The following is a 43,399-nucleotide window of genomic DNA, read 5'->3' as shown; positions in this document are numbered from 1 at the left end:
TTAGAGGATTGGGGGGAGTCGTGTCTTTCCCAATAGTCTAGCTCAACCGGTGAGCCGGGGAGTCGCTATTTTTGCGAAAGCTTTTATGGGCCTCCCAGCCCAACAAGCGGCAAAAATTACGCGACCGCTAATGCCTGCGGCTGCCCCAGCCGTCCTGGTCACTCGATCGCTACCCAACAAGGGGTAGCTCACATGCTCTCCAATGACTCGACGCGATTTCGGAAAGCCTGCATTTTCACTTCGCAAGCTGCGTGAAAACACATGCACTATCGCTTCTGGGGACTACTCGACTCCTGTCTCGCAGCGCTGGCTTCTATTTAGCTCTTAATTCACATTTGACTTATCAATACGGCAGTAACGGTTCATTGGCAGGAATTTCCCTGGAGATAACGCAAGACCTGCTGGACAGTTCCTCTTTTGGTGTGAATCCGCAGGACTTGCATAAGCTGTCCTTGCTAAGTGAAGGATCGATGTGGTTGGGTTAAGGAAGTTTTTGACGACGCTATCGCATATAACATCAGTTCTGCAGCAGGTGGAACTGATTGCTCCCCGGAAAGTAGCGATGGCGATTTTTCTCATCATCTGTTGAGAAGCTCTATACTGGATTACAAGCTGACTTGTCGCAAATTTCGGTACGCGCCGTTGGCCTGGTGAAATCCTGACGATCAAATCTGAGTCAACTGTAGACACGAATTCATCTATATCTGCCGGCAGTATTCGACCCATGATAAGCTTGCTGAATTGAAGCTGTCGAATGACATGCTATGTACATTGCTATATCTTCAAAAAAGTGAAATTCATGATCGTATTAGTACATATTTGGAATAATCCATTTGTGACCGACAACAATTCCGGAGAATGCCTCAATGTCCAAAAAGCCGATAACCCCCCCAAAAGACATCGATCAACAGCAACATATTCGCGATTTACAACGTAGGGCCGAAGAATTCGTGGGCGGCGAACTGTCGTTCTTTGAGTCGGAAGAGATGGCGACGGAGTTGCAGGAACGGTTCTGGGAACGGGGGATAGCTCGGAATGGACCTGCTGGTCGTGTTCTGCGTCCGGCCAATACCGATCTGCCGCGAATAGCTACGATAGGTTATAATTCTCCGCCTTAACCGAAATACGTTGATACAGGCACTTGCAGCGTATTTCAATATCATCGAATAGTCCGGAGGCCGTTATGAGAAAAATATCCCTATTAAGCGCAATATTGTTGACTGCCTGCGTCACCATCAACATTTACTTCCCTGCTGCCGCCGCTGAAAAGGCCGCAGATGAGATCATTAAAGACATTCAAAAAAATACCCCGCAACAAACGGAACCCAAGCCTAAGGCCAGTTTGCCGGACTGGCAGGTCAGCGTTTATCAGCTGATTGATGCGGCGATTAATGTGGTGGTGCCGTCCGCGCAGGCCGATGAGGCGAATCTGGCAATCGACAGCGCTGAAATCAGGCAGGTGCGAAGCGCTATGGAAGCCCGTTTTGCCAGTCTGCAACCGTTGTATGCAGCCGGTTTTGTCGGCATACAGGCGGACGGTTTGCTGGCGGTCAGGGATGCCGGCAGCGTACCGCTTAAAGACAGGAATCAGGTCAATAAACTGGTCGCCGCGGAAAATGCCGATCGGCAAAGTCTTTATCAGGCGATTGCCAATGCCAACGGTCATCCGGAATGGGCGGCGCAAATCAAATCAACCTTTGCCGCTCGCTGGGTGAGTAATGCTCAACCGGGCTGGTGGTATCAATCCTCAGGAAGCTGGAAACAAAAGTAAACATGGCAAATAGAAGAAGAGTCAAAAAGCAGCTACCGGACACGCCGGTTAAAGTCACTATAGAATCTCTGGCCCATGACGGGCGCGGCGTGGCGCATGTCGACGGTAAAGTGATTTTTATCGATGAGGCGTTGCCGGGCGAAGAGGTGGAGTTTGTTTATACCGAAAGCCGCAAGGATTATGCGGAAGGTAAGGTCGTCAATCTGTTGAGCCGCGCTGCCGACCGGGTCGATGCATTGTGTGCGCACTACGGTGTCTGCGGCGGTTGCAGTTTTCAGCATGTCGAATCGGCGGCGCAAATTCGAATCAAGCAGGATTTGCTGGTCGATCAGTTTAAGCGCATCGGTAAGGTGGAAATACCTGAGCTTTGGCAGCCGCTTGAAGGCCCGCATTGGGGCTATCGCAGCAAAGCGCGGATGGGGGTTAAGTATGTCGAGAAAAAAAACCGGGTGCTGGTCGGTTTCAGGGAAAGACGGCATCCGTATTTGGCTGAAATTGAAAGTTGCGTGGTGATGAACCCTATCGTCGGCACCAAGCTGATGGCTTTGTCGGAAATGATCGGCGGTTTGACCATCAGGGACAAAATCCCGCAGATTGAAGTGGCTATCGGCGATAACCAATGCGTGTTGTCGATTCGGGTGCTGGAGCCGCCGACCGATGCCGATAAGGAACGGATGCGCGAGTTTGCCCATCAGAATGACATGTCGCTGTGTTTGCAATCGAAAGGTCCGGATACGATCGTGCCGTTGGATGGCGAACCGGAGGTGATTCCGACTTATGCGCTGCTGGATCAGGGCTTGGAGTTTAAATTTAAACCGGCGATGTTTACCCAGGTTAATTACGAAATTAACAAGAAAATGATAAACCGGGTGTTGGAGACTTTGGCATTGAATGAAAACGACTCGGTGCTGGATTTATTTTGCGGCTTGGGCAATTTTACCTTGCCGATGGCGAAATTTGCCGGGCGCGTGGTCGGCGTGGAAGGCGATCAGCCGCTGGTTAATCATGCCAAGGAAAATGCCCGTCATAACAATATAGAAAACGTTGAGTTTTATGCGGCCGATTTAAGCAAGGATATTAGCGATCAGCCTTGGGCCAACCGGAAATACAATAAAATCATGCTCGATCCGTCCAGGGCCGGTGCATCCGAGGTTTTGCATCATTTTAAAAAATGGCAGCCCGAGCAGATTGTTTATGTGTCTTGCAATCCTTCAACACTCGCTCGCGATGCGGGGATTTTGGTTAATGAGCTGGGCTATAAACTGGTTAAGGCAGGGGTGATGGATATGTTTCCGCAAACCGGGCATGTTGAGTCGATGGCTTTGTTTACAAAATAGAATACGAGTGTTCATTGTTAAATGAAAAATAATCATGCGGTGGATGCGGCGGATTATCTGGATATTTGTATCGCCAGCCAGCAATTGACTGTATATGCGGGTGGACATCCGGTGCAGTGTTATCCCGTTTCAACCGCCAAGAATGGATCGGGCGAACTGATGGGCAGCGAATGCACGCCGACCGGCTGGCATAAAATCAGGGCCAAGATTGGAGCCGGTCAGCCGTTAAACGCGGTGTTTGTCGGCAGACGCGCTACCGGAGAAATATACAGCGCTGAACTGGGCAGGCAAAATCCGCAACGCGACTGGATATTGACCCGTATCCTGTGGCTAGGCGGCCTGGAGCCGGGCAAGAATCGTTACGGCAAAGTCGATACGACCTGGCGGTATATTTATATCCACGGATGCCCCGATCAGTTAATGAATGGCAGACCTGAGTCGCATGGCTGTGTTCGGATGAAAAATGCCGATGTTTTGGATTTGTTTAACAGGATTGAGGCTGGGGGTAAAGTTTATATTCATGAGTAGTTGTTTTTTGGTGAGTGCGGGGTATTGCGGTATAGCTAAGTTTTATCTCGTAGAAGTAGGGCGTGCCGTGCGCTCCTCGATTTTTAAGGCGCGCACGGCGCGCCCTACCGGGCAGCAGTTTTATGTGAAGGGTCTGGCATGACGCGCATCGTTTTAGGCATAGAATACGATGGCAGCGGTTTTTCAGGCTGGCAATGGCAAACCGATCAGCGTAGTGTTCAGCAGGTGCTTGAGCAGGCCTTGTCGAAAGTCGCCAATCATCCCGTCACCGTACAATGTGCGGGAAGAACTGATACCGGTGTACATGCGCTTGAGCAGGTTGTACATTTTGACGCAAAGATAGAACGCGAACTTCATGCCTGGATGTTGGGTGGTAACAGTAATCTGCCGGATGATGTCAGAGTTACCTGGGTAAAACCGTCGGTGGATGATTTCCACGCCAGGTACAGTGCGATTGCCCGTTTTTACCGCTATGTGATTCTTAATCGGCCTATCAAATCGGCGTTATTGCGCAATCAGGCGACATGGCGTCCCAGCCCGCTGGATGCCGATAAAATGCATCAGGCTGCGCAACACCTGATCGGCAAGCATGATTTTTCCTCGTACAGGGCACAAGGCTGCCAGTCCAAAAGTCCTTGCCGGGAGATGTATTTTATTGATGTTTATCGGGACGACGATAAGGTCATTATTGATATTTCCGCCAATGCTTTTTTGCATCATATGGTCAGGAATATTGCCGGGGTGTTGATGGATATAGGTGCCGGAAAGCAGCCGGTAGAATGGACACAGGAATTGCTTGAGGTTAAAAGCCGCAAGTTGGGTGGCGTTACTGCGCCGCCTGATGGCCTATATTTGGGTGCAGTTTATTATCCTGAGCATTACGGTATTGCCAAACATCCGGTATTTGATAAATTGCCTGTTGATGCGAAGCGGCATGATTAATGTCTATAGAGGCGTTGTAATGCTTGTTTGCAATCGCCTGAATATCAAGTAGATTGTCTTTCTTATAAATATATAGCGATGGTTAATATGAATAACTTTATCTCTTTTCAAATTCATGGTGGAGCCGATCACGGTGGCGGTATTGCCGAGGGCGTTTCAGGTCTGCTGGCTTTTTTTGAAGAGCTCCCGAATCATGATCCTGAGGGCATTTTTTCGATATTACTGCCCGGCATTTCCAGCATGGACAATATTCATCCTTTGCTGGTGCATTTTCCGCTCGCATTTTTGTCGACTTTTTTTGTTTTGGATGTGGTCGGTACGCTGGCTAAAAAACAACACTGGCGCAATGTCGCAAGCTGGTTGTTGTATTTTGGCACTGTAGCCGCCGTATTTACGGTGATTGCCGGTTTTATTGCCGCAGGATCCGTAGCGCATGGGGAGGAGGTCCATGAAATTATGGAGCGACATGAGCACTTCGGCGTATCAGTGCTTTCTTTGGCGATTTTGTTGTCGGCTTGGCGCTTGAAAAGCGGTGGAGTTATTCAGGGCGGCGCTAACAGTTTTTTTCTGATATTAGCCGGTTTACTCTGTGGCTTGATGATGTTGGGTGCGGATTTAGGCGGCTTGATGGTTTATAAATACGGCGTGGCTGTTAAAGCCGCTCAAGTTTCAGATGCTGATGTTCATGAGCATCAGCATGACCATGACCATGACCATGACCATGACGAACATGAGCACGAACATGTTCATCAGCCTGAATAGATAGCATAAGGTAAGCGGTTCTTCTGCTTACCGATTTTAGCATTATTGAAAAAGGCCGGTTTTATATCGGCCTTTTTTGTTCTTTCATCAACTAAGATTAATAATGATTACAAACAAATCATAATGCTATTTTATGTTATTCTACGCGGCTAGCTTTTTTTGGAAATTTCTCATATCACTTTATGCGAACTCGCGTTAAAATTTGCGGTTTTACCCGTGCTGAAGATGCTGTTTGTGCAGCTAAATTGGGTGTGGACGCAATCGGTCTGGTGTTTTATCCGCCCAGTCCGAGGAATGTTGATATTGATCAGGCGGTTAAGATTGTTAATGCTTTGCCTGCATTTATCTCGGTCGTCGCTTTGTTTGTTGATGAGCGGGAGTCGCGGATACGCGATGTGCTGGAGCAGGTACCGATAGATTGCCTGCAATTTCATGGCGATGAATCTGCTGAAGCTTGCAGGATTTATGGTAAACGTTATATGAAAGCCGTCAGAATGGAGGATGGCATTGATATTCCAGACTTGGCTCTGCAATATCATGATGCGGCTGGGTTGCTGCTGGATGCCTATCATCCGGGAACGAAAGGCGGTACGGGCAGCCGTTTTGACTGGAACAGGATTCCTGAACATTGTGCCCTGCCAATCATATTGGCGGGTGGTTTGGATATAAATAATGCCAGACAGGCGGTACAGACGGTAAAACCTTACGCACTGGATGTCAGTAGCGGTGTGGAAGCGGAAAAAGGTGTTAAGGATGCGCTAAAAATGGCGGCATTTATACGAGAAGTTAATGAGGGTGACAGAATAATATGACAGAAAAATATAATATGCCCGATGAGCGGGGACACTTCGGTCCTTACGGCGGAATGTTCGTCGCAGAAACATTGATCCCACCGATTCAGGAATTGAATGCCGCTTATCAGCAGTATTTAAGCGATCCTGAATTTATAGCGGAGCTGGACGCGGACTTAAAGTATTACGTAGGTCGGCCTTCGCCTTTATATCATGCTGAACGCTGGAGTCGTGAGCTGGGCGGCGCACAGATTTACTTGAAACGCGAAGACCTGAATCATACCGGCGCACATAAAATAAACAATACGATCGGTCAGGCTTTATTGGCCAAGCGCATGGGCAAGACGCGCATTATTGCCGAAACCGGAGCCGGTCAGCATGGTGTCGCGACGGCGACGGTTGCAGCACGGCTGGGCCTGGAGTGCGTGGTTTATATGGGCGCCGTTGATGTGGCTCGGCAGTCTTTGAATGTATATCGGATGAAATTGTTGGGCGCGAAAGTTGTCGCGGTTGAATCCGGTTCCAAAACCTTAAAAGATGCGTTGAACGAAGCGCTCAGAGATTGGGTGACCAATGTCGATAATACCTTTTATATTATCGGTACGGTTGCAGGGCCGCATCCTTATCCAGCGATGGTCAGGGATTTTCAGGCGATCATCGGCCGCGAAGCAAAACAGCAATGCCTGGAGCAAGCCGGACGCTTGCCTGATGCTCTGGTTGCCTGTGTCGGCGGCGGATCGAATGCAATCGGTTTGTTTTATCCGTTTATTGATGACCGTTCGGTAAAAATGATCGGCGTTGAAGCGGCTGGCGACGGTATTGAAACCGGTCGTCATTCCGCCCCTTTATGTGCCGGACGTCCCGGCGTACTGCACGGTAACCGGACTTACCTGATGGAAGATGACGACGGTGAAATTATCGAGACCCACTCCATTTCAGCCGGTTTGGATTATCCGGGCGTCGGTCCTGAACATGCATGGCTGAAAGATACCGACAGGGCTCAGTATGTCAATATTACCGATAATGAAGCGCTGGAAGGTTTTCATGCATTGACCAGAATGGAGGGTATTATTCCGGCACTGGAATCGAGTCATGCGATGGCTTATACGATGAAGCTGGCGCCTACCATGAACAAAGATGAAATTATCATTGTCTGTCTGTCCGGCCGCGGCGATAAAGATATGCAAACGATGGCTCAACGCGAGGGGATAGAACTGTGAGTCGATTAGCCGCTACATTTGAACAGTTATCTAAAACAGGCCGCAAGGCGCTAATCCCGTTTGTTACCGCGGGCGATCCAAGACCTGATTTCACCTTGCCGTTGATGCATGCGATGGTTGAGGCCGGTGCGGATGTTATCGAGCTGGGTGTGCCGTTTTCCGATCCTATGGCGGACGGCCCGGTTATTCAGCGAGCCAGCGAGCGCGCTTTAGAACATAAAATGAGCTTAAGACGCACATTGACTATCGCGGCAGAATTTAGAAAAACCAATCAACATACGCCGGTGGTGTTGATGGGTTATGTGAATCCGATTGAAGCCATGGGTTATGAGAATTTTGCCAATGCCGCACAACGTGCCGAGATTGATGGCGTTTTAACCGTTGATTTGCCGCCTGAAGAGGCGGATGAATGCGTTGCCCTGTTAAAGGCGCGCGACATAGATCCGATTTTCCTGTTAGCGCCGAACAGCAGCGATGAACGCATTAAAAAAATGGATACAGCCGGTAGCGGTTATCTTTATTATGTTTCGTTGAAAGGTGTAACCGGAGCAGGGCATTTAAATACTGGGGATGTCGAGACCAAGCTCAATCAAATCCGGCTAAGCACCGGTTTGCCTGTAGCGATCGGTTTTGGCGTCAAGGACGCACAAACGGCAAAGACCGTTGCAAATCTGGGTGACGGTGTAGTTATCGGCAGTGCCCTGATCAGCAAAATTGAAGCAAACCTTGATGATCCGGAACGTGCCGGAAAAGAAATAGTCGAGTTACTGGTCGCTATGCGCCAAGCAATGGATAGCTGAAAGACAGGGTTTAAAACACGATGATGAAATACGATGGGGCATACGAATGAGTTGGTTTGAGAAGTTAATCCCTTCAACAATTAGAACCGAAGGGTCGAATAAAAAAGGCGCTGTGCCTGAAGGATTGTGGAATAAGTGCCCTAGCTGTAATGCAATTCTTTATAACACGGAGTTGGAAAGGAATTTCAGTGTTTGTCCAAAATGCGATCATCACATGCGCATTTCGGCCAGAACGCGGTTGAATATGTTTCTGGACGAAGGCGGTCATGAAGAGATAGGCAAAAATGTTAAGCCTGTCGATCCGTTACGATTCAAAGACAGTAAAAAATATAAAGACCGTATTACCCAGGCGCAAAAACAGAGTAAAGAAAATGATGCGTTGGTGGTAATGAAAGGTCAGTTAAAAGGCCGGGATATTGTTGCAGCCGCGTTTGATTTCGGTTTTATGGGCGGCTCGATGGGTTCGGTGGTTGGCGAAAAGTTTGTTCGCGGCGTCAACAAAAGCCTGGAATTGGGCGTGCCTTTTATTGTGTTTACGGCCAGTGGTGGGGCGCGTATGCAGGAGTCGTTGTTTTCGTTGTTTCAGATGGCAAAAACCAGTGCTGCACTAACGAAACTGTCCGATGCAGGCCTTCCGTATATTTCGTTTATGACCGATCCGACCATGGGCGGCGTTTCAGCCAGCTTGGCTATGTTGGGCGACATTAATGTTGCCGAACCCAATGCCTTAATCGGTTTTGCGGGTCCCCGTGTCATAGAGCAAACCGTCCGGGAAAAGTTGCCGGAAGGCTTTCAGCGAAGCGAGTTTTTACAGGAGCATGGCGCTATCGACATGATTATCGATAGACGTGAGATGCGCGATAAAATAGCCGGTATTTTAGCTTTGCTGATGGCAAGTAGAGATAAAACGCCTTTCAGTCTTGTTTTGCCCAAAGTGGATGCTGAAGGCGCAAGGGGATCTGAAGTCGAAGCGGATGATGTTGAACATCGCCCGGATCAGGAAGACTGATTTTAATACCGGTTAATGATACGTTTTGATTCGCTACAGGATTGGCTGAAGTGGCAGGAAAGCTTACATCCTTTAGTAATTGATTTGGGGTTGGAGCGGGCGGCACAGGTTTTTCGTGCGCTTAACCCTGATTATGTCAAACCTCCAACCATTACTGTTGCCGGAACCAATGGCAAAGGCTCGTCTGTTGCTTATCTTGAGTCAATTTATACGGCGCAAGGCTATCGGGTAGGCGCTTATACGTCGCCACATATTCTGAAATATAATGAAAGAATAAAAATCGACGGCAAACCGGTATCGGATGACGAAATCTGTGAGGCCTTTGCAAGAATAGAGTCGGTACGAGGCAATACCTCATTAAGCTATTTTGAATTTGGCACTCTGGCGGCATTGGATATTTTTCAGCGAGCCGGCGTCGATGTTCAATTGCTTGAAGTGGGATTGGGCGGACGATTGGATGCCGTCAATATTGTCGATCCCGATGTCGCATTGATCACCAGTATCAGTATTGATCATATTGAATGGCTGGGCGGTACACGAGAAGCTATTGGACGGGAAAAAGCGGGTATTTTTCGCACATCCATTCCCGCTATCACAGGCGATCCGGAACCCCCGGAATCATTAATGCAAAGCGCTATTGAACGGCATGCCTTACTGTATTGTATCGGTAAAGATTTTGGTTATAAAAAACGGGCAACCGGATGGGATTGGTTCTTTGCCGACCGGCAGATGCTACAATTACCTGAACCGGGTTTAAAAGGGGAACACCAGTTTCGCAATGCATCCTCTGTCATTCTAGCGGTGACAAAAATGGCGGAAGCCTTGCCGGTAACGGAAGCATCCATTAAACAGGGATTGGAAAATGCCCATTTAGCCGGGCGGTTTCAATTGATTGATGGCGACGTTCCCGTGCTGCTGGACGTGGGGCATAATCCCCAAGCAGTCAGGACACTGGCCGATTACGTGACGACTGTTTTCCCTGGCAGGCGTATTCATGCGGTTTTTTCAATGATGAAAGACAAGGATATCGCCGGTGTTCTTGAAATTATGAATTTTGCGGTTTACGACTGGTTTTTTGCACCGTTGGCAAATCCTAGAGCGGCTCCGGAGTCCGTTATGCGTGAGATTTTTTCGCAAAGTTCGGTGGCCAATGTATCTTTTGGTTTTGCCGACTTTACTGAAGCATTTTCTGCGGCAAAGAGTCAGTCGCAAAAAGGTGATCTGTTATTGGTTTTTGGATCTTTTTTTTTGGTATCTGAGTGCTTGATTGAATTTGAGAATAAGTGAGTAGACGAAATGGATCATGAATTAAAACAACGTTTAATTGGCGCCGTCGTTGTTACGGCGCTATGTGCTATTTTTATCCCGATGCTGTTCGATGATCCCGTCGATAATAGCGGTCAGTTAGTCAGTGAGTTGAATATTCCAGCTCCAGTTGAATCAGGCGCAAATACAGCCGACAAATTGCCGACCAGCGCCGAACAGGTTTCAAAGTTGCCGGATTCTGAGTCTTTATCAACCGAAGCCGCCGGCGATACGCTTGAAAGTACCGGGGCGGCAGAAGAAATCATCGATGAACCTGCGGCCGGTCAGTCGAAACAGGGACGTTCCGAAGAGTCGTTGTATGCCGAATCTGAAGGCTATACCCGCGAGAATGCTAATGCGGAAGAGGCCGTCGAACCTGACGATAACCAGCCAAAGCCGAAGCCGAAGCTAAAACAAGCTCCTGTAGATCAGTCTTTATCAGCCGATGCGGCGGCAGACGGCATCCGCAAAAGTATGGTTCCCAAAGCACCCGTCAGAGAGCCCCATGTGGAAACAATGGCTAAAGAACCTGTAAAGGTTAAGAAAGCCGTAGAGCCGGTACGGCCGGCGGTTAAAAAGCCCGAAATCGAATCACCGGCAAGTATTTTAGGACAACCGATCCTTAAACAGCCTAATAGCGCCAAGAGTCTGGCGGCGGCTGTTGCGGATGCAAAAAAACCGGCAGTTGCACCGAAAACGAATACTAAATTAGTGCGTTGGTATATTCAATTAGGTAGCTTTAGTAAAAAAGAAAATGCAATGTCTCTTTGGGAGAGTTTGCATGAACAAGGCTTGCCCGCCTCATTGGATACCGTTCAGACAGATAAAGGAATTTCATACCGGCTTCGTGTAGGACCAGAACTTGACGGAAAAAAGGCGGCCGCGATGAAAGCAAGACTGGATAAACAGAACATAAAGGCAATCCTGATTTCCGAGTAATGCGCTTGATAACAGTATGATCTGGATAGACTTCACCCTTGCCGGGCTTATTTTTATTTTCTTGGTAATCGGACTGCTGCGCGGATTTAATAAGGAAGTTTTTTCATTGGTATTCTGGGTGTTGGCAATCTGGGTGGGTCTAATGTTCAGTCGTGAATTTTCCTTTTTTCTGGAATCGACTATCCGCTATCCGGCAGTCAGAATAGCGGCATCTTTTATGGCTTTGTGTGCAATCACGCTGAGTCTTGGCGGTTTTATCGGTTTTCTATTGAATATACTGGCAAAGAAAACCGGCTTAACTTTTATGGAGCGTTTCGGCGGGATGATTTTTGGCGTTGTTCGCGGTCTGATTGTTGTTACTGTCGTTGTCATACTGGCGGGACTCACGCCATTACCTAAAGATTCCTGGTGGACAGAATCAACATTGATTCCACCTTTTCAGTTGCTCGCTACATGGTTGCGAGATCATTTTTCGCCAGGCATGGCGGAATACATCAGTTATCGTTAATTTTTTCGTTAATCGCTACAAAACAATTCAGGTTAAAAAATAATGTGTGGTATTGCTGCTATCGTTTCACATCAAACTGTCAATCAAGAGTTATATGATGCCCTGACAGTTTTGCAACATAGAGGTCAGGATGCCGCCGGCATTGTGACTTGTGAGGCCGGACGCTTACATTTACGCAAGGAAAACGGTTTAGCCCGTGATGTTTTTACCAATGCCCAGATGTTGAGATTGAAAGGCAATATGGGTATTGCTCACGTGCGTTATCCAACGGCGGGATGCACCAGTTCAGCAGAAGCGCAACCTTTCTATGTAAACTCTCCTTTTGGTTTGACGCTTGCGCATAACGGCAATTTGACCAATACCGAAGAGTTAAAAAAAGCACTGTTTGTAGAAGATCAGCGCCATATCAATACTGACTCCGACTCTGAAGTTTTGTTGAATGTTTTTGCCCACGAATTGCAGGCTTTGGGTAAATTGGATTTGAGCGTGGACGATGTTTTTCAGGCGGTATCCGGTGTGCATCGCCGTTGTCGCGGCGCTTATGCCGTTGTTATTATGATTGCAGGATTCGGGATTTTAGGTTTTAGGGATCCACATGGTATTCGGCCGATCGTGTTCGGCGAAAGAAAAACCGAGCAAGGTCCGGAATTCATGATTGCATCCGAAAGTGTTGCTCTGGATGTACTGGGCTTTGAGCTTATTCGAGATATTGAACCCGGCGAAGCGGTGTTTATAGAGGCATCAGGCGTATTGCACACCAAACAATGTGCTGAGAGAACGGACCATTGTCCGTGTATTTTCGAGTATGTTTACTTTGCCAGACCGGATTCAATTATTGATAATATTTCGGTTTATAAAGCGCGTTTGCGTATGGGCGAAAAATTAGCCAAAAAAGTGCAGAGAGACTGGCCCGATCATGATATTGATGTGGTTATTCCTATCCCCGATACCAGCAGGACGGCGGCTTTGCAAATGGCAAATCTTCTGGGCGTAAAGTACCGTGAAGGTTTTATAAAAAATCGTTATATCGGCCGGACGTTTATCATGCCGGGCCAAAAAATGAGGGAAAAATCGGTCAGGCAAAAGTTAAACGCGATCAGCCTTGAGTTTGAAGGCAAAAATGTCTTGCTGGTCGATGATTCGATTGTCAGGGGCACAACATCCGAGCAGATTATCCAGATGGCCAGGGATGCCGGGGCTAAAAAAGTGTATTTTGCCTCTGCTGCGCCCCCGGTTCGTTATCCCAATGTTTATGGCATTGATATGCCTGCCGCTAATGAATTGATTGCCCATGATCGTACTGAAGACGAGGTGTGCGTTGCAATCGGCGCAGACCGGGTGATTTACCAGGAGTTAAATGATCTGATCGATGCGGTTCGTAAAGGTAATCTGGATATCGGTCACTTCGACACCTCTTGCTTTAGTAAAGAATATATCACCGGTGATATTGACGATGAGTATCTGGAGCGAACTGAAGCGTTGCGCAATGACAGCGCACAAGCGTCAAGGAACTCGGAAAACTTCATGATCGGAATGCAAAACGGCGATTAAGATTCAAGCTGGAAGAAGAGAATTACAGACATTTTTTAGTAAATAAATACGTTTAATAAAGCGATGAAAGACATTAACTGGAACGACTACACTCTGGAAACCCAAGCAATAAGAGCGGGGCATCAACGTACTCATGAAGATGAGCACAGCATCCCGATTTTTGCCACATCGAGTTATGTGTTTAAGAGTGCGGAAGATGCCGCTTTGCGCTTTAGCGGGCAGAAACCCGGTAACATTTACTCCCGTTTTAATAACCCGACAGTTACCGCTTTTCAGGAGCGGCTGGCGTTAATGGAGAAAGGTGAGCGCTGTCTGGCATTTTCATCCGGTATGGCGGCCATTATGGCGGTCGGTATGGGCTTGCTTAAAGCCGGCGATCATGTGGTCTGTTCGCGCGGCGTATTCGGCAATACCGTGTTGATGTTCCAGAATTATTTCGGAAAATTCGGAGTCGAAACCGATTTTGTCGATTTGATCAATGCCGCGGCCTGGGAGTCGGCGATTAAACCGAACACCCGGTTTTTATTTCTGGAAACACCATCTAATCCATTGACTGAAATTGCCGATATTTCGGTGCTTGCAGACATAGCTCATAAGCACGGCTGTTTGCTGATTGTTGACAATTGCTTTTGTACGCCCGTGTTGCAAAAGCCTTTGGAATTAGGTGCGGATATTGTTGTTCATTCGGCAACCAAGTACATAGACGGGCAGGGCCGTTGTGTCGGCGGCGCTGTCGTTGCCAATGAAGAGATTATAGAAAAGCATATTTACCCTTATCTTCGCACCGGCGGCGCGACCATGAGCCCTTTTAACGCCTGGGTATTTTTGTCCGGTTTGGAAACGTTGGCGGTCAGGATGAAAGCACATTGTAACAATGCCTTCGAATTGGCCAAGTGGCTGGAGCAGCAGGCCGGTATAGCCAAAGTGCATTATCCCGGTTTGCCGTCCCATGCGCAGCATGAGTTGGCCAAGCGTCAGCAAAATTATTTCGGCGGTATAGTCAGTTTTGAATTGAGCGGCGGCAAAGAACACGCCTGGAAGTTGATCGACGCCACTGAAATGCTGTCAATTACCGCAAATCTGGGCGATGTCAAAACCACCATCACCCATCCGGCAACCACCACGCATGGTCGATTAACGCCGGAAGTCAGAGCGGCCGCCGGCATTAAGGATGGCTTGGTCAGGGTTTCAGTAGGATTGGAAAATGTTGAAGATATTAAAAAGGATATTTTAAGAGGTTTGTAATTCTACAAGTCCAAAAGCCTTTTTTATCCTCATATTATTTTAGATCTGTCATTGCGATTTCTGCCCGGATATCGCAATGACAAAGGATTGTGGTCTATGCAGCTGCCAGTAAATCATCCAGTTTTTTTTGTTGATCCAGCGCATATAGCTCGTCAAAACCGCCGACATGATAATCACCGATATATATCTGGGGAACTGTCCGGCGATTTGTTTTAAGCATCATTTCTTCTCTTAAGCCGGGTTCGGCGTCCACATTAATTTCTGTATAGGAAACTCCTTTTTTGTTTAGCAGGCGCTTAGCCATCATGCAATAAGGGCAAATATTGGTAGTGTAAATTTGTATTTCCGGCATATTTTATTTATTAAGGATTGCTAATGTAGAATTGGGCATTCTATCGGGTATCGCGTTGTTGTTCAATGGCGATAGCAAGCGATAAATATTTGATCAGTTCCCAAGCCGTATCCTGAATGTTTCTGCCGAAAGCCACCACTCCGTCTTCGTGTCCCAGCATGGTAAATAATGAGTTCTGCGACAGCTTGCCGGACTGAAACAATTGCTCAACAGCCGTTGCCATTTCAACGGTGCCGTAGGGGACATCGGCGCTAGTATGCGGAAGCCCAAGCGCTGCGGTATGCTTCCAAATTTCTGGGCTGTGGGCATGAATAACGGCCTGAATAGCATTGTCCTGGGCGTAAATGCTGGCGTGGGTCAGGGATTCGGAAGAAGGCTTGCATAGCCCGCAAGAATGAAGCCGGTTTTGGTGAGGTTCGGCGTTGACGATAAGACAATAATGTTCCGGACTGAGGTGTTCAATATGTCCGGTTTGAGTGCCGCTGATAATAAATCGAGCGCTGTGAGCATCGATTCTTTGGCTGATATTGCCGAATCCGATATTGTTGTAACGTTCAGGAGTTTGTCCGATAAGATCAAGCCGGACCGCAATAGTGCGCCAGGCATTGATTTCGGTTATTGATAACAGATGGTTAATAGACTGTTGCGTATGATTTAGCTGGTATTTGATGACACCTTCTTGTTCTTCCATTTGGCAGGATCGTAGGCAATGTGGTTGAGTGGATATGAATGTGGCTAGAGTATAGTTTACAAAAATAAAATACAGATAAAATGCAGAGTGTTATAAAATTAACGGTTTACAAATTTGAAGACCGATTTTGCCGTGACTGCACCCCGGCAGCCGTCGGTATTTCCTCCATCTATGGAGGTCATCGGTAACAAAAAAAACAGTGGCTTAACTATGCGATGTCCGTTTTGTGGGGCGCAAGATACGCGGGTTCTTGATTCCAGATTGGCAAATGAAGGTGATCAGGTTCGCCGTCGACGAGAATGTAATGTTTGTAAAGAACGATTTACGACGCACGAGGTGGCTGATACACATTGTCCCAGCATCATTAAACGCGACGGCGTACGCGAGCCTTTCGAGGAAAATAAGCTGCGTTCCGGTATGCTCAGGGCACTGGAAAAGCGGCCGGTAAGTAGTGATGATATTGAAGCCGCGATCAATCGAATAAAAAGCGAGTTGCGGGCGTCGGGCGAGCGGGAAATATCGGCGCAGGAGTTGGGCGAAAAGGTCATGAAAGAGTTAAGCCTATTGGATCATGTGGCTTTTGTGCGCTTTGCCTCGGTTTATCGAAGCTTTCAGGATGTCAGTGAGTTCACCGACATGATTGAAGATTTACGAACGACCGCCAAAAATGATGGAAGCGTCGCAACCACGGAACCGGGGCGACAAAAATAATGTCAGCGCAGCGCGATGCTTTTTATATGGCGCAAGCCATTTCCCTGGCGAAAAAAGGTCGCTATACGACTGATCCTAATCCCCGTGTAGGTTGTGTTTTAGTCAGGGATAATACAGTCATTGGCCAGGGCTGGCACGCTAAAGCCGGTCAAGGTCATGCGGAAGTTGAAGCGTTAAAAAATGTGCCTGATGCTAAAGGCGCAACCGCCTATGTAACGTTGGAGCCTTGCAGTCACCAGGGCAGAACACCACCTTGTTGCGATGCATTGATAAAGGCCGGAGTCAGCCGGGTTGTTGCTGCGATGCAAGACCCAAACCCTAAGGTGTCAGGCAGTGGGCTGGAAAAGCTCAATGCGGCAGGGATTGAAGTGAATTGCGGCGTATTACAGGAAGATGCACAGGCATTAAATCGGGGATTTATCAAAAGGATGATTGATAATCGTCCGTTTATACGCAGCAAGCTGGCGATGAGCCTGGATGGACGCACCGCGATGGCATCGGGTGAAAGCAAATGGATTACCTCAAATGAGGCCAGAGCCGATGTGCATAAGTTAAGAGCCGAGAGTTCGGCGATTTTAACAGGCATCAATACAGTACTGACTGATGATCCGGCGCTAAATGCCCGCATAGACGAGGATGTTTTGCAGCCGGTCAGGGTGGTGCTGGATACGCATCTGAACATGCCGGTTAACGCACAGATGGCTAAACTGCCGGGACGAAGCCTGATTTTAACCTGTGCGCAAGATCAGCAAAAGCAACAAAAGCTGGAACAGGTTGGATTCGAAGTTTATCAATTGTCCGGCAAAAACGGACGCCTTGATCTATATGCGGTGATGGCTTTTTTAGCGGAGCAGCAAATCAACGAATTGCTGGTTGAGGCGGGTTCCGTACTTAATGGCGCTTTATTGGCCGAAGGTTTGGTCGATGAGTATGTCATCTATATGGCACCCTGTATATTGGGCGATCAAGGACGCGGATTATTTAACCTGCCGGGCTTACAAAAGATGGCTGATAAAAGGCAGTTAAAACTGCGCGATATCAGACAGATCGGACAGGATTTAAGATTAACTTACACACCATTGTAGCGGCGATTTTAGTCGCCCCTACAACTAAATATAGGCCATCCATGTTTACAGGCATCATCTTGGCAGTGGGCAAAATATCAGCGATCGAACAGAAAGCCGGCGATTGCCGCTTAACCATAGCAACCGGAAAATTATCGTTACATGATGTCGTGCTTGGCGACAGCATTGCCGTCAACGGCGTGTGCCTGACTGCAGTGGAGCTGGGCAAAGATTATTTTTGCGCCGATGTTTCGAATGAAACCTTGTCCAGAACTATCTTAAATACTGCAACCGTGGGCACACCGGTCAATCTGGAGCTGGCGTTAACACCGACAACCCGGCTGGGCGGGCATATCGTCAGCGGTCATGTCGATGGTATCGGTGCGGTAACTGAAAAAAAAGCGGACGGCCGTTCGTTCCGGTTTAAATTTAAAGCCCCTGATAATCTGGCTAAATATATTGCAGAAAAAGGTTCCATTTGCATCAACGGCATCAGCTTGACCGTCAATGAAGTCGATGGCGCCGTGTTCAGCGTCAATATTGTGCCGCACACACTCAAAGAGACTACGTTGGGTGACGCGACGGTCGGAACTAAAGTCAATCTGGAAGTGGATTTGCTGGCCCGCTATCTGGAGCGTTTAATCAAGGGTGATGCGGCGGCTAAAAGTTGCGGCGGCGTCACAGAAGAACTATTGCAAAAAAGCGGTTTTTTCGGCTAACAGCCTAAAGGTAAAATGAATACAATCGAAGAAATTATAGAAGATTTACGCTTAGGCAAAATGGTCATCATTATGGATGATGAAGACCGTGAAAACGAAGGCGATCTGGTCATGGCGGCTTCATTCACTCGCCCCGAGGATGTTAATTTTATGGCGCGTTACGGTCGAGGCTTGATTTGTTTGACCTTGACCGGCGAGCGTTGCCAGCAATTACGTTTACCGTTGATGGTCAATGAGAACAAAACCGCCCATTCAACCAACTTTACCGTGTCTATCGAAGCGGCAACCGGCGTCACAACCGGCATTTCGGCAGCGGACCGGGCGCGGACCATTCAATGCGCGGTAGCAGCGGATGCCAGGGCCGATGACCTGGTGCAGCCGGGACATATCTTCCCGTTAATGGCGCAATCCGGCGGGGTATTAAATCGTGCCGGGCATACCGAAGCCGGTTGCGATTTAGCCAAGCTTGCAGGCGTCGAACCGGCGGCTGTTATCGTTGAGATACTCAATGAAGACGGTTCAATGGCAAGAAGGCCTGATCTGGAGATATTCGCCAAGCAGCATGACCTTAAAATCGGCACTATCGCCGATTTAATCCATTACCGTATTCAGCATGAAAATACTCTGGAACGCATCAGCGAGTGCGCTTATCCTACCGAATTCGGCGAGTTCAGGCTTTATGCTTATCAGGACAGGAATGACAATAACCTGCACTTGGCGCTGGTTATGGGCCATGTTTCCGGAGAAGAGCCTGTTTTAGTCAGGGTTCATGCGCGGAATTTGCTGGATGATCTGTTTTCATCCAAGCGTAGCGATTGCAGCGTTCCATTGCGTACGGCCATGCAAAAAATAGCTGAAGCAGGGCGCGGAGTATTGGTCGTTATCCGGCAAAGCGAGGACAATAAATCGCTGGCGGAACTGATACACCATTACCAATTGGAAGATCACGGCATTGTCAGTGCAGCACAGGCTATCGGCGCTGTAGATTGGCGCACCACCGGCACCGGCGCCAGAATACTGGCCGATTTGGGAGTACACAAACTAAAGGTTTTAGGTACCCAGAAAAAGTATGTCGCATTGTCCGGATTTGATTTGGAAGTCGCCGAGCATGTGGGCTGAATAAGTTAGCCCGACAACATAATAAGTTAATCACACAGTAGAGAAACATCATGTCCACATTAAAAACCTTTGAAGGGAATTTACTCGTTCAAGGCGGAAAATTCTGCATCGTAGCCTCCCGGTTTAACAGTTTCATTGTTGAGCAATTAGAAGCCGGTGCGATTGACGCGCTGGTGCGCCACGGGGCTAATAAAGCCGACATTCACCTGGTTAAGGCTCCCGGTGCTTTTGAGCTGCCGATGGTCGTGCAACGCGTGGCGGCGGCTAAAAAATACGACGCGATTATCGCATTAGGCGCAGTGATTCGCGGCGGTACGCCGCATTTTGAATATGTCGCCGGTGAGTGCGTTAAAGGCTTGGCGCAAGTTTCTTTGCAATATAATGTGCCGGTCAGTTTTGGCGTTTTAACCGTTGACAGTATTGAGCAGGCGATAGAACGTGCCGGTACCAAAGCCGGCAATAAGGGCGCGGAAGCGGCACTGTCCGCTATTGAAATGGTAAGTTTGTTTAATAACCTGGAAATCTGATGAGTCAAGCTAGAACCAATGCCCGAAAAGCGGCTGTACAGGCATTGTATCAATGGCAGATGGCCGGTCAGAACCTGAGTGAGATTGAACGGCAGTTTCTGGAAGAAGAGCGCTTGAAAGACGCTCAGAAAAGTTATTTTGTCGAGCTGTTTTACGGCGTGCCTAAAAATCTGGATGCGATCGATAAAGCGTTGTCGGAATTTGTAGATCGTCCTGTTGATACGATTGATCCGGTTGAAAGGGCGATTTTAAGAATCGGTGCGTACGAGTTGTTGCATCGATTGGATATGCCGTACCGGGTTGTTTTGAATGAAAGTATTAATCTCGCCAAGTATTTTGGCGCAGACGGTAGTCATAAGTATGTTAACGGCATACTGGATAAGGTCGCGCAGCAAAAAAGAACGATGGAAATTAAGACTAAGGCGCAAGGTAAATAGCTCGAAAGCTCTCAGCTCACTACGAAGACACGATGAACACGAAGTGATTCTGTTTCTGTAAGTGGTTGGCGAAGTTTGTTGATTATTTATAGTTCCCACGCTCCAGCGTTGCCGAGAACGTTACTAACTGCATTCCACGCTGGAGCGTGGGAATGATGTCTGCCACAACGATGCCACTCTCTGAATTTACCCTAATCCAGCGTTTTTTCACCCAGCAGCGGGTCACAAATCCATCAACGCGTTTGGGCATAGGCGATGATTGCGCGTTGCTATCTATTCCGGATGGTTATGAATTGGCCGTGACCACCGATACCATGGTGGAAAATGTGCATTTTTTTGCCGGAACCGACCCGGAACTGTTGGGACATAAATTGCTGGCTGTTAATTTGAGCGATCTTGCCGCGATGGGTGCAAAACCGGTTTCAGTGACACTGGCATTAACCCTGCCTAGCGTTGATGAAAACTGGCTGACTGCTTTTGCCAAAGGTTTTTTAAATTTGGCTGAACGGTATTCAGTGGATTTGATTGGCGGCGATACAACTTCCGGTCCTTTGACTTTGACCGTTCAGGCCTTGGGTTTAGTGCCGAAAGGTCGGGGGCTGAGGCGCTCAGCAGCTCGCCCCGGCGATCTTATTTATATGACCGGCTATTTGGGCGATGCGGGGCTGGGTTTAAAAATAAATCAAGGTTATGTTTGTACTGATCCCGAGGCGGCTTTGACTCGATTTAACCGTCCGGAGCCGCAAATAGAAGCAGGGCAGGGCTTACTCGGTATTGCCAATGCTTGTATCGACTTATCGGACGGTTTGGCCGGTGATCTGGGTCATATTCTTGAGCAAAGCCATGTAGGCGCTTGCCTTGATTGGGACGCGTTGCCATTGTCAAAAGCGGTGCAAGCTTACATAAACGATACCGGCGACTGGTCTATGCCGTTGACTGCAGGGGACGACTACGAGCTGTGTTTTACCGTAAGCCCAGAGCGAGCCGGGCAGTTGACCATAGCGGCTACCAAAATCGGCATCATTGAGTCCCAGCCTGGTTTGCGTTTGAATAAATCGGGCCACATCCAACCATTAGAGGTAAAAGGCTTTGAGCATTTTTCTTAATACCCAATTGGGTAAAAATAAGCTGACACCCAAGCAGATACTGTCCGACCCCATTCTGTTTCTGGCTTTCGGTTTCGGTTCCGGTCTGGCAAAAAAAGCTCCCGGCACCTTTGGTACATTGGCGGCTATCCCGGTTTATTGGCTATTTGCACAAGCCAATTTGTTCGTTTATAGCCTGTTGACGTTGATTGTAACGGTTGCCGGAATCTGGATTTGCGATATAGCCGCTAAAAAGCTGGATGAACATGATTTCGGCGGCATCGTTTGGGATGAGATTGCCGGTTACCTGATAACCCTATGGCTGGTTCCTTTCAGCTGGCAGGCTATAGCGTTGGGTTTTATCTTGTTCAGGTTCTTCGACATACTCAAACCGTGGCCGATTAAGTGGATTGACCGGCAAGTGCATGGCGGTCTGGGGATTATGCTGGATGATGTGTTGGCGGGGGTGTTTGCAGGTGGTTTATTGTTAGGTTTTTCAAGCTATTTCTAAACACTGTTAACAAAGACGGTCATTTCATAAACTACTAATGCCGCTTAAAGATCATTAAAGTAATATCATCGTTAAAAGACTCACTGCGGCAAAATTGTTTTAGCTGTTCCAGCAATATTTCAATAATGACCTGCGGGGGATATTGGGCGTGTTGAATAAGAAAGTCATTGACGCGCTTTAGTCCGAAGAACTCGCCATTGGCATTTTCCGCTTCGGTCAAGCCGTCGGTATACAGCAGGATTAGCTCGCCTTCAGATAGCGTGGTGGTTTTTTCTTCAAAAATCACATTTTTGTTTACACCCAGTATTAATCCGTCTGCGTCCAGTTGCCTGCATTCCGTGTGGGAAGAATTGAGTAACAACGGAGGGGGATGGCCCGCATTGGCAAAGCTCAGTTGGTGATTGGTAATGTTGTATTGCAAATAAAACAGGGTAATGAAATAGTCTGATTTATCCAGATCCTCAAAAAGAAAATTATTGAGTACTTTGAGCGTTTCTGCGGGCGTAGCCGAGATATTTGCCTGCGTTCGAATGGCGCTACGGGTCTCCACCATAAATAGGGCGGGGCCGATTGAATGACCGGAAACATCGGCAATAATCATGTCCAAATAGTCTTCATTGCGATAAAAATAATCAAAATAATCGCCGCCGACTTGGTCGGCCGGTAAGCAATAACCAGTGATTTCAAAATGATTGGACTTGATGGGGGCCGAAGGCGAGAGAGATGCCTGAATGCGTTGGGCAATCTTGATTTCACTTTGAGCAATGGCCAGATTGATCTGCGCTTGGCGAATTGCCGCTTCGGTAGCTTTTCGTGTGGTAATGTCTACGATGGTGCTCAGTATCAGCGTTTCTTCTTTGCTATCGATCAGGCTGAGGCCTATTTCAACCGGAAATTCAGTTCCGTCTTTGCGTAATCCGTAGAGGTCTTGACCCGCTCCCATAGGCCTGGATACAGGGGCGGCGAGATAGGCTTGGCGAAAACCGAAATGCGCGCGACGAAAGCGCTTGGGCACTAATATTTCTACCGGTTGCCCAATTAATTCAGAGCGTAGGTAACCAAAAAATGTCTCTGTTTGCGAATTGACCATCTCAATATTCCCCGACTTGTTTATCATAACAATCGCATTGGGCGCCGATTCCACAGCTTGCCGGAAGCGATGCTCCAAGCGCTTACGCTCGGTGATGTCGTGGATAAAGCCGCTGAATATATAAGCATCGCCCAGCTTTAATGGTGAGATGCTAAGTTCAACCGGGAATTCAGTGCCGTCGCGGCGAATAGCGGTTTGCTCAATCAACCGGTTCAATAACGGGCCGGAACCGGTGCGTAAAAAGCGTTTCAATCCTTGTCGATGCGCATCGCGTTGTGCAGGTGGAATAATCAACTCATTAAGATGCTGGCCGATGGCTTCATCCTTAGTCCAGCCGAACATTCTTTCTGCCGGGTGATTCCAATCGGTAACAATACCGTAAGAGTTCATAATCACGATAGCGCTCAAGGAGCTTTCAATAATAAGGCGGGTACGTTTTTCACTTTCGATGAGCGCATCCTGGAAATGTATTCTGGCGGTAATATCCCGATCGACCCCTCGCCATTTAAGTAATTTTCCAGCGGCGTTGATAATGGGTAATCCGGTCGATTCGGTCAATATCCGGCGGCCGTCTTTGTGCCGATAGTGAGACAATAATGCATAAAAAGGCTGATGACTGGTTGTGTATCGCTTCTGTCCTTCTTTATCCTGAGGTGTCAAGAATTCGGTATAGTGCTTGCCAAGTACTTCATCCGGTCTATAACCCAGTATTTGGCTAACAGCAGCACTGCTATAGCTATAGTATCCATTAGGATCCTGTTCCCATAACCATTCACCGGCCATTTCCGCCAGCTGTCGAAAACGTTCTTCGCTTTCGGTGAATGCCGATTCTATATTAAAGTCTTTGGCGGCCCTTTCGACTTCGCTCAGGATAGGCTTGTCCTGAATCAATAAAACGATATCGGTGCTATTGGGCGTTGTGCCGGATAAGATTGAAAGCGAGACTGATACCTGGATTTTGTTATTTGTCTTGGTAACTATCTCACCGGCAAAGCTTGGCGCTCCCAGTTCACTTTCTTTGCCTACATCCCTGTAGGTAGCGGTATTTTTGTCAACTATCCCGGCAAGGGCTGCCTGCCACAACGCCTTGTCGTTTCCGGCAGCGTAGATAAGGTCAACTGGCCGACCTATGAGTTCTTTCTCTGTGTAACCCAATAACGTAGCGGCGGAGAGAGTGAGCTGTTTAATGCGCAGTGCGGCATCATTTGGATGAACCTGCCCAATTACAATGATGTAAGGGGTGAGCTGATGCATGTTTTTTAGTCGAAGAAACCAAGAAAATTCCTACAGGGATATAGTAAAGGGCGTGAGTGCGACGATATGGCATCATCAAAAGTAGGTGCTGCAAAGGAGCGGCAGCCTTTAGGCTCGTATTTGACCGCGAGGGCTAAGTTGATCAATTTAAATGAGTTCATCGTCCGTTCACCTGAATAGCTGCTAAAAAATAGAAACAAGGTACTCACTCTGGGTAAGTCAACACTGTTTTGATGATAAAAAACCCAACATCATTTAGCAATCTATATTTAATGGCGTGTTATATGAAAGATGGCTGATTGGCTGGTTTAGACCTGTGTTTTAAAAGCCAAAGCCCAGTTAATTTTGATGCTGTCACGTTTGGGACATTATGCTATCGATCCACTCAGCCATTGTAAGTTGGGTGGGTAGTTTGGCGAGTGCCGCATTGCAAGCTTCTGGTGCGTTTGATCAGGAGGCTATCTTAACCGGCAGTGGTAGTGCGAGGTTCCATCATCAATACTTAAAGACAATATTGGCATGGATGCGATTGTTGCCGGCTTGAGTAGTTCCGTTTGCAACGGTGTCCAACGCGGTGGCGAAAGCAATATTGCCCATGAAGTAGTCACGCCATTGATAGCGCGCCCCGATTCCCGTACCGCTCAGATTCCAGTCCTTGGTTTGTCCCGGCGACGTGCTTTGCAGGCGGCCATGGCCATAATCATAAAAGGCAAACAGGTTGATTTTTTGCCAAGCAGGCGTGGTTAGTTCGAATTTTACTATTTCGCCACTATCCGCACCGGTTTCCCGTTGCTCATAACCTCTGACATCGAAGCTGCCGCCAAGGCCGAGTTGTTCTCCGGCGATCAGCGGATTATGACTCTGTTGTCCGGTCAGGCTGGTTTGTACCAGCCAGTCTTTAACATAGACCGAAAAATTACTGCCGTAGCGGATTAAATCCCAGTTTTGCTTGGCATTCAGGCGGGCCGTTTGATAATGCGCCTGGGTATTATGTCCGCCGAAGTCGGTATTGCCTACCCACTGTACGTAATAGCCGGTATGGGTGTTTTGCCACGGATATTCGCCTTTGTAAAGGATGCTGAACGGCGCACTGCGGACATTGGAGCCGACCTGCGTATTTTGAAATTGAATATCATTGATGAAGTAGCGATTATCGATGCCGACATCCAGGCTATGTTCGTATTTCCCGAGCTTGGGCAAAAACTGTTGATAATGGATGCCATACATTTCCCCCGACCCGGTCACCGTTAGATCAGTGGCCACAGTGCCGGTATTCACCGAGGAGTTGGCGTAATAGGCGCTCAGCCAGCCTTTAAGTTGGTAGATGGGCAGACTGTAACTGGCACCGTATTGTTGCACGCTATCGGCGTGATCAGGGGAGGTCGAGTAACTACCGTTTAGGATATGATCCAATCCCCACAGGTTGCTGTATTGCAGTGCGCCAGTCAAGCGGTAATCGCCTGAACTGGGTGTGCCGTAATTATTGGCAATTAAAGACGCTTGATAAGGGCGGCGTTCGGATACGGTAATATTGGCATCCAGTTTGTCGGGCGTTTGACTGGATTTAAAGGTGACTTGGACTTGTTTTGACGGATGTTTATTGGCCACTTTAATTGCTTCGGCCAAGTCCTGGGTATTAGGCGATTCAGGCTTAGTAAGGACGGGTAAACTGGCAATGATATTGTTCCGGGTAAAGTAATTATTACCGGTCACGTCGATCTCGCCCAAGGTAAAGGAGATAACTTGCAATTTTACATCGCCTGTACCTAGCGTTTGTGGCGGCACTATAACTCGATAAAACGGATAGCCCTGTTCACGAATAATCAGCTCAAGTGCCCTGCTGACTTCCTGCAGCTCTTTAAGCGTATATAACCGGTTTTGTAATGGTTTAAAGTAGTCGTCAATGAAGGTTTGAGAAAGTGGCGACAAACCCTCAACCGAAAAACGGTTAACATTAAACTTGAATTCCTGCGGCGCAGCGGCTAAACAAAGCGCCTGAGGGGTTAGGTACAAGCTGGCAGTGACTAAGGCCGACCTGATCAAGCAAGTAGTAAGGCAATGAATTCTTTTATTCATTTTTTGTTGTTTTTTCATGAATTTTTACGTTGTTTAGCCGAAATATTCCAGCATCAGCAGATGGAGACGTTGCAGGGTAACGCCTCCACATTAACAACCATCGAGTGAGTTATCAGCACCGCCGTCAAATGAACCTGTGTTGCCTGACGGATTATTGCCGGGAGTCGTGCCAGCACCTGATTGACTGCTTGATGTCGTTGTTTTTCCATCTGAGCCTGTAGATCCAGTTTCACCTTCATTTACGGTTGTGGTGCCTGTATTAGAGGTGGAATCAATGGTAGCTCCGCCTTTGGTCACATTAACCGATGTATCTCCTTTTGCAGGAGGCTTTTCCTCAAACACTTTCTTGGGGTCAGATTTATCACTATCCGGTCTGGGGGGATCATTGGGCTTAGTGACAGACGGTGGTGTGGTGTATATCTCCGGCGTTGCATCTGGATTGGGCATGGAGAGGGTTTGCCCCTCCGGCACATCATATTCTACATTATCCTTAGTTTTTACAAAGGTTGCATCTTTCCAAGTCGATTGGCTAAGATTCGATCCGTCTGTATCTGTGTCGGCGCCTGAGCCTCTTATACCGATAGTAGCGACTGGTGTGTCCAAGGAATAGGCACTATGATCATTTTTGCCGATACTGCCGGTTAGCGCTCGCAGTCCACCGGTTGCTAAGCGCAGTAAAACCTGGTCTTTTTTATCTTTAATCTGATAATTATATTGTTTAATCTCCATTTCGCTGTCGGCTTTCAGTGTAATTTTTTGACCGTCAGGAAATACAAGAAGCGCATAACTATCCTTTTCACTAGAAACGGAGTCTGAGTTATATAAGGATTTACCCAGCGACAAAGGGCGTTCTTTTGCATTTTTATCGGCGCGGTTTATGGCGCTTACCATACCTTTAATGTCAACTACGCGAGCGACTATGCTTTGCTCGGTTCTTACCGCATTGGCAGCAGCTTCTTTTTTTCCTCTTTCTTCGCAATCCTTGTCACAAATACCTACAGAAAACTCCGATTTTTCGGAGTTGGGTTTAATAGTGGCTGTAGGCGTTTTTATTTGAAAGTTTTCAGGATTACCTTTGGCGATATCACCGGTACTGGCATTAACTCCGCCCTCATATAATGTCAATTGTGCAGTTTTATTGGCAGATTGGCTGTCAAAATGATCAATACTAAAGTTACTGTTTGGGCGTACAGTAACTTTAGAGCCATCGGTAAATTCGACAATTACGAAGCTGCGCTCGGTAGTCTGTATGTTGTCGCCCTGAAAAATCTCGGTATCTTTACCCAGAATTCGAGGTGCCGCCCCTGGTTGTTGGGCGGCATTACTGCCTTTTACAAAACTGATATGTCCAACGACTTGGGGGGCCGCATAGACGGGCAACGCAACAATTAATAAACATACCCATAAGCCATAACTTTTAACGCGCTGAGCTAGTTGAAGAGGCAAGGTGGTTCTACAGGAAGAGAATGAATGGATTATCATTTAGTGCACTCTTTAGCGTTTTTGCCTTTTCCTGTTTTGGAGTCTGAAGATCCGTTAGTGCTTACAGTACTTCCAGAGTTTCCGGTACTTTCATTGCTATTATTGCTTTCCGACCCAAGGGATGATGGCTGCCCCTGCTGAGTCGTTGTACCCACTACCACAGCAGTAACTTTTTCTATGGATTCGGTTACGGTACCACTAACCTTCTCGGTTGGAGGAAGATTAATAGTAAAATCAGCATCAATATAGCTGATGCTGTAATTGCTGTTGGCCAAGCTACCTTGATGAATGTCATAAGGGCCACCAGCGACAGTTTCACCGGCGTCTCGTGTCAGTGCACCGGTCAATACCGAAGACGATTCCCCATTGACAAAACCCGTGGCAATGTAAGTAAACACTGGGTCAGAGTCACCATAGGTTTTGCTCAGGTTGTCAGCCGTGATGGTCAACAGAGCTGGATTGATGGTCAGTATACTGCCGCTGTAACTGATGCTGTAATTGCTATTGGCCGACAGGCTGCCTTGATTAATAGTATAGGGACCTTCAGCGACAGTTTCACCGGCTGTTCGTGCCAATATGCCTGTCAATACTGAAGCGGGCTCTCCGTTGACAAAACCTGTGGCGGTATAAGTAAACATTGGATCTGGTTCACCGTAGGTTTTGTTGGCGGCAATAGCTGTAACGTCTAAGGGGCGAGGAGTAACGGAAAGTTGGCCGTCTATACCGACAAAAGTGTAGTTACTGCTGGTAATTTTCGGTGTGATCGCGTAAATACCTACATTGGCGAAGGGATTTGCCAATGTAGAGTAGGTTAGCCCGATGGAGCTCAGTGTGTCACCCTTGACCAGCCCACCCGATATAAAGCTGCCGGTAAAAACAGGGTTGGCGTCGCCATAAACCCGTATGGCATTATCTGCCTTAACACTAAGGAGCTGTGCGGGAGTAATGGTAAACATCGCGCCGGTATAGTTGATGTTGTAATTGCTGCCGCTCAGGCTGCCTTGATGAATGGCATAGGGGCCGCCGGCAACGGTTTCACCGGCTGCCCGTGTCAGCGCGCCGGTCAACACCGAAGACGATTCTCCGTTGACAAAACCCGAGGCGTTGTAAGTCAGCACCGGGTCGATGTCACCGTAGGTTTTGCTGAGACTGTTCGCCGTGATACTTAATACGGCGGGATTAATGGTTAAGTTTCCGTTTGTCGCGCTAGTAATCGTGTAGTTAGTGCCCGCGCTGGCTGCCGATGCGTTAATCACGTAACTGCCTACTCCGGAGCTACGGTCGGCCGTGGTGCTGAGTCCGGTGATGATCAGGCTGGTATCGTCGTATTTTAATCCGGTCACGCTGGCTGTCAGTGTGGGATTCACATCGCCATAAGTTTTGCTGAGGTTGTTGGCGGTGATCGATAAAACGGCGGGGTTAATCGTAAAGGTGGCGCCGGTATAGTTGATGTTGTAATTGCTGCCGCTCAGGCTGCCTTGATGAATGGCATAGGGGCCGCCGGCAACGGTTTCACCGGCTGCCCGTGTCAGCGCGCCGGTCAACACCGAAGACGATTCTCCGTTGACAAAACCCGAGGCGTTGTAAGTCAGCACCGGGTCGATGTCACCGTAGGTTTTGCTGAGACTGTTCGCCGTGATACTTAATACGGCGGGATTAATGGTTAAGGAGCCACTGGTATAGCTAATGTCATAGCCTTGTTGGCTGGAATAGAGGCCGGAAGGCGTGATGGAATAGCTACCTGCGTTGATGGCACCTTGCGCAGAGCCACTATAGGAAAAAATACCGAGGAGAGTGGCTTCGGCAATTGAGTACGTTACTCCATTGCCGCCACTATAAGCCAAACCATCATAAGTTTTATTGGCGCTGCTGGCGGTAATGCTTATAGGCTTGAGGAGGCTCTTAAGTAACGGTGCTGTATAACCTTCGTACATGCGCCATATAGTACTGAAATTCCAATTGACGAAGTTCGACAGGGTTTCCATATTAGTTGTGGTCAGTCCGGTAGCGCCGCTAGTAGTGTCGCTGCCAATACCGATGGTTGGTTGCGATGAACTTTGAGTGTCCCAAAAGCTCTCAGTTACCGTTCCGTTATTAAGTCCTACCAAGCCGCCGACATACTGAGAATGAATGCCGGAGGTTACTGATCCGGTACTATAAGAATTTGTAATTGATGAGTAATTAGTTCCGACCAATCCACCTACGCCTTGGGAGTAATTTCCGGCTGAAACTGCCCCGGTGGCGTAGGAGTTGGTGATAGGCCCCGAGTTCCAACCAACGAGGCCGCCGGTTCCGTCGTTATATACACTGAAATCGCTGGTCACAGTCATAGTGCTATAGGACTGATCAAGAAGAGTGCCGCTATTATGTCCAACTAGTCCGCCGACATCACCAACGCCTATAACTGTTCCGGCACTGCTGGAGTAGATGATGGTACCGTTGTTAAGGCCTACCAAGCCGCCAATATCGTCGTCGTTGGAGGTTGAAGCGGTCTGGCCATAGACTGTCATAGCCGAAACATAGCTTGCGTCTATGCCTCCGTTGTTAAGTCCGACCAGTCCTCCGATTTCCAGGTTATTGCCTGTAACCACACCAGTCACATAGCTTTTTTTTATGTTGCCGTCATTCGAACCAACTAATCCGCCGACATCGGAATAGCCGGTGATGCTGGCGCCCGTGAGACCGACATTCTTAACTGTACTTCCCGAGCCGGTATTTCCAAAAAGACCAATATTGGAAGTTGAGGGCCGGTTGATATTAAGGCCGGAAATAGTATGCCCTTGGCCGTTAAAAGTGCCGGTAAAAACACTGATAGGCAAGAAACCTTCAGCACTGTTCCAGGCGCTGGTGCCGCCAGCAAGAATATTGTTGCTTAAGGTGTAATAGTTATTAAGCATTCCGGTACTACCGATCCCTTGCAAACCATAAACATCAGAGAGTTGGTAAGGGCTGTCGCTGCTGCCGTCTCCTCCGAGAGCGCGAATAAAGGTCCCACCGCTGATGCGGAAATCTGTAGCGGAAAAGGTGGGCAAGCTGGCATTAACTTGACTCCAGGTTCCTGAGCCAAGAGTGAAAATATTTGCATTCAATGATGTGCTTGGGGTAATTGTACCGGTGCTAGTAAGCGTAACATCACCACAGGTGCCTGATGTTGGGCATGTATTAATGCCGCTTATATTGTAATCGTGTGGTGCAATACCGCCGCTCAATTGTGCGATACTGAAATCCTGCCCATTATTAAAGGTAAAGTTTTGACCATTGGTTTTTGCGGCAAGATTGGTGACGGTATTGGCTAAAGGCAGATTCACTGTGCCGGCGGCCTTAATACCGAGATCCCGCACATTGATGGTGCCACCTTGTGTAATCCCTGCTCCGGATAACAAACCGATACGTGTGGAGCTAGCGTTGAAATCTGTGACCGAGCTGTTGCCGGAGGTGATGCCTGCTACATAGATAGCACCCGGCGCGCGGGCCGCATTGTCAGTGCCGATACCAATAGCCGAAGCCGATATTCTGTACAAGTCGGTTAGTGTTAAACAAGGGCTGGACTGGCATGTCGCTGACCCGAGCGTAATCGCCCTGCCTGAAGTATAGGGAGTCAAGCCGACATCCGAGGCGGTAACCGTACTGGTTAATGCCAATGTATCAGCGCGTAAGTCTACGTTTGCAGTACCGGCTGCAATCGGGTTACTGATTGTTAAGGTCGAGCCGGTACCGGTGTTTATTTCGATATCTTGATTATTGGTACGGATCCCGCTAATTCCAAAAAATGGACCGCCCACGTTCATATTCGATGCGCTATAAACAAAAAAGGAACCCGATCCGCTTGATCCTGGATTCAGGTCAGCAGCGAGTTGGCTTATGTTATTGCCTGAGTTGGGTAAATTAACCGGACCGATAGCTTTCAATGCCAGTGCGCCGGTAGTCGAAATCGGGCTCGATTGATTGATGCCGGAAGCATGGTCCGATTGAAGCAGGATGTTGCCATCGTTGACGCTGAGACCGTTTTGGCCGTCTACTGTAGAGACACTCACCAAGTTGGAGGAGCGATACTTGAAATTACCGCTTGTTGCAGAACCCGCTATAACACCGACCGGGTTGGCAGCCTGATCCAGTGTAACGATACCGCCCATTGCTTTTAATGCGGTCGCAGAAATAGTTTTGTTTTCATGCTGGCTGATCGTGCCTCCGTTCGTGGTGAGAGCCAGAGTAGCGGGCGCGCTGAGAGACTCGCTTATCGTAATATTGGCATTACCGGCATTCAACAATAATGTCCCAGTCAAGCCGGACCCGGATGTCAAATCGAGCTGCCCCATAACGCCCATATTTCCGGTCAATGAACTTCCACCGACAGTCAAAAGGTTGCTGGTAGTGATTGTCCTGAGTTCGGCTTCGGTCAAGCCGAGGATTCGCGCATTGATGACGCCCGAGGCATCTGTTGCACCTTGTCCTAATTCGATGATTGTTCCTATGTTGCCAGGAAGCAGTGTAACTGAGCCGCTACCTGCGTTGATGCTACTGCCGGTAAAAGACATGCCGTCAGCGGTCAATTGGATATTGCCGCCGGCGCTGCTGATCTGGGAACTGGCCGGCATATTGATTTGCGCGCTGGCACCCGTGGCGGAAATAGCAATATTGCCGCCATTGCTTGACACGGGTTCTGAAGCCACAAAGCTTACCCCGGCCGGGCCGGTGATTTCCACAGCGCCACCTGAACTGGTGATGCTTTTATTGACTCCGATAGTTCTGCTACTTACGTTCGTTAGATAGATTCCTTGACCTGTAGCCATATTTTTTACGCCGTAGCCGGTACTGCCAATATCGGAGATAGAGAAGTTAGTGCCGTCGTTGGTGATTTTGATGCTTCCCGATCCGGAATTGAGCGCATTCAGTGCATTAATATGTGTTCTGACGGGGCCTGGAGTACCCTGGCCATCAGTAATACCCCCCACAGCAATCATTTTGAGCTGATCGGCGTAGATGGTCTTGTTGGTTTGAATGTTGATTGCACCGCCAGAATTGAGGGTGACGTTACCAGCGGCGGCTGTATTTCCACGGGCATCGATATTTCCGCCTCCGAGCGACATGTAACCGCCTGAAGTTATATCGATATTCCCGCCATTACCGCTTCCGGGTGTTGTAGTAACCGCCCGAAGGACGACATTACCGCTGGCATTGACAGACACTTGACCTCCAGCCGTGGTCAGTTTCCCGACGTCTATAGTCGCAAATTGCGGACTAGTGCCTGTTCCTGTTTGCAGCGAGATTGAGCCTGTGCCTTGGGTCTTGAACTCCAGGTTTGACGAGTCGGTGCTTCCAACCAGATTTATACCTTTTAATTCGCTTCCATCGGTCGATGAATTCCGTGTTCTCATGGTGAGATTGACATTTGATGCCAAAGTCACCAAATTGGAGAATGAACCGGTTGCGTTAATATAATCAGCTGCTTCAAGAACAATATTAGTTCCAGATGCTAACCCTTCCAACTCAGATTGGTAGATATTGGATATACCAGTGTCGGAAAAAAGAACTGTTCCGTCGGTTGACGAGCCCTGGAACGTTGAGTAACCGTCGGTTGCCCCGTCTCCGCTGCCGCCGACCAAGGTAATTGTGGCCGGATCAAGAAGTAGGGTGCCGCCCTTGCCCTTATAGGCATTGACATTGACTTTGGCATGAAAATCAAGTGCCTGTCTACCGGAAGTTTCTACAAAACCGCCATTGCCTGATTGGGCGCCGCCTTTTGCTGAAATAGCGCCATACGCTTTAGTTTGCTCGTCAGCCCAAACAACGACTTTGCCGCCATCGCCATTTTTAACTGCGTCCGCCTTAATATCTGCTCCGTTAGAGAAGACAGTGCGCTTGGCGTTTTTAGTAGATGGATTGTCACCGTGATAATCGCCACCTACTAAAACTTGGCCGCCACCGTTTTGGCCGCTAGCGTCAATTTTTGCTTGATCGAGTACACCGACTCGCTCACCGAGCAATTCTATCTTACCGCCTTTGCCGGCTTGAGTTGCTTGGGCTTCTATTGCACCTTGCGCCAAGGTTGTCCCTGTTTTACTTTCTATATGTATCGTTCCCGCATCGACTTGGCTATTATTGGCCGATATTTTACTGCCCGATGCTAACGTTATATCCTGCTGTGCGACCAATCGAATATTACCCTGTGCGTCCACCTCTACACTGTCGGCATTGATTTCACCACTGTGTTTGATAGTTCCTGCAAATACATTAATTGCACCGCCTTCGGTTAATAGCTTACCCAGATTAAGTACACTGTCAGCAGGTGCCTGGATTTGAAAACGAATATCCGGACTATCCAAGCTGGTGATGGTCAGTTCTTGTCCCGCCGCCAATGTTATGGAACCACCCTCGCTTTTGATAATTCCATTGTTTTCTATATGCGGGGCAATAAGAACAATATTACCGTCTTTTCCTGCTCGAATGATGCCTTCATTAAGAATATTTCCAGCGCTGGAACCGGCCATAAAATGGTAGTTGCCATTTTGAAAATCCTGATCGCTCAGGTTAAGGCTTGAGGCAATCAGGCCTTGAGTATCAATGGTTGAGCCCGCGCCAAACACGATGCCGTTAGGGTTGATTAGAAAGACTTTGCCGTTGGAGGCCAATTGCCCCAGGATTTCACTGGGGTTCTGCCCGATAATGCGGTTGAGCACCGCGCTTTGGCCATTTTGCTGGATGAATTGGGTAAGTTCGTTTTGGGCGATGCTGAAATTTTGCCAGTTGATGATCGCATTGGGGCTGTTGGTGACAGTGGTCACACCCGGCGTAGCGGTATCGATGCTGACTTGCCCGCTGACGATTTGCGCTCCGTCCGGGTTGGCGTATGAGAAAGAAGGATAAAGTGCGGCTAAAATAGCCAGATTGAGTACACGGCGCAGAGGTAAGCTTGAGTCAAATAATGACGGGTGTCGCGCCGGCTGTTTTTTACGGTTGGGTTTCATGGTAATTAATCCACTTTAATATTTTCACTTGCCAATCCGCTGGATGCGCGCCATTTATCCACCCTACAGATTTAATGATTAACAAATATATTTTAGCATTTATATCTGTAGTTATACCTATACCTGCATATCTAAAGTAGTGGGAATGTGAGCCAGTTATTTAAAGCGGTTACTTACTGGTATGGGTAAATGCTCCATCCCAATCAATTTCCGGCGGTGATTCAAGATAGTAGGCTATTCGTTCGAGATAAATTGAATATAGTTTGTCATGGGGATTTTGCTCTGATAACTGCTGAAAAATGCTTTGTGCGTCGGTCCACTGCTGCTTTCTATAGCCGTGCAGGCCTTGGTTCAATAAATCGAGAATCTGTAATTGCTCGGGACTGATGTCTTCTGTCACACCCAAGGGCTCATAAATGGTAATGGGTTTATGCTTGCCCTTGACGCGTACTTTGTCGAGTTCGCGGTAAGTAAACTCCGGAGCCGCCTGAAGGGTACTCTCGCTGACAATCATTTTTACGCCGTATTGTTTGGTCAGTCCTTCCAAGCGCGAACCTAAATTAACTGCATCGCCCATTATTGTGTAAGCAATGCGAAATTGCGAACCCATATTGCCCACACTCATTTTTCCGGTATTAAGGCCTATGCCTATATCAACTTCCGGCCAACCCTTAGCTTTAAAATCTTTCTGAATTGTTTTTAAAGCTCGCAAGATCGCCAAACCTGCATTTACGGCATAGCTGGCATGCTGCGGATTCTGCATAGGCGCTCCCCAAAAAGCCATAATGGCATCGCCGATATATTTGTCGATAGTGCCTTTGTGTTCATGTATGACTCGGGTTACCGGCGTTAAGATGTCATTAATCAGCTCACACAATTCCTGTGGTTCCATGCCTTCGGAAATAGTAGTAAAGCCCCTGACATCGGAAAATAAAACGGTCATTTCCCGGCTTTCTCCTTTTAATGAAAATTCTTCATCCGATTGGCTCATTTGCTCTACCAATTCGGGCGGAATATATTGGCCGAACATATTACCCATTTGTTTTTTCTTTCGGCTTTCGAAGAAAAAGCCGAAAAATATCTGGATACCGTACAGCGCAGTCAATAAGGTGATAGGGGTTGCCAACATGGTGTCAATGTTCCAAATTGCCCAACAGTAAAAATTGAGTGCTATGCCGCCGACAAGCAATGCGCTGAACATGATGGCGGATAAAAATACCGGTAAGCGGGGAAATATAAAAACGCTGAGCAGGCAGATCAACAGTAATTCAGCTGTTTCAATGCCAATGATGATGCTGGGCCTGGATTTAATGGTTTGATCGAGCAATCCGCTCAGAATATTGGCATGTACTTCCACTCCAGGGTAGACGTTTTGTACAGGGGTTACCCTTAAATCGAGTAATCCGGCCGCCGACGTGCCGACAATAACAATTTTGTCTTTTAATTTTTCTTGGCTCACCACACCGTTGAGCACATCGGTTGCTGAAATATAAGGAAAACTTCCTTGCCGTCCCCGATAAGGCACCAAAAGAGTGCTGCTTTGATCGACCGGAATTTGGAAACCTTCAATATCCAAGCCTTCCAGGCGACTATCGATATTATTCTCGCCATAACCTTCGCTGGTAAGGAATTTAATCTCCGGCATGCCTAATAAGGTTCTGTATAGCGCCAGTGACAGTGCTTCATAAAGTTTGTTATCGTAATTGATTAATAAAGGCAGCCTTCGATAAACGCCATCCTCATCGACATTGGGATTGTTAAAAAAACCGCCGGACATTGCCGCTGTTTGCAGTTTCGGCAGATTGGCGGCATAGCTTTTTTCCTTGAACAGTAATGTGCTGAATGGCAATTCCTCTGCCGCCACCACAGGGGAGGGCAACACGCCCACTTCCGGCGTCTTTTCGACTTTATGGCTGGCGAAATAACCTAGAATGATAGGCCGATTTTCCAGGCTTTTGGCAAACATGTCATCGTAAGACAATTGCGGGCGTACTGTTTCCAACGTCGATAAGAAATTGGTATCTTTTTGTAGTGGACCGGATGCCAGTTTTTCCAATAATTCCACGCCTCCACTGGTATCCGGTTCGGAAAAAACAACGTCGAAGCCCAACAACTTAATATTGTAATAATCAAACAGCATATCGACCAGATAGGCCAGCTTATCCCTGCGCCAAGGCCACCGGCCTTCTTTAGCGAGACTTTCCTCGTCTATATCGATAATGACAATGCGTGGATCGATTGTGTCGACTGCTGTTGTCCTTAAGCGCAAGTCATATAGAATATTTTCCATCCGTTGCAGGGTTGGAATATGTAGCCAGTGTGCGGTATGTGCCATGAAAAATAGCGTAATTAGAGCGCATGCTAGAAAACGATACGATTTAAGCCATTTATTACTGAATTTCATCAAAGGAGCCAAGTTGATAATGATTAGTCTAAGATACGCATCGCATATTTTGGATGGTGTTTGGAAAATGGTGCGCGATTGATCCTACAGTAAGGGGTGACCTTGTCTGGTAGATCGAGCTTTTTTCTGTACGTTAGTATGTCTAGCTAGCCATTAAGATGGTTTTTTAACCCATTTTTTATAGCATCTATTTAGTCAGTATCGATTTGGAAATCATCCAAAAATTTTTCAGCATATTTTTTATATATTTTTTGTTCGATAAATGCATCATGCAAATCAGGATCGATGTGCTTGTCTTCTTTTAGCTTATTTAAGATAAATAATGCTTCAGAAAGTTTTTTGCCTTGCTTGTAAGGCCGGTCTTTTGCGGTCAGTGCCTCGAATACATCCGCTATTGCCATGGCTCTTGCAGGGATAGACATTTGTTCACGACTAAGTCCTTTGGGATAGCCCTTGCCGTCCATACGCTCATGATGACCGCCTGCATACTCAACAACATTTTGTAAGTGTTTGGGGAATTTAATGGCTTCCAGCATCGAAATGGTAACGTTGATATGGTTATTGATGATGTTCCGCTCTTCCGAGGTCAGCGTGCCTCGGAATATGCTCAGATTGTAAACCTCTTCATCGCTTAATAACGGCACATCGACATTGTTTAATGACCATCTAATCTTTTGTAACGACTGAAGCCGTGCAATGTCTTCATTAGACATGGCTTCGCCACCGGTATTGCAAAGACGGATAAACGCTAAATCATCATTTAAATGCTCAATATCAGCTTGGTAAGATTGTTCTAGTAAAGGCGACACGGTCGTGTTGTTTTGAAGTACAGCAAGTTGTTGTTTGAGCAGCGCTATTTCGCGGTCGCGTTTCAATACTTCAAAGCGCGCTTCCAGTAAATGAATGCGGTCGAAAATCGTTTCCAGTTTCGTCGCCTTGTCAATGACATACTCGGGGGTAATAATTTTGCCGCAGTCGTGTAACCAGCTTGCGATAGTGAGTTCGTAACGGTCTGCCTCGGTAAGCCTGAAATCCTGCAAATAACCATGGTCGGTATCATGCGCCGCCTCTGTCAGCATTAAGGTTAATTCCGGGACGCGACGACAATGTCCGCCGGTATACGGTGACTTTTCATCAACAGCAGTCGCTATTAATTTGACCAATGACTCGAACATGTTTTCCAGGTCGGTAATAAGCTGTTGTTTTGTTAAGACCGTTGCCGCTTGCGAGGCCAATGCTTCAGCAAACCGTTGAGAGACTGAATCGAACTTGATGATTTCTTTGGTTTCAGGATCAATAGCATTAATCAGTTGCAGGATGCCGATGATCTCACCTTGGTGATTAGTCAAGGGAATGGAAAGGAAAGATTTTGAACGGTAGTTGTTTTTTTTGTCGAATGCTTTGGTGCCTGTAAAGTCGAAATTAGCGGCATCATAGGCATCATCAATGTTGATGGTTTTATTGTTGTGATACGAATAACAGACGACATTCTTAAGGTTGGGCTCCCCGTTTTCCCCGTATAGTGGAATATTTGGAATATTAATGGCATTTCCTCCTCCGCCTAAAAAAATGCCAAGACTATCGGAACGGATGATTTCTATTTTAATGGCATTACCGTCAACCCGGTATATTGTTCCTCCATCTGCATTGGTAATGGATTTTGCTCCCAGCAAAATTTTTTCCAATAATTGCGCAGTATCTTTTTCGGAGGAAAGGGCAATGCCAATGTCAGTTAACTTTTCAACTTGACCGATAATTTTTTGTAAATCGGCAGGAAATTCGTTACCAATACCGGCGGTTTTTTCAAGCTGAGGAGTGATCTTTTGCGTAGTCATGTACTAAATACTGAGATTTTAGAAAGTATCTATTTAACTATAGTCCATGTGAGTTGACGACGCAAAAATAGATTGGTGATTATTTAATTTTAGTTGAGACGCTTTTCAAAATTAATAGCTTAACGACGACTAATACTCGACAAGTTCCCCTGAGCGTAATCAGCAGGCTGTTCGTTATGAATTTAGTACAAACCGGACTTATGGGTCTAACTACTTTTGTGTAGAGCATGTAGACTTTATTGGCTCATCATAAAATCTATCAAATTAATGTAAGGATTGATTACTCAAAATGCTCCATGCAAAAATCAATATCGCCTTAAATTAACTATTAAAAGAAACAGGGATAATATTAACCATTCAAGCCGGTCATTAATGCCTTAACATGAGCAGCAACACTGGCAGCTAGCGCTTTAAGATTATAGCCGCCTTCTAACGCTGAAATAATCCTGCCTTTGCAACTGCTGTCGGCAATGGCCATCAGCTCTAGAGTGATCCATTTGAAATCATCTTCAACCAACATAATAGATGCTAACGGATCGTCTTTATGGGCATCGAAGCCGGCTGAAATCAGCAATAAATCAGGTTTGAATTTTTTCAGGGCGGGTAAAATAATATTGTTATATTTTTGCCTGAATTTGATACCGGAGTCACCCGCAGCCAAAGGCACATTGATAATATTGCCGGCGCCGGTTTCTGCAGGATGCCCGGTACCTGGATAATGCGGCATCTCGTGACTGGAAGCGTAAAGCACACTAGGCTGATTGTAAAAAGCCGCTTGCGTGCCGTTACCATGGTGGACATCAAAGTCAACAATGGCAATCCGTTCGAGTTGATAATGCTGAAGCGCATAATTAGCCGCAATCGCTATATTGTTAAACAGGCAAAATCCCATCGCCTGATGGGGTTCTGCATGATGTCCCGGTGGACGTATGGCACAAAAAGCATTGTCGGCTTGGCCCGTCAACACCTTATCAACTGCATCGCAAACAGCACCGACCGCGCGAAAAGCGGCCTGTCTTGATCCTGGCGACAATACCGTATCATGATCTAAATGGTATTCTCCTTGTGCGGGGATAGCTTCAAGAATGGCATCAATATGAAATTGGGGATGAATCAGCCTGACTTGCTGCTCTGTACCGAGTGGCGGAGATTGCCTGATTAACGCTGAGAATTCCGGTGCCGACAATGCTTTTTCTATACTTCTGAGTCGGTCGGCGCATTCAGGGTGCCCAATACCGGTTTCATGAAAAAGAAAATCCGGGTGACTGTAATAAAGTGTCTTCACAAAGCCTCTTCAGAGTCTGCTGGTAAAAATCGACATTATCTCAGGAGCGCTGCCGCAAATAGTTGGCTAATGCATTTTAGTAGGCGCAGCCGCATTTAGCTTATATCCAAATCCTTTGACAGTCAAAATCCACTGCGGGTTATTCGGATCATCTTCAATTTTTTTTCTTAACAGGTGCATGTATTGATAAAGATCTGATTTGGTTGCCCGGTTATTTTCAGGCCAGAGATGATTAATAATCTCCTGAGTCATAAATACGCGGTCAATATCTTTCGCTAGTAATTCGAAAAGTTCAAACTCTTTACGTGTTAAATTCAATAGCTTACCGTTAAATAGCACGGATTTTGAACGTTGATCAATTTGAAACGGTTCGACGATAAAACAGTCATCATTATTCGCTACGCTTTTATCATCCGGCTGATAGTTGCAGTCTGCTTCATTTTGCCGTTCAAGCATTAATACTCTGCGATCATTAGCGGTTCGCCGCTCATAATTTCTCTTTTCTTGAATAAAGCCACGATGGAACTTGAATTTATTATGCAGATAATCGTTTAATTGATTAACATCAAGAGGGGCATCTAACGTTGCATCAACCCAACAAGTTATTTCTTTTTCTACATTGGCAATATTATTAACATCACGTAAGTAACATACCGGAATTTTATGATTAATGCTCATGTCACGAATCAAATCAAAGTTAATTTTTTGGTCTTGATCTTGTGCCAGACCCACAGCAAGAATAACTATATTGGGTTGTATCTGAATCATGGTATTAATCGATTCCTTGTCGTCGGTTGATTCAAAAACTTTATAGTGATGAGCATGGCAATATCCTTTTAATAAGCCCAGATGATAGGGGTCATCACTAATCAGTCCAATCCGAAAATCTGTATTCATATGAGTCCTCGTAAAATCCATTAAAATAAACAGACACAGGGTCTGATGGACAGTAAAGAAATATAATCTATATGCAAAGGATATAATAAAAGTATTGGTAAATTAAAAGTTACAATAAATTAGCAGGTTACAATAAACATTAGCACAGTCATGATATATTGCACAAGGTTAGTTGTTTCTAAAAAAACGGTATGAGTAATAGTACGTATCGAAGAGTTCAGTTATTTTATTTTAAGATTCTTTGAGAATTAATGACGAATTAGGTCAACACTATTGATTCCCGTACATCGATTGAAAAAATCTGCTACTACGGTTAAAAACTTTAATAATAGTATGTATTGTCACGTATTTTGTTTATGTGGTTCCTTTGTTAGGGTTAATAATGGCAATTAAGATTCGAAACTGGGCGATATTTTTAATTACTGTGATCAGCAATTAAAAAGAACGGACAAAGATATTATTGCCTGTCTTGTCTAAAATGAGATCGCTAAACTCATTACAATCAAATTAATGTCTTATTAAAAACAAACGGCCAACTGCTCATGAAAATTGCCATTATCGGAACCGGTCGTGTCGGTTCGACTCTTGCCTATGCCTTGGTGATAAAACAAGTTTGCGATCATTTGGTGATTGCCGGCCGCACTCATGAAAAAGCTCAAGGAGACGCTTTAGACCTGCAGCACACGCTGGCTTTTTGCTCACGGCCCATGCATATTGAGGGGAGTTCTAATGACCAGATAAAGGACGCCGATATTGTCGTAATTACCGCATCGATTGCGGCTGATGAGCCGGTATTGACTTCCCGTCTCCAATTAGGAGAGAAAAATACATTATTGTTCAGGGAATTGATTCCGATGCTGGCTGCCAATAATCCGAATGCTGTGTTGGTTGTCGTGACCAATCCGGTGGATGTGATGACATATGCAGCCTGTAAATTATCCGGTTTTCTTGCCAATCGGGTGCTGGGGGTTGGAACGCTGGTGGATTCAGCCCGATTTCGTGCCTTACTGTCACAAGAAGAGCATATTCATCCTGACGATCTTAGGGCTTATATTTTGGGTGAGCATGGCTCCAATCAATTGCCCATCTTAAGTAGCGCGGAAGCGGGCGGGGAACCTCTCGGCGATACACCCATTCATCGACAGTTATTCGCTCAGGTAACCGAAGCCGGTTTTGAGGTTTACCGCCTCAAAGGTTATACCAATCATGCTATCGCCACTGCGACATGCATGGTGATTGAAGCTGTAGTTTTCGACGAATACCGCACCATGCCTCTTGCCACCCGGTTTGACGATTGGATGGGCATTAAAGACAACTGCTTTAGCATTCCGGTGGTGATAGGGCGTAGCGGTATCATCCGTCATTTGCACCCCAAGTTAAACGACAGCGAACAGCAAGTTCTGCGGACTGCGGCGACGGCTATTAAAAGTGCTATTGTCTCATTGATACCCGACTTGGTAGATGATAGTCGCATCGATATTTGATTAATGCGATTTTTATTGCGATCGACCTAATTACTTAATTTAATAGGAAATATATTTTTCAGTTGTTGATTCTAAGCCATGCTTTCTGCAATCACCATTCTAATGTCGTGAAGCTAATGGCAACCTCCCAACCATCTGCGGATTTATTTGCGCGTACCACTCTGCCTTCACAACGAAGACGAGTTATATTTCTGCCCATTTTTTGCATAAGAATGAAGCAGCGCAGCATTAAATTCGGCTCAATCGCATTATCCGTAGTAAAGCAAACCCCAGTAGTGCTCAGGTTGCGTGTTACACCCGTACCTGAATCAAGCTCGACGGTACAAAAGGTAGGGTATCGTCCGGCAGATCGATTTTCTTTATTGTTATTCATAGAGTGCTCCATTGATGATTATGTCGGACACGTGACAAATTATTTATTAATGCCAGCCTTTGCAATTATGCAGGAAGGAAAGCTATTCCAAAATTTCTACAGATAATAGGCTGATTGTACTATTTAAAGTTTATATAGTTAAATCGATGTCTTTCGATTGTTGCGACATTGATTTATCAGACTGCTTCTGATCCTAAAAAATGGATGATAGGGTGTAAGTGCTTATAGGGTAGGGAATACAACACTCTCAATCAATAGGCGTTGTTACTTACCAGCTGATGTTACGCACTCGCCCCCCAAAAGGCGTATTATTCTGGAATGGATAAAGAA

General features: G+C 47.0%; 35 protein-coding genes. 24 read left to right on the top strand and 11 right to left on the bottom strand.

All coding sequences use genetic code 11. The features are described from left to right. The first annotated feature begins 866 nt into the window (after positions 1 to 866). The 15 genes from V7051_RS18885 (at position 867) to V7051_RS18815 (ending at position 14,708) form a co-directional block, all read left to right on the top strand. A complete protein-coding gene (locus V7051_RS18885; protein WP_333877657.1) occupies positions 867 to 1,118 on the top strand; it encodes a hypothetical protein in 252 nt (83 codons plus the stop codon). 65 nt (positions 1,119 to 1,183) lie between these two features. Then, positions 1,184 to 1,771 carry a YdbL family protein gene (locus V7051_RS18880; RefSeq protein ID WP_333877655.1) on the top strand — a complete coding sequence of 196 codons (588 nt, stop codon included), beginning with the start codon at positions 1,184 to 1,186 and terminating at the stop codon, positions 1,769 to 1,771. 2 nt (positions 1,772 to 1,773) lie between these two features. Further along, positions 1,774 to 3,108: a 23S rRNA (uracil(1939)-C(5))-methyltransferase RlmD gene (gene rlmD, locus V7051_RS18875; RefSeq protein WP_333877653.1), complete on the top strand. Its 1,335-nt coding sequence runs from the start codon at positions 1,774 to 1,776 to the stop codon at positions 3,106 to 3,108. A 21-nt stretch (positions 3,109 to 3,129) separates the two neighbouring features. Then, entirely contained in the window at positions 3,130 to 3,636 is a 507-nt protein-coding gene (locus tag V7051_RS18870; RefSeq protein WP_333877652.1) for a L,D-transpeptidase, read from the top strand. 138 nt (positions 3,637 to 3,774) lie between these two features. Continuing rightward, complete coding sequence (gene truA / locus V7051_RS18865) at positions 3,775 to 4,578, top strand: tRNA pseudouridine(38-40) synthase TruA (protein WP_333877650.1); 804 nt, start codon at positions 3,775 to 3,777, stop codon at positions 4,576 to 4,578. Positions 4,579 to 4,665: 87 nt separating this feature from the next. Further along, complete coding sequence (locus tag V7051_RS18860; protein WP_333877648.1) at positions 4,666 to 5,340, top strand: DUF2231 domain-containing protein; 675 nt, start codon at positions 4,666 to 4,668, stop codon at positions 5,338 to 5,340. 182 nt (positions 5,341 to 5,522) lie between these two features. Beyond that, on the top strand, positions 5,523 to 6,152 hold the full coding sequence (locus V7051_RS18855) for a phosphoribosylanthranilate isomerase (RefSeq protein WP_333877647.1): 630 nt from the start codon (positions 5,523 to 5,525) through the stop codon (positions 6,150 to 6,152). Next, entirely contained in the window at positions 6,149 to 7,351 is a 1,203-nt protein-coding gene (trpB, locus tag V7051_RS18850) for a tryptophan synthase subunit beta (protein ID WP_333877645.1), read from the top strand. The genes V7051_RS18855 and trpB overlap by 4 nt, the downstream gene beginning before the upstream one ends. After that, positions 7,348 to 8,151: a tryptophan synthase subunit alpha gene (gene trpA, locus V7051_RS18845; protein WP_333877643.1), complete on the top strand. Its 804-nt coding sequence runs from the start codon at positions 7,348 to 7,350 to the stop codon at positions 8,149 to 8,151. The genes trpB and trpA overlap by 4 nt, the downstream gene beginning before the upstream one ends. A 40-nt stretch (positions 8,152 to 8,191) precedes the next feature. Continuing rightward, a complete protein-coding gene (gene accD, locus V7051_RS18840) occupies positions 8,192 to 9,160 on the top strand; it encodes an acetyl-CoA carboxylase, carboxyltransferase subunit beta (protein WP_333877662.1) in 969 nt (322 codons plus the stop codon). Between the two features lie 15 nt (positions 9,161 to 9,175). Next, the gene (gene folC, locus V7051_RS18835) at positions 9,176 to 10,447 is read left to right on the top strand and encodes a bifunctional tetrahydrofolate synthase/dihydrofolate synthase (protein ID WP_333877641.1); all 1,272 of its coding nucleotides are present in this window, start codon (positions 9,176 to 9,178) and stop codon (positions 10,445 to 10,447) included. Between the two features lie 9 nt (positions 10,448 to 10,456). Beyond that, positions 10,457 to 11,404, top strand: coding sequence for an SPOR domain-containing protein (locus V7051_RS18830; protein ID WP_333877639.1), 948 nt, complete (start codon positions 10,457 to 10,459; stop codon positions 11,402 to 11,404). 16 nt (positions 11,405 to 11,420) lie between these two features. Then, positions 11,421 to 11,912 carry a CvpA family protein gene (locus V7051_RS18825; RefSeq protein ID WP_333877637.1) on the top strand — a complete coding sequence of 164 codons (492 nt, stop codon included), beginning with the start codon at positions 11,421 to 11,423 and terminating at the stop codon, positions 11,910 to 11,912. A 42-nt stretch (positions 11,913 to 11,954) separates the two neighbouring features. Next, positions 11,955 to 13,463, top strand: a complete 1,509-nt coding sequence (purF, locus tag V7051_RS18820) for an amidophosphoribosyltransferase (RefSeq protein WP_333877636.1) — start codon at positions 11,955 to 11,957, stop codon at positions 13,461 to 13,463. Between the two features lie 63 nt (positions 13,464 to 13,526). Continuing rightward, positions 13,527 to 14,708: an O-succinylhomoserine sulfhydrylase gene (locus tag V7051_RS18815; protein WP_333877635.1), complete on the top strand. Its 1,182-nt coding sequence runs from the start codon at positions 13,527 to 13,529 to the stop codon at positions 14,706 to 14,708. Positions 14,709 to 14,802: 94 nt separating this feature from the next. Here V7051_RS18815 and grxC read toward each other — a convergent pair whose 3' ends face one another. Together grxC and V7051_RS18805 are read right to left on the bottom strand one after the other, a co-directional pair. Next, positions 14,803 to 15,060 carry a glutaredoxin 3 gene (gene grxC, locus V7051_RS18810; protein ID WP_333877633.1) on the bottom strand — a complete coding sequence of 86 codons (258 nt, stop codon included), beginning with the start codon at positions 15,058 to 15,060 and terminating at the stop codon, positions 14,803 to 14,805. A 40-nt stretch (positions 15,061 to 15,100) separates the two neighbouring features. Beyond that, the gene (locus tag V7051_RS18805) at positions 15,101 to 15,751 is read right to left on the bottom strand and encodes a class II aldolase/adducin family protein (protein WP_333877631.1); all 651 of its coding nucleotides are present in this window, start codon (positions 15,749 to 15,751) and stop codon (positions 15,101 to 15,103) included. A 210-nt stretch (positions 15,752 to 15,961) separates the two neighbouring features. On the opposite strand from V7051_RS18805, the gene nrdR reads away from it, so the two are divergent. From nrdR to V7051_RS18765, 8 genes are all read left to right on the top strand, one after another. Beyond that, positions 15,962 to 16,462 (top strand): transcriptional regulator NrdR, encoded by a 501-nt coding sequence (gene nrdR, locus V7051_RS18800; protein ID WP_333877660.1) that lies wholly within the window; start codon positions 15,962 to 15,964, stop codon positions 16,460 to 16,462. Further along, positions 16,462 to 17,547, top strand: coding sequence for a bifunctional diaminohydroxyphosphoribosylaminopyrimidine deaminase/5-amino-6-(5-phosphoribosylamino)uracil reductase RibD (gene ribD / locus V7051_RS18795; protein ID WP_333877630.1), 1,086 nt, complete (start codon positions 16,462 to 16,464; stop codon positions 17,545 to 17,547). Before nrdR ends, ribD begins: the two co-directional genes overlap by 1 nt. A 41-nt stretch (positions 17,548 to 17,588) precedes the next feature. Further along, the gene (locus V7051_RS18790) at positions 17,589 to 18,245 is read left to right on the top strand and encodes a riboflavin synthase (RefSeq protein ID WP_333877628.1); all 657 of its coding nucleotides are present in this window, start codon (positions 17,589 to 17,591) and stop codon (positions 18,243 to 18,245) included. A 15-nt stretch (positions 18,246 to 18,260) separates the two neighbouring features. Further along, positions 18,261 to 19,364, top strand: coding sequence for a bifunctional 3,4-dihydroxy-2-butanone-4-phosphate synthase/GTP cyclohydrolase II (gene ribBA, locus V7051_RS18785; protein ID WP_333877626.1), 1,104 nt, complete (start codon positions 18,261 to 18,263; stop codon positions 19,362 to 19,364). 50 nt (positions 19,365 to 19,414) lie between these two features. Next, a complete protein-coding gene (gene ribH, locus V7051_RS18780; RefSeq protein ID WP_333877624.1) occupies positions 19,415 to 19,891 on the top strand; it encodes a 6,7-dimethyl-8-ribityllumazine synthase in 477 nt (158 codons plus the stop codon). Beyond that, entirely contained in the window at positions 19,891 to 20,328 is a 438-nt protein-coding gene (gene nusB, locus V7051_RS18775) for a transcription antitermination factor NusB (protein ID WP_333877622.1), read from the top strand. Before ribH ends, nusB begins: the two co-directional genes overlap by 1 nt. A 170-nt stretch (positions 20,329 to 20,498) precedes the next feature. Continuing rightward, positions 20,499 to 21,434 (top strand): thiamine-phosphate kinase, encoded by a 936-nt coding sequence (gene thiL / locus V7051_RS18770; protein WP_333877658.1) that lies wholly within the window; start codon positions 20,499 to 20,501, stop codon positions 21,432 to 21,434. Further along, positions 21,418 to 21,924 carry a phosphatidylglycerophosphatase A family protein gene (locus tag V7051_RS18765; protein ID WP_333877621.1) on the top strand — a complete coding sequence of 169 codons (507 nt, stop codon included), beginning with the start codon at positions 21,418 to 21,420 and terminating at the stop codon, positions 21,922 to 21,924. Before thiL ends, V7051_RS18765 begins: the two co-directional genes overlap by 17 nt. 34 nt (positions 21,925 to 21,958) lie before the next feature. Here V7051_RS18765 and V7051_RS18760 read toward each other — a convergent pair whose 3' ends face one another. The 8 genes from V7051_RS18760 to V7051_RS18725 all read right to left on the bottom strand — a co-directional run bounded on the left by V7051_RS18760 (position 21,959) and on the right by V7051_RS18725 (position 41,212). Beyond that, a complete protein-coding gene (locus V7051_RS18760; RefSeq protein WP_333877619.1) occupies positions 21,959 to 24,268 on the bottom strand; it encodes a SpoIIE family protein phosphatase in 2,310 nt (769 codons plus the stop codon). A gap of 495 nt (positions 24,269 to 24,763) precedes the next feature. Beyond that, on the bottom strand, positions 24,764 to 26,362 hold the full coding sequence (locus V7051_RS18755) for a ShlB/FhaC/HecB family hemolysin secretion/activation protein (protein WP_333877618.1): 1,599 nt from the start codon (positions 26,360 to 26,362) through the stop codon (positions 24,764 to 24,766). 72 nt (positions 26,363 to 26,434) lie between these two features. Continuing rightward, complete coding sequence (locus V7051_RS18750) at positions 26,435 to 27,826, bottom strand: FecR family protein (protein ID WP_333877616.1); 1,392 nt, start codon at positions 27,824 to 27,826, stop codon at positions 26,435 to 26,437. After that, entirely contained in the window at positions 27,823 to 34,791 is a 6,969-nt protein-coding gene (locus tag V7051_RS18745; RefSeq protein WP_334168764.1) for an MBG domain-containing protein, read from the bottom strand. Before V7051_RS18745 ends, V7051_RS18750 begins: the two co-directional genes overlap by 4 nt. 169 nt (positions 34,792 to 34,960) lie before the next feature. Then, on the bottom strand, positions 34,961 to 37,126 hold the full coding sequence (locus V7051_RS18740; RefSeq protein ID WP_333877611.1) for a CHASE2 domain-containing protein: 2,166 nt from the start codon (positions 37,124 to 37,126) through the stop codon (positions 34,961 to 34,963). Between the two features lie 260 nt (positions 37,127 to 37,386). Beyond that, on the bottom strand, positions 37,387 to 39,030 hold the full coding sequence (locus tag V7051_RS18735; protein WP_333877609.1) for an HD domain-containing phosphohydrolase: 1,644 nt from the start codon (positions 39,028 to 39,030) through the stop codon (positions 37,387 to 37,389). Positions 39,031 to 39,379: 349 nt separating this feature from the next. After that, the gene (locus tag V7051_RS18730; RefSeq protein WP_333877607.1) at positions 39,380 to 40,315 is read right to left on the bottom strand and encodes a histone deacetylase family protein; all 936 of its coding nucleotides are present in this window, start codon (positions 40,313 to 40,315) and stop codon (positions 39,380 to 39,382) included. A gap of 66 nt (positions 40,316 to 40,381) precedes the next feature. Beyond that, positions 40,382 to 41,212 (bottom strand): DNA-binding response regulator, encoded by an 831-nt coding sequence (locus V7051_RS18725; protein ID WP_333877605.1) that lies wholly within the window; start codon positions 41,210 to 41,212, stop codon positions 40,382 to 40,384. 542 nt (positions 41,213 to 41,754) lie between these two features. Here V7051_RS18725 and V7051_RS18720 point away from each other — a divergent pair. Beyond that, positions 41,755 to 42,696: a malate dehydrogenase gene (locus tag V7051_RS18720; protein ID WP_333877603.1), complete on the top strand. Its 942-nt coding sequence runs from the start codon at positions 41,755 to 41,757 to the stop codon at positions 42,694 to 42,696. Between the two features lie 91 nt (positions 42,697 to 42,787). On the opposite strand, the gene V7051_RS18715 is transcribed toward V7051_RS18720, so the two are convergent. After that, positions 42,788 to 43,069, bottom strand: a complete 282-nt coding sequence (locus V7051_RS18715; protein ID WP_333877602.1) for a PilZ domain-containing protein — start codon at positions 43,067 to 43,069, stop codon at positions 42,788 to 42,790. Positions 43,070 to 43,399: the final 330 nt, after the last annotated feature.

Source organism: Methylobacter sp., assembly GCF_036845245.1.
Lineage (GTDB): Bacteria > Pseudomonadota > Gammaproteobacteria > Methylococcales > Methylomonadaceae > Methylobacter_A.
This window is presented reverse-complemented; position numbering and strand designations above follow the sequence as displayed.

What these genes read in the sequence shown, in the direction of transcription:
- V7051_RS18825 (WP_333877637.1), top strand. Translation starts at nt 11,421, where the DNA reads ATGATCTGGATAGACTTCACCCTTGCCGGGCTTATTTTTATTTTCTTG.
- thiL (WP_333877658.1), top strand. Translation starts at nt 20,499, where the DNA reads ATGCCACTCTCTGAATTTACCCTAATCCAGCGTTTTTTCACCCAGCAG.
- V7051_RS18870 (WP_333877652.1), top strand. Translation starts at nt 3,130, where the DNA reads ATGAAAAATAATCATGCGGTGGATGCGGCGGATTATCTGGATATTTGT.
- V7051_RS18720 (WP_333877603.1), top strand. Translation starts at nt 41,755, where the DNA reads ATGAAAATTGCCATTATCGGAACCGGTCGTGTCGGTTCGACTCTTGCC.
- ribH (WP_333877624.1), top strand. Translation starts at nt 19,415, where the DNA reads ATGTCCACATTAAAAACCTTTGAAGGGAATTTACTCGTTCAAGGCGGA.
- V7051_RS18735 (WP_333877609.1), bottom strand. Translation starts at nt 39,030, where the DNA reads ATGACTACGCAAAAGATCACTCCTCAGCTTGAAAAAACCGCCGGTATT.
- V7051_RS18790 (WP_333877628.1), top strand. Translation starts at nt 17,589, where the DNA reads ATGTTTACAGGCATCATCTTGGCAGTGGGCAAAATATCAGCGATCGAA.
- grxC (WP_333877633.1), bottom strand. Translation starts at nt 15,060, where the DNA reads ATGCCGGAAATACAAATTTACACTACCAATATTTGCCCTTATTGCATG.
- rlmD (WP_333877653.1), top strand. Translation starts at nt 1,774, where the DNA reads ATGGCAAATAGAAGAAGAGTCAAAAAGCAGCTACCGGACACGCCGGTT.
- V7051_RS18805 (WP_333877631.1), bottom strand. Translation starts at nt 15,751, where the DNA reads ATGGAAGAACAAGAAGGTGTCATCAAATACCAGCTAAATCATACGCAA.
- V7051_RS18755 (WP_333877618.1), bottom strand. Translation starts at nt 26,362, where the DNA reads ATGAAAAAACAACAAAAAATGAATAAAAGAATTCATTGCCTTACTACT.
- V7051_RS18860 (WP_333877648.1), top strand. Translation starts at nt 4,666, where the DNA reads ATGAATAACTTTATCTCTTTTCAAATTCATGGTGGAGCCGATCACGGT.
- V7051_RS18750 (WP_333877616.1), bottom strand. Translation starts at nt 27,826, where the DNA reads ATGATAATCCATTCATTCTCTTCCTGTAGAACCACCTTGCCTCTTCAA.
- folC (WP_333877641.1), top strand. Translation starts at nt 9,176, where the DNA reads ATGATACGTTTTGATTCGCTACAGGATTGGCTGAAGTGGCAGGAAAGC.
- truA (WP_333877650.1), top strand. Translation starts at nt 3,775, where the DNA reads ATGACGCGCATCGTTTTAGGCATAGAATACGATGGCAGCGGTTTTTCA.
- nrdR (WP_333877660.1), top strand. Translation starts at nt 15,962, where the DNA reads ATGCGATGTCCGTTTTGTGGGGCGCAAGATACGCGGGTTCTTGATTCC.
- V7051_RS18855 (WP_333877647.1), top strand. Translation starts at nt 5,523, where the DNA reads ATGCGAACTCGCGTTAAAATTTGCGGTTTTACCCGTGCTGAAGATGCT.
- nusB (WP_333877622.1), top strand. Translation starts at nt 19,891, where the DNA reads ATGAGTCAAGCTAGAACCAATGCCCGAAAAGCGGCTGTACAGGCATTG.
- ribD (WP_333877630.1), top strand. Translation starts at nt 16,462, where the DNA reads ATGTCAGCGCAGCGCGATGCTTTTTATATGGCGCAAGCCATTTCCCTG.
- purF (WP_333877636.1), top strand. Translation starts at nt 11,955, where the DNA reads ATGTGTGGTATTGCTGCTATCGTTTCACATCAAACTGTCAATCAAGAG.
- V7051_RS18885 (WP_333877657.1), top strand. Translation starts at nt 867, where the DNA reads ATGTCCAAAAAGCCGATAACCCCCCCAAAAGACATCGATCAACAGCAA.
- V7051_RS18760 (WP_333877619.1), bottom strand. Translation starts at nt 24,268, where the DNA reads ATGCATCAGCTCACCCCTTACATCATTGTAATTGGGCAGGTTCATCCA.
- V7051_RS18880 (WP_333877655.1), top strand. Translation starts at nt 1,184, where the DNA reads ATGAGAAAAATATCCCTATTAAGCGCAATATTGTTGACTGCCTGCGTC.
- V7051_RS18830 (WP_333877639.1), top strand. Translation starts at nt 10,457, where the DNA reads ATGGATCATGAATTAAAACAACGTTTAATTGGCGCCGTCGTTGTTACG.
- trpB (WP_333877645.1), top strand. Translation starts at nt 6,149, where the DNA reads ATGACAGAAAAATATAATATGCCCGATGAGCGGGGACACTTCGGTCCT.
- V7051_RS18815 (WP_333877635.1), top strand. Translation starts at nt 13,527, where the DNA reads ATGAAAGACATTAACTGGAACGACTACACTCTGGAAACCCAAGCAATA.
- V7051_RS18740 (WP_333877611.1), bottom strand. Translation starts at nt 37,126, where the DNA reads ATGGCACATACCGCACACTGGCTACATATTCCAACCCTGCAACGGATG.
- V7051_RS18725 (WP_333877605.1), bottom strand. Translation starts at nt 41,212, where the DNA reads ATGAATACAGATTTTCGGATTGGACTGATTAGTGATGACCCCTATCAT.
- V7051_RS18745 (WP_334168764.1), bottom strand. Translation starts at nt 34,791, where the DNA reads ATGAAACCCAACCGTAAAAAACAGCCGGCGCGACACCCGTCATTATTT.
- ribBA (WP_333877626.1), top strand. Translation starts at nt 18,261, where the DNA reads ATGAATACAATCGAAGAAATTATAGAAGATTTACGCTTAGGCAAAATG.
- V7051_RS18715 (WP_333877602.1), bottom strand. Translation starts at nt 43,069, where the DNA reads ATGAATAACAATAAAGAAAATCGATCTGCCGGACGATACCCTACCTTT.